We start from the raw sequence: 57671 nt of genomic DNA, 5'->3' as shown, positions 1-57671 counted from the left end.
TCGTGTCAATGGCGAAAGCCGTCGGTTGAGATGCCTCAAGAGCTTCAGCCAAGGTGACTGGCCTGGCAAACGATTTGATGAAGGGCGACACAGCGGCGGTATCGTCGCGAAGCGCATCTATTACTGCTTTGGCGAAGTCAACGATGCCAGCAAGGTCCACCCTCGCGGAGCGGTAGCTAATACGCCCTGTGCTGGGGGTTGCACTGCGTAGACTTCCTCCCGAGACCACGCTGTAATTTCGCGGTGCGTATCGCCGACTGCCGCCAGGGCCAACGACATTTGCCAGATTGGCAGCTTCAAGAGTTTTGTTCTGCATGGCGTAAGGGGACACGGACATATTGCGCATTCGCATCTTCTGGAAGACCGCATCTGCCGTTGCGATGGCTCCCTCAACCTGAGCTGTTGAGACCGCCGCCAAGTGTTTAGTCTTGAACGCTGGCAAGAGGCTCAAGCGCGAATGCAGGACTGCCGCGTATTTTTGATACTCTACTATCATTAGAAACCCGCAGAGCGTCTCGCGGATGTCGGTCGCTTCGTCTAGGAATGCCGGTGTGCCTTCGTACCTAAAACAGATGGCCGACCATCGAGCGCCTGCTAGGCTCTCTCGCGTATGCTTGAACTCGTTATGGCCGGTAACGCCGTAAGTAGCGCGCAATGCCACAAACAGGTCTTCAACTCCCTTGTCCGACAACTTCTTTTTGATAGTGAAAAAGTTGGCGGCCGTCGAAATAGACAGATCGTTTATCATCTATGCCCCTCACTCGTTCTGCGAACACTGAGGTTAAGATGAAAAAATGTCGATTAAATATTTTGGCTCCACTTCAAAGGCAATATCCGTAACGCGCCCCATTCTCGCTGTTCGATCGATAAAGTTGTAGTCCCAAAAGCTGCCGTAGCTCGACGCTGCATCTCAGCGTCGCGAAGAATCGCAATATTGGATCGACGGAGCGAATCGCGATTCTTCATGAGGCAGTGGGGCGTCATCACTTGACGGCGCGGCCAACGTCGAGCGCCTGGCACAACGTCTCGACATGGCTCCCCGGCCGGTCGATCGCCTCAAAGGTCCAGTACTCGGTGTGCAGCAGAAGGCCGCCCCGAAGTTCGGTTCGTACCGGGACATCGTGAACGCCACGGCCGAATAGAGGCCAGAGTTCGCCGCCAATCGAGTCTCCTTGAACCAACCAGCGGGATGGGAAGTAGAGATTGGTCCAGACCACGGGAGCGAAGACGGCCGCGTGATGGGGAATGCTGGCTCGGGCGGTTCCTCCGTCTACTGATTGAAAGGAGCGCGAATAGCGGAACGTAGTTTTTGCTCCCCTGCGTTCTAACGCCGGCGGCGAGGTTGGGAGCTCTCGCTCTTGGCATCGCTTTGCAAAGTCCTCGTCGTCCAGGGCCAAGAGCACATCGGCATGTGCCATCGGATTGCCGAGGGTGACGAAGTCGGTGATACGCCAATTCAATCCTGCTTCTACCAGGGCGTCGCTGTACGAACGCTGGGCGGCGCGATAGGCGTTTGTGTCGAAAGGCTCAGTCGCAATAATCTCCTCAAGAACCTGGGCGGCCTGTTCCTGAGCCTTCGCGTCGCCGGCAAAAGACTTGTGACGACGTGCCCAAGCATGCGTGAGAATGTCATAGCCCACGACGCACCCAAGACTATGTCCAACGATGGTGATGCGATGGTAACCACGCTCGTGCAGGGCATCGATCAACTTCACGCCAGCCTCGCGTATGTCATGCCTCACCTTGATGTTCTCAGGTGAGGGCTGAAGGTATCTTGCTACATCGCCGACGAACAACCGGAGCAATCCTTCGGCCGTCGGCCAGACCAGAATGGTGAGAACCAGGGTGATCCAGACGGGCAGCGGTGATCTGCCCACCGCGGCCATGCCGGCCAAGGTGCCGAGACCGACGAAGGCTACACCGGAAATCGCGATCACAAACCAGGCCAGTCGAAACGTTTCCGACAACGAGAATGGGTTGCGACGCAAAAGTGCAAATATCCAACTCTGCACGTGGCTCAACTGATTGCCCTGCATCAAGTGAGCCCAATAGAATTCGTAGAAATCAGTAAGAACGCCAGCGGAGTTGCTGCTGGTCGATATACGACGCAGCTCAAAGCCTCCTTGAACATCGTCAGGATGGCTCCAGGCCCCTGCCGTGGCATGCGGGTGATGCGCCTTAGGATTTCTCTTCCAAACGGCGTCGACAAAGCTTCGAAGGTTCTGCATTGGCTTTTGTTCGCACATGCCGTGAACCAACACGAATGCTTGTCGCATGGTCATTTCCACGCCCCATACTAGACCGAATATACTTTGTATGCGGATGAGAACACGATCTCACGTCTGAGCCAAGACGGAGGGGCGCTCAAGCACTGCAGTTTTCGGCGAAACGACCTTGGTTTCGCCGAACTAACAAGGTTCGCAATCACCCCATGATTTCAACTCGGAAGCATCTTGTGCTAGTTTCTAATCGGCTTCGCTGTCTTAGACTGCTTCCAGGTCTCTCAACGTCTTTTCGACTGTAATCCATGGCACGTTGCCAAGGCTGCTAAGTCTGTTTGCAACTGCACAGTCCAAGCATGGACCAGCGGTCATCATACTTTCCGTTAACAGCTGATGCATGTCGTGATAGATGCCACAAATGACCGGGACCGGGCCACCCGCTTCTGGCTTAGCTCTCCGCTGCAGTTTACCGGCGATTTCGGGGATGAACTTGGCACCCGTGTAATTGCGTATCGCTAAGTGCAGGCAACATCATGCGCCCGGCCATGCTGATCGAGCTCGGCTACGCACCTCCTCAAAGGTTCGGGACGCTACTCTAATTACTTCTGAGTTGGATAAAACCCCATGTCCTTGCTGACCAATACCATCGATGTTGGTTAGTAGCCTAATGGCACGATGCGCACTGAAGCATCTAAATAGCCCAAAAAATGGCCTTCCATCATTTCTGCTTCGACTGACTCTTTGCGGAGGATCACCTCACTCTTGAGCGTTGCGAATAGTTCTTGCAGCGCCAGGATTGTGCAACTTCCCGGAGGACGATACCTATTGCGGACGGGCACGGCGGAGTAGATTTCGCAACATGGAGGTTGGTTTGACGCAAGATATCCTGCAGCGTTTCCTTTCGGCCCGGCACTTCGACGTTGGCGGAGACGATGACCGCCTTGCCAGGTTGCGCGAGGCCGCCGGCGACCTGGCCCTCGAGATCAAGTCGTCCCCGCAGCGCGTCGCCTCTCTCACCATGGTAGCCATAGACGCCAAGACACCCGCCGGCGACCCGGTGCTGGTCGAAGTCGGTAAGATCCTTGAAAAGCGTTGGCACAGCTATGCCGGCGCCTTCTCCGACGCCACACTCCCGGTCGTCATGCGCGCTATCGCCCTGGACGCCCTCGACAGGTCATCGGGTTCCGACGCCGTGGCCATGGCGATCTCCGCGACGGCCCGCAACATGCTGCCCTACCTCGGCTCCTTGGCCGACCGTGAACTCTGGAACGAGCTGGTCGAGAATGCCGACCGGCGCCTGGAGGGCCGGGCCCGACGGGAATGGGCGCAACCGTCGGCGGCATCCGCAGGCGACACGGCCTTCGTGCTACCCAAGCCTCCCGAGATAGCCAAAGCCGGTATCAAGCCGGAATGGGCCGTGGAGCGGATGGCCGCGGCGGCCGGGCCCATGGACGCCAAGAACGCCACCCTCACGGACGCCAATCCACATTGGCCCAACCAGGGACAACCCTGGTCGCTGGAGTTCGCGCCCAAGGCCGGTAAGGCGCTAGCGATGGCCGGCGACAGCATCGGCAAGCAGATCGCGGATAGCGTCAATTCCGCGCTGGCCGACCAGAGCGTAGCGTCCGCGCTGGTGGAGCACGTGACCGCTGTCGTCGGGTCGCTGGCACAGACGGCCGGCGGTCTCGAGCGCCGAACGTCCATGCTGTGGTGGAAAGAGGCACTGTACTCGCCCGCGGCGGACATCGGCTACCGCGATATGGAGGTAGGCGAGGCCGCCTGTTGGGCGGCGGTTGATGCCGTCGACATCACGGGCCCCTACGCCCCGAGGATGGCGGAGGCCTTCGTGATGGAAACCGTGAGATCGTTCGCGTCCGACGCTGCATCGCGGCCCCTTCCGCTTCTGGCGCTCGCGGGCGCCTTGTGCGAGGACCAGTCCCCTCGCGCGCAAGCGCTCAGGAGCCGCCTCTCGGAAGTGCAGGGAAGCGGCGGAAGGACCCCGCTGGCATCGCTGGTCGCCGCAGGCCAGACGCTCGACGACCAGACCATAGAGGTACGCCTGGGTCTGCCTCCGGACATGGAGATAGCACCGACGCGCTTCTCGCTATGGATCTTCCGCGATATGCAGGCAGCCCGCGCGACCGCGTCGCGCACCCGGAAGAAGGGCGGCAAATGACGGCCTGTTCCAACGTCCGGTGCGATGCGCCCGTCCTGGGGTGCTACCTCGGCGAGAGGACGCTGGGCGAATGCCCTTTCTGGAAGGAGAGGAAGGAAGCGCCCCCCGAAGCGAAGGGAACGACCGACGGCAAGCAGTCGCTTCTGCCTTGGACGGGCAGCGCGCTCGGCAGCCGTGACCTTACCTTCCTCACGGGGCGCGGCGAGGCCAAGTTGGTCGCGCTGATGGGAGCGCACAATGCCGGCAAGACCACCCTGCTGGCCTCATGGTACCAGCACGTGGGACGCACCGGCCACGTCGACGGACGCGGTTTCTCCGGCAGCTTCACGCTGGAAGGTTGGGAGGCAGTGGCGCATGCATTGCGCTGGGACGGAAGCGTCCCCCGGTTTCCTCCGCATACGCCTGCGGGAGGGGGTCGGGCGCCAGGGATGCTGCATCTCGCCCTGCGGGACGCCAAAGGCGCGTTGGCCGACTACCTCTTCGCCGATTCGCCGGGTGAATGGTTCCAACGCTGGGCAACCGAAAGCGCCGCCACCGATGCCGAGGGCGCGCGATGGCTCGTCGAACGTGCGTCGGTGCTGATCGTCGTTGCCGACTGCGAGGCGCTCTCCGGCCCGGACAGGGGAACCGCGCGGTCGGACCTGAAGTCTCTCCTGCAGCGCACTGCCGACCACCACCGCGGTCGGCCCGTCGCCCTGGTTTGGGCGAAGGCCGACATTCCGGTAACGGCCGCCATAAGGTCCGCTGTCACCGAAACGGCACTGCAGGCCATACCCGACATCGTCCAGTTCCACGCGAGCATAACCGACTTCCAGACGGAAAGCCAACATGTCCATGGGGCGGCCTCAGTCAGGGAGGTTCTCGAATGGGCGCTGCAGCCGATGCAGCGCGGTTTCGAGGTGACCGACGCCAGGATCGAAACGCGCGATCCGTTCTTTAGGTACGGGAGTCTTTCTTGAGGAAGCCAATCCTTCTACTCGGCGAATACGACGTGGGGAAAAGCCACTTCGGAGGTCAGCTGCTAGGCCGCCTCAGGGAAGCCAAGGGCGCTCTGCGGATGACTTCGGCTCCCGCTACCCTGGCGCCTTTTGATGGGGTACTCGTGCGTCTGAACCAAGGAAAGGCGGCAGGACATACAGGCGCGGCCAACTACCGGGAAAGCTTCTGGCAGGTCGCGGATGCAGAAGGGCGCACTATGGACCTCGTGTGGCCGGACTACGGAGGCGAACAAGTCACCTCCTTGCGCAACGACAGGCGCATGTCCCCAGATTGGCGCAAGAGAGTGGAGACGAGTACGGGTTGGGTTGTCATGATCCGGATCCACAACTCGCATGTACCGGACGACATCTTCTCGCGCCCTCTGCACTCCATCGGGGAAAGACCCGCCGCTCCGAAGGGATTTGTCATGTCTGACCAGGCGAAGCTGGTCGACTTCCTCCAATGGCTGGCATTTGTGCGCGGCACCGGGACGTTGGAACGGATCACCGAACCCAGGCTGATCCTACTGCTGTCATGTTGGGACGAACTACCGCAAGACGAGATCGGCAACCGTCCATGGGACGTGCTGCGATTGCGCATGCCCATGGTGGCCGCCTATCTCGAGGCGAATTGGGAACCCGGCGCATTGCACGTGCTGGGACTGTCCGCCCTCGAGCGGGCGTTGTCCGAGGACACGGTGGACGAGGAATACGTGGACCGCGGGCCGGAGTCATTCGGATACATGGTGCAACCGGACGGAACCCGCGACAAGGATCTTACCCTTGCCATCACCCCGCTGCTCAGGGCATGAGGCACGTCTCCGCCGGCCAGGCCGCTTATGGCGAGAAGGGACGCGGTCATGCCCTGCTGGGCTCGAGCCCCGGCGCGGCCATCGCTTCCGAGGTCGTCAACCAGATGGATATCCAGGCCTCGCCCCCCCCCGGGGTGAATTGGCCGGCCTATTGGAGCGGGCTGCCGCTGGAGGACACCTATATCCTGGCCAGGACGGCGCTTGATCCCGATGCGGTACGATCCGGGATGGTCAGGACACGTGCCCTCTTCTTTGCCTTGTCCGATGTCGGGCAAATGGGTAGCCTCGGCGCCGCGATGCGCTTCCTGGTCAACAGCTTCGCGGAGCAAGGGCCTTACGAGGACGTGGCACTCGCGGTCGAGGACCGGGGCGGCAAGCCGCACCGCGGCCTGGCGGAGGCGCTGCTCGCGGCCGGAGACGGGGTCACAGTGTGGGCGTTCCCGCAAGGGTTCGAGGATGCTCTCGACGGGTTGTGGTCCAACCTGTGGCCGGAGGCCCGCCGGGCGCTGTCCTTTCGCTTGGCCTTCTCTCCCCAGGACGTGACGGACCGGACACCGACCATCGTGACGACGCTGCCCTCTCTCGTTCCCCGTTGGGCAGGTTCCAACGTCGTAAGGGAAGCATCCGACGGACCGATCGACGCAGCCACGGCCCTGCTCCTGGGAGAGCCGAGCAGCGTGCCGCTGCGCGAGACGATGTCGGGGTTCGATGCAGGGCTCCCGGACGTCGCGGGACTTTCTAAGATAGTCGCGTTGCATGACGCCATAGCCGGATCGGCCGGACCGGGCGAACTGGTCGGCGCCCTCAGGTTGGTGTGCCATCTTTCCCCGGACCCGGGCGCGGGTGCCGAACAGAAGGAAACGCTGGTGGCGCGTTGCGCGGCTGCCATTCCGGGGGCCGGCGAGACCGACGTGCGCATGGCAAGGAACCTCGACCTCTCGGCGATCGCGGACCCGGCTCCTTTCTGGAGCGCGATACGCCAGTGGGCAGGCAAGGGTCTCTGGAAGTCGAGCGCCAAATCCGTGGAACGCGTGATCGCGGACGCGCTGGATGCGGAGGGACCGGTACGGGAGTGGCGCGAGGCGGTCCTGGCAGGCACAGCCGACTTCCTGAGCTCGTCGGACGGGAACGGCGGTGTGATCTGGGATCTCCTGACCCATGCGCCCGAATTAACGGAGCCGATACTCGCCCGTGCTCCCAACCGGGGCGGCCTGGAGAAGCGCCTGCTCGAGGCGCTCCCCCGCAAGATCACGTCCACAGCCGCCGGGCCGTTGCTGGATGCGGTCGCCGCCGTCGGGTCCATGAGGCTGCACGCGGCGGTCTGCTCGGCCGCCTTCAAGCCGGTCCGGGCGGCATCCGAGCACCTCCTCCGGGCGCCGGACGACGCGGAGGTCGGTACAGCGATGGCCCGCGGCAACGACGAGGACATCGTCGCGGCAGCCCTGGCAAACGCTTCCGACCGGCTGTTCTCAATGGCTGCCGAAGCTTCGGCGACCTCCCCGGGTCTACTCGGTCCATTGGAAATAACGCATCCGGGTTGGCGAAGGATCTGGAGGGAGGCATTGGCCATAAATCCGGCTTGCTGGCAGGGGCCGCGCGACCCCCGATCCGCGATGGACGCGTTGCTGACCGCCTTGGTGGAGAAGGCCTTCGTCGACGAGCCGCTGCTCCTGCTTCTCTCTACCTCGCCGCTCGCCGACGTCCTGGCCCATCCGCGTCGGCCCGAGCTATGGATCGTATTACCCGCGCAGGCATCGCCCAGGATCCTGGCCCGGGCGGCCGACACCTGGGTGACGAATTTTAAGGCCGGATTGGAGCAGGCCCGTCCGGAACCCGAACTAGCCGCCGCGGTGCTGGAACCAGCCCGGGTGGAAACCCTGTTGCGGGAGCTCGAACTCGATCCCGCGCTGGGATGCCAGGCGTTTCATATCTTCGCCGAGCTGACCGAACCGCGCTTCCTGCGCTGGCTCGATCGGGTACTGAACTCGAGCCAGTCTCCTTCGGCCGCCGCCGCGATCGGCCGCCTGGCTGCGGTCCGTTCCTGGAAGGATACCGCCAAGACCCTGGGGGACAGGGTACTGGACGGACGGCGGGACCTGGAGCCGGCGATGGATTTCTGCGTCGACCTGGTGCCCTGGCTGATGCGGTACCGTCTCGGGGGACCGGTAGCGCCGGCAGCCAAGTGGCAGATCTTCGAGGAACTCGGCCTTGACCTATATCCCTACGGACCCGGACAGGACTACCTGTGGGAGCGCGCCGGCGGCAAGGAGGCGGACATTCCCAAGACCTCTACCGGCAGGGAGGCTTGGCACAAGGTGGTGATCGACCTGGCGAACGGGCGCGGCGGGGTTTCCCTCCAGGCACTGGTGCGTGAAATGGCCGAGGACCATCGTTTGAACCCTGCCCTAGCCAAGATGCGCGACGATCGGTTTTTCCGATGAGTAGCACGGTAAGGGGCCGGGCCCTGATTATCGGCATTTCATCCTACGCTTACGTGCGCCCTCTGCCCGCCGCCGTTCGACACGACGCCCTCGACGTCGCCGCCACCCTGCTCGACCCGGACGGGTGCGCCTACCGGAGCGGGAGCGTTACGCTCCTGTTGGACGAGGACGCAACCTTGACCCGCCTGCGCGCCGTCTTCACGGAGCTCCGCGACACCATGGAGCCCGACGAGTCCTTCATATTGTACTTCTCGGGGCATGGACATCGCGCGCCTGCGGAGGGCGACGCCGAGAAAGGTTTCTTGGTGCTGCAGGACTCGCGCACGGAGCACCCGGAGACCACCGCGATGGAGGACGGGGAACTGGTCTCGCACCTCCAGAGCCTGCCTTCGCTCCGTAAGGTGGTCTTCCTCGACGCCTGCCACGCCGGCGCAGTCGGCACGTTCAAGTCGGGCAGTTCGTCGGAGCCGCTTGGCATCAGCGACTCCACCATCGGCAGACTCGGCTCAGGTCGGGGAACGGTATTGCTCACGTCATCGCGGGCGAACGAGCTTTCCATCATACCGCAAGGCTGGCGGAACTCGCTCTTCACCGATAGCCTGCTCAGGGCACTTAGAGGCGAAGCCAAGGATCGCGGGGACGGCACGATGGGCGTATTCGAGGTATTCCAGTTTGTCGCCGAAGACGTGCCCCGACACTGTGCCGAGCAGCATCCCGTGCTCAAGACCGACGGCTTGGAAGGCAACTTCCCCATCGCCATGCGCCGAAGCCGGGAGACGCAAGCCGCACCTGCACCGAAGGCAGGCAGAGCGCAGCACGCCGTCGTATTGGCGGGACTGTACCCGCAAGGGCCCCTGCACTCGCATGTGTGGTCACGGGCCGGAGGCGACGTCTCCAGACTGGACCTGAGCGGGCATGGCGCCGCGCAGTGGTATGCCGCCGTCTCGCTGCTGGAACGGGGAGGAGGCAACATCACCTTGCGACAGCTCTTCGACGAGGTCTCGCGAGAATTCCCGCTGAACCCGGACGTGGCGGCGATACTGGTGGCGTTGGGGCGTAATCAGGGACGATGATGCCGGGATTCGGAAACAACGAGGGACTCGTCTTCCTCGACCCCGTACTCGCCTGTGCCCCCGCTACGCACGTCATGATCGTAGGTGTCGGTTCCTACCTGAGCGAAGTCGTCGCAGACGTCACGTCCCCACCGGTCTCTGCCCGGGCGTTCGCCGACTGGTTTCTTCAAGACGAGAACGGCTTCTGCAATCCGGCGAAACCCTTGGGCAGCGTGGCCATGGCGCTCTCCGAAGCGGGCAACGGACCGTCGACTTTCGCCGGAACGACGGTACCAAGGGCCACTTTCGAGAACGTGAAATCCGCCCTGCAAGCCTGGGTCCGCCGGTGCAACTCCAACAAGGACAACATGATGGTGTTGTTCGTCGCGGCACACGGCGAGAGCCACGGCCGGCGAACCGCGATCCTCCTGGAGGACTTCGGCTTGAACGACATGGATGCAACTGCAGGCATGACCGAGATAGAACAGCTCATCGGTGCTCTCGAGAACGCGATTCCGACGTCCCAGTTGCTACTGTTCGACTGCTGCCGGGGCCCCACGCAGGTGAACCTCCCGTGGGACGGGCCGTTCGGTACGCAGCTGCTGTCGCTTGCACGCAAGGGGGACGACCATGGAGAGGTCAGGCTGCAGTGGGCATTGTGTTCCACCGCCCTCGGCGAGGAAGCCGTCGGGCGCAAAGGCAAGACAACCCTCTTCACGGAATGCCTCCTCGCGGCCATGAAGGGCGTTGCCGGCGATCCGGCCAGCAGCGATTGGCCGGTGAAGCCCGGGGCGCTGCTCGACAGGGTGGCCCAATTGTTGCGCCTGCATGCCCGTCCCGAAGAGACCTTCCAGTCACCCGCGGGCCGCGCGGCCGGGACCTTCGACATCACCTATCCCGGCGACCAGCCGGCCAAGGCGTACATCTCTCTGTATGACAGGGAAACGTGGCCGGAGACGGTGATTTCCGTACGCGACGGGAACGCCACCATAGCGAGTTGGCGAGGCGCACAGGGCGAGCCGGCTTTCACGGTGGTCGACCTCGAGGAAATGCACCCCGTCACGGTATCCGCCGAAAGGTTCGGCAGGCCGTTGGGAAGCAAGGCACTGATGCCCCGTGCTCCCGTAGCCTTCGTGATACTGGGTGCACCCGCTCCTCCGCTGACGGTGCAACAGCTTCCCCCCGAAACTATCTCCGCGGGAGTGACCGCCACCCACGGTGCCGCGGAGATCGAGGTCGCTGTCCGGGGCGGCTCACCCCAGGACGACAGCATAGTACTCTCGATCACCAAGCTCAGCGCACAAGGTGCCGACAGCCTGAGGAAGATTGTGCTGGGTACCGACCGGCCGGAGTCCGTCAGTGTGGAGCCCGGCGCATATGCGGTAGAGTTCGCCTTCCCCGACGGATCCGTCGTGTCCGGCGACGTCATGGCATCCACCCGGAACGTGACTACGTTAACCGCATCCCCTCTCACCAATTTGTCCATCGGCTCGACTTCTCAGGGAGCGTACCTCACGCGCGGGCGCGCAGAACAGTACTATGCTGAAACCAAGAGCATGGCGCCGGAGACGGATGTCGAAGGCCCGGCAGAGGTACGGGTGCGGTACGGAACCCTCTCGTTCGCCGAGGCGATGGATCCTGATGGCAGCTTCGGCGACCAAAACTTGAGTCCTGCACCGGGCGGTTTCGGGTGGCCGGGAGCCTCGCGCTACTTCCACCTAAACCCTCCTCCGGCGTTACAGCCCACATCGGGCCACGGCTCGCGCCCTACTTGGGCGCTCGTGGGACTTGCAGACCATACCGAGATCGCCGCGTTCCCAATGCTCGGCTTCGAGAGTCCGGGCGAACTGTCGGATTGGTCTACCGAGCTTGTCGTCGCGCCTTCGGCAGCGCCCGGACAGTTCTCGTCGCGGCCCGTTGTGTCCTCCAGGCAATGGGCGGGTCTCCTAGGTTTCCTCGCCTCCAGGGACTTCGAACGGGCGGACGAGGTTCTGAACGCGATGATGCGGCACGGGAACGTCATCGAAGCCATACAAGGCAAGCGCAGCAACCCGCTGGCGGCGATCGCCGGCGCACTCGTCGCGGTGGGGGTGGGGCGTGCCGACGAATTCCCCACGCTTTGGTTGGAAAACCTGACGAACTGGTTTCCGGAGCTGCCGGACGGTCCCGTCATACTGGCGCGCCGCCTGCTCATGCAAAAGTCTCCCGACCTCGGAAGGGTGCGCGAGCTGCTGGAGGAAGGGTACCAGAGGGGTGTACCGATGTTCTCCCTATCCTGCGATTGGCTGGCCAGGGGGCTACAAGCGGTCGGAGCAGCCGATGAGACCGAGATTTCGACAGCGGCACGCCTGCTGGTCGGAAGCATCGATGCTCGGCAGGTTTTCACCGTCGTGCGCCCTAGGCGCCCCAGGCGTGACAGGTGACGCATGTTCAAGCTGAGGATGAATGCTGCCTCGGAGGGTGATGCGCTGGTGCTGACCTGGGGCACGGGCGCAGACCTGCACAACGCAGTCGTCGACCTCGGTCGCAAGAAGGACTACCAGGGCGGCAGAGCGAAATACGAGGCATTGGGGAACGTGGAACTCCTAGTGGTGAGCCATGTCGATGCCGATCACATAGAAGGCGCGATCCCCCTATGCAAACAGCCCGCGCCGCCTTTCGAACCTGGTGATGTTTGGTACAACGGCCATCACCATCTCGTCGGGGCCAGCGAGCGGATGGTCGACCGGACCGGGCGTGAAACGCTCGGCGCCCTCCAGGGCGAGAAGTTGTCGTTCGCGATCGGGCGCTTCGGATGGCCATGGAACACGGCATTCCGCAGCCGGATAGCTTCTACCGGAAGCAAGGAGGCTTCCGGGGTAGGGCTTGCCGGAGGCCTCGTCATCAAGCTTCTTTCGCCCGACGACTCTGCGTTGGCCGCATTGATCCCGCGCTGGGAAGCGGAACTGGCAAGGGCGGGCTTGCGCCCCTTGGATCCTGACGAGGGCGCCGCAGAGCCGGGAAGCGACCGGGAGATCCTCTCCACGCTGAACGTCGAGGCACTGGCGGCACGTCCATACAGGGAAGACAAGGCCACCCCGAACGGCAGCAGCATAGCGTTTCTCGCCGAGTACGACGGGAAGCGCGTGCTGCTCGCGGCCGACGCCCACCCCAGGATCGTGTGCGCGTCGCTCCGCGCCATGGGGTACAACGAGGGAAACCGGTGCAAGCTCGACTGCTACAAGGTATCGCACCATGGCAGTAGGGCCAACACCTCGCCGGAAATGCTGCGTCTCCTCGACTGCACAACATTCGCTATCTCGACGGACGGCACCCGACACGGGCACCCCGACCCGGAACTCGTCGCCCGTATACTGGTGGCCGATCCGAAGCGGCACAAGAAAATATTCTTCAATTTCAGGCAGCCGAACACCGAGGTCTGGGACCGACGGGACCTCATGGACCGTTACAACTATTCCTGCGTCTTCCCGGATGGAGACTCCGGTGGAATAAATATCCCGCTCGATTGAGGACCTTCTCTTGGCCATAGCCATACAACCCCGCAACGTAGAGCTAGTGCCGGCAGCCGCGCGAGTGCATCGCTCGGGCGGAAGGGTTGGAACACACATGAGACTTCCGCACTGTCCGGACCGACGGATGTGGACCCGGGTTCTCGACTCTTTATCCTGGAAGCGGCCTAGCCACCAACGACCCTAAAGGAGCCAATCGTCGGCGCGCACGCCAAATGGCTGCTTCGAAAATCACCGTCACCGATAGCCGCCGGTCCGCTACCGGCCCCAGAAGCGTCGTCGCCACCATCATGCCCTTGATAGCTGCTTTCCTGCGTGCGGCGGCGAAAGCCGACTGTCCGCTACCTGACCCAATTGTTCACATGCAGGGTGGTGGGTGCGGATCTAGAGCATCGCAAGCACTCGAGATCTTGGATCAGTCCTTCAAGTTCGGCACCTCACCCAAGTGGAAATTGATCAACCGCGCCCCGCAGGAGATGAAACAAACTCCGATGGTCGAGATCGCATATCCCGTTTTCTGTCCGGCCGCAGCTCTCCGCACCATTGCGCTAGGTGCGTGCAGTTAGGCATCAATCCATTTCAAGGAATTCGATGTTTCAGGATCAATAGACAACTCTGATCTAACGATTGGCTGCCGACCCCATTCGACCTCATAGATCTGTTTTGTCAGTGCAAGCGTTGCCAGACGACTTGCATTCATCAGTTCGCGACCGTCAAACCCGAAAGGAGGGATCAGGGATACGGCAGCCAAGCTCACATCCGGCCAGACTCTTCCATACTCACGACCTTCGGCTGCCTGGGCGTGACCATCAATCCCATCCAAGACTTCTGCCTGCACTTTCATTTTCAATTCACTGCGGAAACGGTGCCGCCACGCGTGGTTTGGTGAAATCCTCGGATCGGTAATCTTCAGATCGCGGCGGATCCAAGCGGCGAGGCGTTCACCCACCTTGGCGCTCTGTGGGTTAGCGCTTGATCCATTTCTTGCATTCTTGGGATCGAAGAAGAGCGTTTGGGTTGGCGAGGCCTCTACGAAGTCAAGAAAGCCTTGCTCGATCAGATGAGGGTGAATGGCGACTTCGCGCTCCTCATGATCTTTGACGCGGCCAGCTTCAGGCGTGATGAGGATTACCCAAATTTTGCGAGTTTGGTCTCTGGAGGAGCTCTCATAGATGTCTGCTTGCCGAAGTTGGGTGATCTCGCCCACACGGGCACCGGTGTAGGCACATAGCCATGGGACCCAACGTTTCGCTGCCGCGAACTGAGCGCTGGTCCGATCGCTTACGGGCTCTAGGGTGGCTGCCAGGATTTGCCGAGCTTCGTGAAGATGGTATTCTCGCATCTTCTGCTTGGCTATCGGTCGACCATCTTCACCACGCAGCTTGCGGACCTTCGGTACATGCAGCCCAACAAAAGGATTTTCTTTCAGTCGTTTCGTGGCCACTGCCCAAGCAAAGAAACTTTTTGGGTGGGCGAGGTCTGCCTTTCGAACGGTCGCGTGCGAGACTTCGGTCAGACGGTGCTCCATCCAGCCAATGGCATCCATTTCTGTTACACGACCCGGTATGTCATGACCTAAGAATTTGAAGAATGCAGATAGCACTCCCTGCTGCCGCTTTTGAGAAGACGGTTCTGGAAGCTTGTTGTCACAGTAGTCTGGGTACCAGCTTTTCCAGCCGACAAACGCTACGGGGCGTGGGAACCGATCAGCCATGGGATCTGGCGACCAGTCGCCGGACGCCCGCCTAGCAAGTACCTTATAGGCCTGTGCCATCGCTTTCGCCGCTTCGCAACAAATCCGCCGACGGTCATCGAGAGAAACGCTGATCTGCTTTGTCACCAGTAGTGCCTCTACCATCGAGCCGAATTGGATGATTGCCATTTGGGGCCAGCCGAATACGCTACCGAAGGGTATATGTTTGTTGGGATCGAGGCGGTCCTGCCGTGGCAAGGCGGATTGAATACCAACGAGTTTTCTCTCCCAATCCGAAGCCTTGCCAGGGTCGTGTTCGTGCAATGCCAGGATGGCGCGGTAAAGCTCGCCACTCAATGATACGGCATCGCTGAGACTGATAGAGAAGACCGGCCGATTTGCATTCGGAGACGAAACCTTTGCGATGGATTCGAAGTCTCGCCATTGCTTGTCGACTTCGTCGGCAACTTTCTTGTGTCGCTTGGCCGCTAGGGCCTCATCATTGGTCCTAAGGGATATTTGTATCATCGACTTGCCGAACAAATTGCGAAGTCGATCTGGGACTGCCTTGCGGTAATAGAACACGCCGTTCTCGGGTCGGCGCCAGAGCCTGGTTTGCGGCTTCATCGATGTCTCTCAACTAAATCACGCAGCAAAACGCGCGTTTATTTCAGTCTGGACTAAATTCTCTGACAATCTTCAATACTGAGTTAAGTCCCCGCGTGGCCAATCAAAAACTGATGCCTGCTCAATCCTCTACTTAGCATTCAGTTAAAGCCGTTACGCAAAAGCCTGCTGGCTAAGCGCTCCGGGCGCGCAAGACCGTGTCTTGCTATCAGCTCTTCCGAATAGATTGCGCGTTGCTTCCACCAAGCCTTTTGGATGAGTAAGCGGCGATATCGGTTTCTGTCAGCAGCTCGTCTAAATCGGTCTGTGGTGCTTTGCTCGAAGCAGAACCGACGGTGAGTCCCACCGTCCATCGCGACCCAGGCAATTCGATCTCCTTGCGGACCGCTAGGATCAGCTTTCCCACGAATGCTGGCTGTCCACTGCAGTTGGACGGACTGGATGATCGCGAATTCATCGCCGCCGAGCCTGCCACCTTCTGGCTTCAATCATGTCGCTGCAATACGACAGGGCCTGATATCGTACCGTTTCAGGCTCTCCAAGCGGCCAGAACAGCCATGATAACTCTTACCCCCACCGCACCGAAACCGATCGCGTAGGCTATCAACGAGAAGATCATCATAAGTCGCCGCATAGTCGCAAGTGCATTGTAAATCACAGATGGCCGTCGAAGATGGCGAGACCAATACGCCCGTGAGAACTCAATGACTTCCTCGGGGCAGGACAGGCTTTGGAGCAACGCGCCTATGAAGATCGCCGAGAAGGATAAAATCAGGTTCTTCAGCTCCAAGACCGCGGCATTCATGACGCTGGTATCGAGAAGAGCGCAGACGTCCAGAGAACGGCCGGTGACATCCATCCTCGCCAGGCTGTTCAGGCACTGCCGGACCACTTGGTCGACGCGACCATTCATGTCACCGGCAACGATAATCAGCGCGGACATCACTGCAATGAGAGCGAGCGACACCTGGAGGAAAGGCAACCGCGCGAGCACTCTTACGGTAGCCCAAGTTACTGTCGGCAGGGCAACCCCTTGCCGCGATGATGACGAGGCCGTCAAAGTGATTTCCGCATCTGGCTCGGTGTTTGAGCGGAGCAGATTAGTTAGATCGCGTGAGGGGAAGCGGAAGCCGACGGCTTTTCGTGCAAGCCCGAACGCGCCGACCGGAGTTAAATGGGGTGACTTCTTCAACACCTGAATGGCTTGATTTCTGCGCAACATTGCCCGCACCGGATCGTGGTCGGGTCTGGGAACTCGATGAGGTCCGGACCATCATGCACGTGCCAGAGGCTCAAAGGGCGATCGAAGACGGAATGATATCGTCGCGATTAGTCTATGATGAGAGCAAGCTGAATACCCATAGATTGCCGGTGGTTTGGACGTCGGCTAACACCTGGTCCGAAGGGTCGTTCTACGGCACCGTCGAATTCGTTTTCCCGTGGAAAGACCTAGTGGCTGGCAAGGTCTTTTACTGGGTCGAAGTCATTCATAAGTACAGCCCCCCAGCGTACAGAATACTTGTGGTTCCGCCCGGAAGCCCCGTGCCCGGAAAGGTTGTTCAGCATTACGATCCGCGGACCGACCATGGGCCTATTCGGCTTGATGGGGCGACATGGTATTGGAATGCCGCCGCCACCTCGGAAGTAATGTTCGCCGAAGACCTTTCGCTCGATCGCTTGAGCAAGATTGGCTTCATCAACCACCACCACACGATATGCCGTTACGGCTCTTCTTCGTGCACGGAACGAAAGCTTGGATCTTTCAAGGCTGGAGGGCGGGTGCTGGCCCACATCCTCGCCAAGGGCCTCCACAGTGTGGACGAGTATCTGAGCCCCGAGCGCAACCACGGGCTAGGGATGAACTTTGATCTAAATCACGGTGTTAGCGGCTTCTGGTTCGCGCTTACAAAGGAAGCTGACAGGATCGGAACAATGACCGACCCTGCGGCAGCCGTAATAGTGATGCGCGGCGCGCTCGCCCTGTTTGCGATGGGCCGAACGGATGATGCCATCGCCATCTCGGGCTCGATCGCAAAAAAACGCGACCGGGAAGCTGCATTGAAGCGCATCGTATCAAACCACTTCGGTGTCAAGGACTTGGTTCCTGCGTGATCACGCGTCGTCGACTAAATATTTCAAATGCATGACTACAACGCATTTTAGTTAATTAACGCATTTTACGTGGAAACTGTTTAGTAGGTAATTCACGTTAGGTTTGCGGGCATGAAGGAATTCTCGTTGTCTGACCTCAATCGCCGTTCGGGAGAAATCGCTGATGCGGCGCTCGCAGGACCAGTGGTTTTGACCAAGCATGGTCGTCGGCACTTGGTTCTTCTCTCAGCGGACCAATTCGACGCCTTGCGTGGCGCCGAGACCGAGGTAAGGGAAGAAGACACACAGGAGCCCCGGCCATCGGCATCGCCGAGGCCTTCAAAGTCGAAGTTCAGTTATCTACGCTCGGTCGAGACCGAGGAATATTGAATACTTCCCAGGTGTACGTGCCTGTGGTACATCGAGAACAACATCGCGGCCAAAAAGCCCTTTGTTTTCAAGCGCTCTAGCGCTTTCGGGGAGAGTCCCTCTCTCTCCGCCAGTTTCCTTCCCACACTTTTGCAATTGCGACCCTGAAGTCGGCTCTACGCTTATGATGTGCCGACCTCGGCTAGCTGTGCGTTCGTCAGGACGTTGCCATCGCGGCAGGCGAAGGGCAGGTGGCGTGTCGTGGCGATGATCGTATCGAGAAAGCCCGGGAAACGCGCGTCGAGATCCACGCGGCGCAGGGTCACGAAGCGTTTGGTGCCTTCGGGGCGCACATGGACCACGCCGGCCTCGCGCAATTTGGCGAGGTGGTAGCTCAGCGAAGTCTTCGAGCCGAGATCGAGAAACTGCCCGCAGGTCATGGCATTTTCTTCGTTGCGCGCGAGATGGCCAATGATAGCGAGCCGTGTTTCGTCACCCAGGGCGGTCAGCACATTGGCCAAGGTGATATGTTCGGTGTCGGGGTGCGGAAGGAAGGTCATGCCAGACACGTAGCCCATCCTCGAACCGTTTTCAATGTTCAAGAACTTTTGAACTATTGCTTGACAGGTCTGGTAACAGAGGTCCAAAGGTTCAATGAATTTTGAACTATGGGTTTCATCATGGATATCCGTTTGATCTGGCTTGCCGTCGGCACCTTTGCCATCGGAGCAGAAAGTTTTGGCATTGCCAGCCTCTTGCCGCAGATCGCCGAGTCAACGGGCGTGTCGCTGACGCAGGCAGGCTATCTCGTGCTGGTCTTTGCCCTCGCCAATGCGTTTGGTGCGCCGGTGCTCGCAGCGCTGACGGGGACGGTCGATCGGCGCCGTACGCTGACGGCGGCCGCGCTGGTCTTTTCTGCGTCCGCCTTGGGTGCCGCGCTCTCGCACGGATACTTTGACCTGATGGCGGCGCGGGTCCTCATGGCCTTCTCGGCCGGGCTTTACAGCGCCACAGCGCAAGCGACCGGGGTCGCCATCGTATCGCCCGATCATCGCGCGCGTGCCATTTCAGTCATCGTGGGGGGTACGACCATGGCCGTGGCTTTCGGCGCGCCGCTCGGCGCTTTTGTTGGCGGCGCGCTCGGGTGGCGCGGTGCGTATTTCATGGTGGCGGGCTTTGGGATCGTGGCGGCCCTCGCCCTATGGGTTATGCTGCCCGCGGGCCTTCGTGGTGCGCCGCTGTCGCTGCGGCAGCGGGTCGGCGCTATTGCCTTGCCCGGGGTTCCCCCGGCTCTTCTGACCACCTGGCTGACCATGACCGGGGCCTTCGTTATCATCATCTACCTCGCCTCGATCACGACCCAGAGCGTGGGACTGCCGAAGAGTCTGGTGCCTGCAGTCTTGCTGACATTCGGCATCGGCGCGGCGATCGGCAATTTTATCGGCGGGCAGTTGGCAGATCGCCTTGGGCCAAACCGGACCATCTTGGGCACCGTCATCCTGATGGTGGTGCTGCAACTCGCCATTTCCGAGGTGCCCTTACTCCCAACCACGGTTGCGGGACCGGTGTTCTTTGGCGTCGTGTTCCTGTGGGGCGTTGCAGGCTGGGGGTTTTTCCCGCCGCAGTCGAGCCATTTGCTCAGCCTGTCGCCAGCCAGTGCGCCACTCGTGCTCTCGCTCAATGCGTCGGCGCTTTATCTGGGCATTGCCGGAGGGTCGTTGATTGGTGGATTGGTGCTGCAGTTCGGTACGGTCAATGATCTGGGTTGGGTTGGCGCCCTATTTCCCGCTGTGGCGCTGGCACTGTTCGCTTTGCGGGCGCAGATGCGCCCTCGCCCGGCATTCAGCCGATTTGGCTAGTCTCACGATAGACGGACGGCTTGGATGATCGAGGCGAAAGCCTCGGTCATCATCGCTCGTGAACACGTATGACTTACTGACGATCGGCCGCGTTGTCCAAACGCCTGACTCCAGCCGCCGTCAGAGGGGGGCTGTTCGCCGCAAACTCCCAATTCAACGCATGCGCGCCAAGGTCGAGATCTCTTGCGCCAAGACGAAATATAGCATACCCCCCTATGCTATGTCGCACACTATTGAAAACAAGACCAAGCTTCTTGCTCGGGTTCGGCGTCTTAAGGGGCAGATGGAAGCGATCGAGCGGGCGCTCGAGGCGGAGCTGGGTTGCGCTGATGTGCTGCAACTCGTCGCCTCGGTGCGGGGGGCGATGAACGGCCTGACGGCGGAGCTGATGGAAGATCATATCCGCCATCACGTGCTCGAGCCTGCCTCCGAGGCGGAACGCCAGCAGGGTGGCGACGAACTGATCCAGATTCTCGGGACTTATCTGAAATGAGCGAAGCCGCTACGCGCCTCGATAGCCCGCACGAGCACTTTTTCCTTGGCGACAACCATGAGCGCAATGAGCGCCGGACGTGGCTGGTGATTGCTATCACAGCCACCATGATGGTGGTCGAAATCACGGCTGGGTCGATCTATGGCTCGATGGCCTTGGTGGCGGATGGCTGGCACATGTCCACCCATGCCGCCGCGATGCTGATCGCAGCGCTCGCTTATCTCTTTGCCCGGAAGAACGCGCGCAATCCGCGGTTCACGTTTGGCACGGGCAAGCTCGGCGACCTTGCCGGCTTTGCCAGCGCTGTGGTGTTGGCGCTTGTCGCCCTCTTGATCGGCTGGGAAAGCGTGCTGCGGTTTTATAACCCGGTGGCGATCAATTTCCCGCAGGCCATCTCGGTCGCCGTTATTGGTCTCGGCGTGAACCTCGTCTGCGCCTGGTTGCTTCGCGATGACCATTCGCACCATCATCATGGGCACGGGCATCACCACGATCACCATCATGATCACGGGCATACCCATGACCATCACGCGCCCGCCGCAGACAACAACCTGCGTGCGGCGTATCTGCATGTCTTGGCCGATGCGCTGACATCGGTTCTCGCCATTGCGGCGCTGGTGCTCGGCAGTCTCTACGGCTGGAACTGGATGGACCCTGCAATGGGTGTGGTCGGCGGCCTGGTCATTGCCCGCTGGTCATGGGGCTTGATGCGCGACGCCGGCGGGGTGCTGCTCGACTATATCCCGAGCGGCGAAGACCTGCCTGACGAAATCCGCGCGATCCTCGCAGTGGATGGAGACACGATCACGGACCTCCATATCTGGCAGCTTGGGCCGGGCCATCATGGTGCCATCGTCTCGCTCGTTTCGACGAACCCACAGCCGATCAGTGTCTACAAGGCACGGCTGGCCGGTATTCACGACCTGTCGCATGTGACGATCGAGGTCGCGGCGGTCTGAACGAGCAGCGCCGTAAAATGCAAAAACCCCGCCCTTGGAGAGGACGGGGGTGCATGGGATCGGACTTTGAACCTGCTGGTCAGTGGTAGCTTTCCATTTCGGCGGGAAAGAGCGCCGGCAGGTTGAGGATGCTGATCAGGCGATCCTGGATCTTGACCATGAAGGAGACGAAGCCGTCTTCGGTGCTCCGATCCTTGCCGGGGAGGGGGCGGATGTCGTCGGGCTGGGCGAAGACGATGTCGGAGACAGCATCGACGAGCAGGCCCACATCCTGATTGGCGAGCGAAACGACGAGCACCACGCGATTGGTCGCTTCATTGCCGCCGCTATGGCCGCCAAGGATGCGCTGGAGATCGTAGACCTGCACGATCTTGCCACGAATATCGAGAACGCCGATGGCCGAAAAGGGCTGGGAGGGCAATTCGGTGACCGGAGACCAGCCGCGAATTTCGCGCACGCTCATGATGTCGATGCCGAAGCTGCGCTCGCCCGAGGTGAAGGTCACGAACTGGTTCGCAAGGCTTTTGACAGGTTGGAGTTCAGCGCCGGTTGGTTCGCCGACTTCGGTAAAGCTCGACATCAGAATTCACTCCAATCTTGCGAGACGGCTGCATTGCCTTGGCTCAGGAAAGTTTTGGCCGCGCGGCGCGCCGAGGGTTGTTGACGCGGTTCGGCCGAACGCGACGTCGTGGATTTCGGATCGCCGAGTTCGAAGACATCGACGATCATGTCGAGTTCGCCGGCCTGGCGCTCGGTCTGTTCGATCGCGGCATTGGTTTCTTCGACGAGAGCCGCATTGTGCTGGGTCATCTCGTCCATCTGGCGGATTGCGGTGCTGACTTCCGAAATGGAAGAGGACTGCTCGCGGCTGGCGTGGGAAATGTCCGAGATCAGCGTGGCGCTTTCCTTGACGCCGATCAGCATCTGGCTGAGCTTTTCCGTCGCTTCGGCAACGAGGCGCTCGCCGCCCGAGACTTCGCCGGCGGATTGTTCGATCAGCGTTTTGACCTCGGACGAGGCATTGGCAGCCGATTGGGCGAGGCGGCGCACTTCGACGGCGACCACCGCAAAGCCCTTGCCGGCATCGCCCGCGCGCGCGGCTTCGACCGAAGCGTTGAGCGCAAGCAGATTGGTCTGGAAGGCGATGTCGTCGATGAGACCAATGATGTTGGAAATGCGCGACGACGAGGAGCTGATGCGCTGCATGGCGTCGTTGGAGGCGCGCATGACGGTGCCGGCTTCCTCGGCCATGGTCGAGACGCTGCCGGCGCGATGGCTGGCAGCTTCGGCGCGCTTGGCGTTTTCGACGACGGTCGAGGCGAGCTGTTCCATGGCGGCGCTGGTTTCCTCGACGGCAGCGGCCTGCTTGCTGGTGCGTTCGGCAAGATCATTGGCGCCCGAGAGGATTTCGCCGGTTGCCTGGCGCAGGGCGCCGGAGGTGTTGCGGAGCTGGCCGACGATGTCGGTCAGTTTATCGGCGACGGCATTGGTGTCGTCCTTGAGGCGGCCGAATGCGCCCTGATAATTGCCGCGGACGCGGCTCGTCAGTTGGGCTTCGGCGATCTTGCCGAGAACGGAGCTGGTCTCAGCAAGGCCGCTATCGACGGTCTGGACGAGCTGGTTGACGCTGGCTGCGAGAGTGTTGAGTTCCTTGTCGGGGAATTCGGCCGTGACGCGATTGGAAAAATCGCCGGCAACGGCGGCATCGACCACGGTGCCGAAGGCATTTTGAAGCTCGGCCATCATCTTGGCGCGGTCTTGCTTGTCGGTCACGAGGCGACGGGCTTCTTCCTTGGTCATCTCGGCGATCTTGAGACCATTGTCGCGGAAGACCAGCGTTGCCTCGGCCATGGCGCCGATTTCGTCGCGACGCTTGGCGCCTTCGACTTCGGTTGCGAAATTGCCGCCGGCAATCTCGCGCATGGCTTTGGTCAGGCGCGAGACCGGGCTCGAAATATTGCTCCCGATGCCGATTGCGCCGGCGATGCCGAGGACGACGGCCGCGATCATGCCGGCGAGGACCGACCAGAATGTGGCGTCGACGGTGGCGTCATTATCGGCCTGACGCGTGTCCATCAGGCTCGATTCAGCGTCGATAAAGGTCTGCATGATGCCGCGGAACTTGTCGAAAAAGGCCTTGCCGCCGGCATTGGCGTCGAAGGTCACGACATCGTCCATGGTTGCGGTGGTGCCGACCGTGCGGCGCATGGCGATCTGGGTTTCCGCGACCTTGGTCTGCCAGTCGGTCATCACGGCTTCCGCTTCGGTCAGACGCTGAACCTGGGCGGGGTTGTCGGCGACCGTCTGCTGCAGTTTGTCGACGAGGTCGGCGAACTTGGCCTTGCCGGCGGTGTAGGGTTCGAGGAAAGCGTCTTCGCCTGAAATGGCAAAGCCGCGCATGCCGGTTTCCATGTCGACGGCGGAGGATACGATGGCATCGGCGTCGTGGATGACGTGCGTCGTGTGATCGACCCACCAGGCGGCCTGCTCCATGCGCGACAGGCCCCAAAGCGAGATGCCGCCAAGGGCCACACCGAGTAGAACGGGAACGCCTGCGACCATGAAGACTTTATTGCGGATTTTTATATCGGACAGACGCACGTCGCAGTTCCAAGGGGAAGGTAGAGTACTTCCTTTTACTGCGGCCCCATTAATTTAGGCTAAATGCGTTAACCATGCTGTAGCGGGGGCAAGGGCGGGTTATTGCGTCAGTTTTGACCTCTGTAACCTGGGCTAATGGGGGATAGTTAATCGCGCTTGCGCAAAAATTCCAAGCATGGCGGAACTGTGGCGGCATTGAGACGTTCGGCCCTCGTTAAGTATGGAGACCGAATGATGGGAACGCATCAACGCGTGGACGCGTCGAGAAAAAAGCGCGGCGGCTGGTGGCCGATGGCGCTGGGCGTCGTTCTCGTTCTCATCGGCCTGCCGGTTGCGGCAAGTGGCGCCTGGCTCTTCGTTTCGGGGCTCTCGTGGTATTATCTGCCTGCGGGCGTCGGGCTGATCATCACGGGCTCTCTGCTCTTCAAGCGCGATAGCCTTGCCTTCTGGTCTTATCTCGTCACTTATCTGATGACACTTGCATGGGCACTCTGGGATCTGGGTCTGAGCGGGTGGGCCGAGGCAGAGCAATTGATCGCGCCGACGGTCATCCTCGTTCTCGTCCTCTCGACGCTGCCCTTGCTGCATGGCCAGATCATGCGCGTGCGCACCGGTGTCGTTGCTGCCGTCGTCACCTTGTTTGGTCTCGTTGGGGTGATGACGGTTGGCGCGCAAAGCGTCACGAGCCTTGCCGCTCAGGATTTGGTCTTGATCGAGAACCGCTAAGGGTTATCCCCGAGGGTTTTTGGGATGGCGACAAATCGTCGTCCCCCCGAGCATCGGTTTCCGGGTGGAATCGAGCGCGTAAGCCCTGAATTCCATGGCTTATATTGGGATAGTATAGTCCTGGCCGTGGCAGTTCTGAGCCGTGAAACGACTGCGTCAGACAATGGCGCGCAAGTTCACCCCAATTTAAGCTTCTCACGCCGGATATGCATCCCTATACCTTGAGTAGAGATTCGAAGCCAAAGGACTGACACCCCTGCCTGCCATCCCCACTGACTTCGCCCTTCCCTTGCTTTGCATTCTGCCATTTCTGGCAAGTGTGCTCGTTCTTGCCCTTCCGGGCAGACGAAACAGGGGCGCCGTCTGGATCACCGCAGCGGTTGCCGCCATTCTCACGATCCTTACTCTTCTGCTCTTTCCGCAAGTGGCGGATGGGCAGGCGCTGGTCACGCGCACCGAGTGGATTCCACAGTTCGGGCTCGACATCACCCTGCGCATGGATGGCCTCGCCTGGCTCTTTACGGTGCTGATCACCGGCATCGGGCTGATGGTCGTGCTTTATGCGCGCTATTATATGTCGCCCAAGGATCCGATCGCGCGGTTTTACTCGCTGCTGCTGGCCTTTATGGGGGCGATGTTGGGGCTGGTTCTCTCCGGCAACATCATCCAGCTCGCGATCTTCTGGGAGCTGACGAGCCTCGTCTCGTTCCTCCTTATCGGCTACTGGTATCACCGCGGCGAAGCGCGTGATGGCGCGCGCATGGCCCTGATCATCACCGGCACGGGCGGGCTCGCGCTTTTCGTCGCCATGATGCTGATCGGGCATATCGTCGGCAGCTACGATCTCGACGATGTGCTGGCCTCGGGCTCGATGATCGTCGAGAGCCCGCTTTATCCGGTGCTGCTGGTGCTGTTCCTCCTTGGAGCCTTCACCAAGAGCGCGCAGTTTCCGTTCCAGTTCTGGCTGCCAAACGCCATGACGGCGCCGACGCCGGTTTCGGCCTATCTCCATTCGGCCACGATGGTGAAGGCGGGCGTCTTTATCCTCACGCGCTTCTGGCCAGTGATGCATGATCACCAGCTCTGGTTCTGGATCGTCACCTATACGGGGCTCGCGACGCTGCTCTTCGGGGCCTATACCGCGCTGTTCCAGCGCGACCTCAAGGGGCTCCTCGCCTATTCGACCATTTCCCATCTGGGGCTGATCACGACGCTCCTCGGCATGGGTACGCCGCTCGCGGCCGTCGCTGCCATCTTCCACATTGCCAATCACGCGACTTTCAAGGCTTCGCTGTTCATGGCCGTGGGCATTATCGACCACGAGACCGGCACGCGCGATGTGACCAAGCTCAGTGGCCTTCGAAAATATATGCCGTTCACTGCGACGCTGGCGATCATCGCAAGTGGCGCTATGGCCGGTGTGCCGCTGCTGAACGGTTTCCTCTCAAAGGAAATGTTCTTCACCGAGACGGCCGAGTTCGACCCCAATATCTTCGTCAATCTCTCGCTGCCGATCGGCGCCACGCTTGCCGGCATGCTCAGCGTCGCCTATTCGATCAAGTTCGTGCATGGCGTGTTCTTCGGACCGCCGCCGACAGAGCTCGACGTCGTGCCGCATGAACCTCCGGCACTAATGCGCCGTCCGATCGAAATTCTGGTCCTTCTCTGCCTTGCCGTCGGGATTATTCCTGGCATCACCATCGGACCGTTTCTGGCTGCGGCGGTGCATTCCGTTCTGGGCGGGGAAACGCCCTATTACAGCCTGTCGGTCTGGCACGGGTTCAACCTGCCGCTGATCATGAGCATCATTGCGCTTGTCGGTGGGGTCGTCATCTATGTGCCCTATTACCGGCGCCTCCGGAACATCGATGGCGTGCCGCTGACCCGTGGCCTGCGCGGACAGCGCGTGTTCGAGCGGTTGCTGGTGACGGCCACCAATCGCTGGGCGCGCCATGTGGTCGGCGCTTTTGGCACGCAGCGTTTGAAGCCGCAGATTTTCACCGTGGTCTTTCTGGCGCTCGCGGCAGGTGTCGGCGCAGGCTGGACCCGCCTTGGCAATCTGCCGCTGCCGAGCAATTTCGATCCGGTGCTCGGTCTCGTCTGGCTGGTCGGTGGCATCAGTGCGCTCGCTGCCGCGCAGCAGGCGAAATTCCACCGGCTGGCGTCCATGATCCTGATGGGTGGGGCGGGGCTCGCGACCTGTTTGACCTTTGCCTGGTTCTCGGCGCCGGACCTGGCGCTGACACAGCTTCTCGCTGAAATCGCAACGACTGTCCTGATCCTTCTCGGCCTTCGTTGGCTCCCCAAGCGCAGTCCCTTTGCCGAGGCGACGCCGATCGCCGCGCGATTCCGCCGCTATCGCGACGTTGGCCTTGCCGCCCTTGTCGGGCTTGGCACGGCGGTAGCGAGTTACGCCATCATGACCCGCGCTGCGCCCGAGGGCATTTCGGACTTCTTCCTCGCCAATGCCTATAAGGAAGGCGGCGGCACTAATGTCGTCAATGTCATGCTGGTCGATTTCCGCGGCTTTGACACCATGGGAGAAATCACCGTGCTGGGCGTCGTAGCGTTGACCGTCTTTGGTCTCCTCCGTCGTTTCCGCCCGGCCTCGGACAGTGCCGAGCGGCCAGAACAGCAGCGCATGCTCGATGATTATGCGCCTGGGGCAAGCCAGCACGTGGCCGACGATTTCCTGCGCATCCCCTCGCTGATCATGAACTGGATGTTCCCCGTCGTGATCGTCATCGCGCTTTTCATGTTCCTTCGCGGCCATGATCTGCCCGGTGGTGGCTTCATTGCCGGCATCATCATGTCGCTGGCCTTCATCCTCCAATATATGGCGGGGGGTACGCGGTGGGTCGAAGAACGGCTGCGCATCCTGCCGGTGCTCTGGATCGGCTGGGGCCTGTTGCTTGCGCTCCTGACCGGGCTTGGAGCCATGGTGCTCGGGCATCCGTTCCTCACCTCGGCCTTTGCCTATGCCGATCTGCCACTGATCGGGAAAGTGCCGATGGCGACGGCGCTGCTGTTTGATCTCGGCGTCTTTGCGCTCGTGGTCGGCGCGGCTGTGCTCATGCTCATCGCCCTTGCGCACCAGTCCATCCGCCGGCCGAAGGCCGCAGGCTCAAGCAAGCCCAAGCAGCGTGTGGGGCTCGACAAATGGAACTGACCCTCGCCATCGCCATCGGCGTTCTCTCGGCTTCCGGCGTCTACCTGATCCTGCGCCCGCGCACGTTCCAGGTGATCATCGGGCTCTCGCTCGTCTCCTATGCCGTCAATCTCTTCATCCTCGCCATGGGCCGGTTGCGGACGGATGCTGCGCCCATTCTGTCCGGAGCTGACGCCAATATTGCCGACTATACCGACCCGGTGCCGCAGGCGCTGGTGCTGACCGCCATCGTCATCGGCTTTGCCATGACGGCTTTGTTCCTCGTCGTGCTTCTCGCCTCGCGCGGGCTTTCCGGGTCCGACCATGTCGATGGACGGGGGGACTGAGCATGACCGGCATGAACCATATCGCCATCCTGCCCATCCTCATTCCCATGGCGGCGGCTATCGCCAATCTCTTCATGGGCGATCATCGCAGCAACAGGCGGATGATCGGGCTCAATCTTGGTTTCGGCTTCTTGCTGGTGATCGTGTCGGCGCTGCTGCTGGTGGTGCTGACGCAATCGGGGACGTCGGCGGCCGCGGTCTATCCGCTTGGCAATTGGCCTGTTCCTTTCGGCATCGTGCTCGTTGCCGATCGCCTCGCTGCCATGATGGTGCTGACGACATCCATCCTCTCGCTTGCCGCGCTCGCCTATGCATCGGCACGCTGGCATAGCCGCGGGCCCAATTTCTTCCCGCTCTTTCATGCGCTGGTGATGGGGCTTAACGGCGCATTCCTGACCGGCGACCTCTTTAATCTTTTCGTCTTTTTCGAGCTGCTGCTCGCCGCTTCCTATGGGCTTGCGCTCCATGGGGGCGGCCGCAATCGCGTGCGCGCGGCGATGCACTATATCGTCATCAATCTCGTCGCCTCGTTCCTTTTCCTCATCGGCGTGGCGCTGATCTATGGCACGACCGGCACGCTCAACATGGCCGATATTGCGCGCGCCGTACCGCTAATCCGTCCCGAGGATCGGGGCCTGTTCGAGGCGGGCGCGGGCGTTCTGGGCGTTGCGTTTCTCATCAAGGCCGGCGCCTGGCCGCTGCACTTTTGGCTGCCGAACACCTATTCGGCCGCCGCACCGCCGGTTGCCGCGCTCTTTGCGGTGATGACCAAGGTGGGCTTTTACGCCATCCTCAGGCTCTGGACGCTGGTCTTTGCCAATGGCTCGGGCGCCGAAGTCGCTTTTGGGCAGAACGTGCTCTTCGTCATCGGCATCGCGACCGTTGCCTATGGCAGTATCGGGGCGCTGTCGTGCAAGGCACTCGACCGGCTCGCGAGCTATCTGATCCTCGTTTCGGCGGGCACACTGCTGCTGGCAGTGGCCTATAATTCGCCGGGGGTGACGACCGGCGCGCTCTACTATCTCGTCGTTGCGACCTTTGCCGCGGGGGCGCTGTTTCTGCTCAAGGATGTCATCGACCAGGTCTTGCCGGCCGAAGCGCAGGTTTTGGCCGTGTCGCTCGAACTCTATGGTGATGAGGAAGAAGCGATCGACGAAGACCAGGAGGTCAGCCGCACCATTCCGGCGGCGGCAACCATTCTGTCCTGGTGCTTTGCGGTTGCGGCTCTGGTCATGGCGGGGCTGCCGCCGCTTTCGGGCTTTATCGCTAAATTCGCGATGATCTCGGCAGCGCTCAACGCGGAAAACGGACCGACGGCGGCGACCTGGTGGCTCACTGGCGCCTTCATCGTTTCCGGGCTTTTCGTGCTGATCTCGATGGTTCGAAACGGCATCAACATCTTCTGGACCTCCTTGCCCGAAGACAACACGATGCGCCTGGGAATACTCGAGATCGGGCCGATCGTGGCGCTTCTCGCGCTCTGCGTCCTGATGGCGGTGGCGGCCGGTCCCGCCATGGCCTATTTTGCCGATACGGCCGCCTTCATCCATGCCCCGCTCGGCTATATCGAGACTGTCTTGCCTGCGGAGGCTGCATCATGAAGCGCCTCCTGCCGCACCCCTTGCTGGCCGCGATCATCCTCGCGCTCTGGTTGATCCTGCAGCAATCGGCGGGCCTCGGGCATTTGCTCCTCGGTAGCGCCATTGCCATCGGCGTGTCGCTTGCCGCCAGCGCCGTGCTGCCCGAACGCGTTGAGATCGGCAAGGCGCACAAATTCATTCAGCTTCTCGCCGTCGCTGGGCTCGACATCATCCGCTCCAACCTTGCCGTCATGATGGTGCTGTTCCATCTGCGGCCTGCGCCCAAGGCGGGTTTCATCGAGATGCAGCTCGAACTCAAGAACGAGACGGGGCTCGCCATTCTCGCCGTATTGCTGACCGCGACGCCGGGCAGCGCCTGGCTCGAATATGACCGCGCGCGCAGCACGGTTCTGATCCATGTCTTCGATCTCGTCGATGCCGACGAATGGGTGAAGATGGTGAAGCAACGCTACGAGGTTCTACTCCTGGAGATTTTCCCATGAGCGTCACCATTTTAGGCTGGAGCCTTTTCGTTGCGCAGGTGCTGCTCGGCATCGGCATGTTGGCCACGGTTTATCGCATGGTCATCGGGCCGCGCGCGCAGGACCGGATCCTGGCGCTCGATGCGCTTTATGTCGTAGCGCTCTTGCTGCTCATCACCCTTGGGATCCGCAACAATTCGCAGATCTATTTCGAACTCGCCATGCTGATCGGCCTTTTGGGCTTTGTCGGCACGGTGGCGCTGGCCAAATTCCTGATGCGCGGCGAGGTGATCGAATGATCGACGATCTGCCGCTCTGGCTCTCGATCTTGGTGTCCACCATGGTGGTGCTTGGCGCGCTTCTGACCATGGCCGGTTGCTTTGGGTTGGTGCGGCTCAAGAGCTTTTACCTCCGCATCCATAGCCCGACCATGGGGACGAGCATGGGCGGCGGGCTGATCCTTTTGGCCTCGGCGATCTATTTCACCATCACGCGCGAGCGGCTGGTGCTGCACGAGCTGGTGATTTTTTTCTTCGTGACGCTGACGACGCCGGTCACACTGATGCTTCTTGCCCGCGCGACTTTGTTCCGCGATCGCGTCGAGGGCAATGATGGCGTGCCGCGCCGGCCGGCAAAGCAAGAGCCGGACAATCCTGGCCCCGTAGTCTGATTTTTATGCGGCCCGGCGGCGCTTAGGCATAACGGCCTCTGCATCAAGGCTCGTATCGGCCATTGCGGCCAATGCGCTGGCGACCTTGGTGTCGTCGGCGTCGAGGGTGATGATCACCACATCGTAGAGCTCGGCCAAGGCCTGGATCAGGATGCGGACCGGGCGGGCACGGGCGTCGAGGTCGTGCTGACGGCCCCAGGGCACGAGCGCGGCTTCATCGGCCCCGCTGCCATGGACGATATCGGCAAACGAGGCGAGACCGAACGAGAGATCGGAAATGCCGGGGACGCGACCGCGGCGGCGGCTCGAGGCGTCGACGACGCAGACGCGTTTGCCTTCCTCGTCAAGCTTGGCCAGCAACCGGCGAGCGGCAATGCTTGCCTCGCCAGCGCGACCGGTGAGCGCGATGACCTCGGCGCCATCGATGGGCTGCTCCTGGCGCTGCGGGGCAGGTTTGGCGGCGGTGCGGATGGGTTCGGGCTGGGATGGTTTTTCGGCTTCCGCCTCGCCGAGCCAATTGGCGGAGACGGGGATTGCTGCGACCGGAGCGGCAGTCAGCCAATTGTGCAGAGGGGCCGCGGGTGGGGTTTCTTCAACCGGTTCAGCTTCTTCGGCTTCCTCGACGAAATCCTCGGTTGGGGCGTCTTCAGCGAGAGGCTCAATGAATTCAAGGTCTTCGAACTGCTCTTCGACCAGCGGACGTGGGCGGAAGAGGGCGAAAAGACCGATCTGGCCAAAGAAGGCGAGGCCGCCGGCGAGACCGAGAGCAAGATCGGTGCGGACCGGGCGCGGCAGGGCGGTGACCTGCGGTTCGGTTGGGCCGGTGATGGAGCCGGTTGTGACGCTGGTATCGATCGCCGGGACATTGGCGGCGGCGGCGAGTTGATCGCGGAGGCCGTCCTCGAGGCGCCGGGCGGCGTCGCGATCGGCGGTGACGAGGGCGGCAAGCTGTTGGACGCCCTTGGAAATCTCGGAATTGAGGCTATCGATTTCCTCGGCCAAGGTCCGCATGGTCGGATGATTGGGGAGGTAGGTGATTGCGAGCTTGTCGCGCTCGGTTTCGAGCTGCGCGAGATCGTCGAGCTGGCGGCCGAGACCGGGGAGATTTTCTGCGTCCATGGCGAGCATGGTGTAATTGCCTTCGGCAATCAGGCCCTCGATGCGGCGGGCGCGGCTTTCAAGTTTGACCCGGTCTTCCCAGGCTAGGCTGAGGCGCTGCTGCAGGGTTTCGACGGTGTTTTCCGCGCCGGGAGCGGGCTTAACTGCCTCTGCAGCCTCGGCAATTTTGGGCTCGGGCGCAAGGGCCGGCGGCAGTTCGGCTTTGGCCATATAGCTGGCCGCCGTCGCTTCGACGATAGCGCGGGCGCGGGCCGGGGTGCCGGCGAGGGCGGCGAGTTTGAGGGCAGCGGTCTTGGCGTCGGGGGTGAGGATAAGTCGCTGGCGAAGGAGGGCGGTCGTATCGGTGATGCCGCCGCCATTGCGGCGCATTTCGGCGATGATATCCGGGGATAGACGCGAGACGACTTCGGCAAGGTGCTGCTGGTCGAGCAATTGGCTCGCGGCCTCGTCCATGCTCGATCCGGCAGGCAGGCCGACGGCGAGCCGGGCCTCAAAGGTCTGCGGAATGAACTGGATAGCGGCAAAAGTGCCGAAGACGACGACTGCCGTGACCGCCGCCATGCGCGGGAGGCGCGGGGCGAGGCTGGCGATGAACCGCCGGTCGTCAGCATGCTCGGGCAGGGGGGATAGATCTGTGTGGGTCATCGCGGATTCCATTCGATCCGAGCATGACCCAACGTGGTTAATATTCCCCAAACCGGGATTGCAGAATGGGATTGAAAAAAGCGCTTATCAATCGGGCGTTAAGCAGTGGTTTTGTTAGCATTCTGTTAACGGCGAGCGCTGCTTAAGCCCAATTGGGTATTAGTGCGCGTTCTGGCGGGTGCGCGATGAGAAAACGGTCAAGAACACGATCCAGATATCGAGGAGCAGCGACCAGTTTTCGGCGTAGTAGAGATCGTGAAGGGTGCGGGCTTCGATCTTGTCTTGGGTGGAAGTATCGCCGCGGAAACCGTTGACCTGGGCCCAGCCGGTGATGCCGGGCTTGATGCGCTGTCGCTGGGCATAGAGTTCGAATTTGCCCGAGAGTTCGTCGTCATGGGAGATGGCGTGGGGGCGGGGACCGACAAGGCTCATATTGCCTTTGAGAACATTGATGAGCTGTGGGAGTTCATCGATGCTGGTGCGGCGGATGAAGGCGCCAACTTTGGTGACGCGGGGATCGTCCTTTTGGGCCTGCCGCATGGCGTGGCCGCTTTCCATGACGCGCATGGAGCGGAATTTATAGATGCGGAAATTGCGGCCGTTGAAGCCACGACGTTCCTGCAGGAACAGCGCGGGGCCGGGGCTGGTAAGGCGCACGGCGGCGGCGACCACGAGAAGGATCGGCGAGAGCAGGATGAGGCCGGCGCCGGAGGCGACGATATCGAAAGCGCGCTTGAGGAAGCGGCCGGTCTCGTTCATTGGCGCGCTGAGGAGACGGAGCGAATTGCCTGAGCCCAATGGCACGATGTCGATGAGGCTGATCTTGTGGCTCGCAAGACTTGCCTTGGGGTAGAGCAAAAAGTTGAGCGCGAAGGGGCGGCAGGGGGCGAGGAGATTGCCGATGCCATCGAGATCGTCGAGATCCCCGATGAGGAGGACGTGCTGGCAATTCTTGTCGACGCAGTCGCGGGCAAAGTCGGCAATGGTTTTGGCCGGTGGCAAAGCGCCGCCAAGACCTTCGGGAAGCACGAAGCTCGTGACGACCTGACCACCCTGCTGCCAGACGCGGGGATCGGCGCGAAGATGCTCGACCGAAGGTGCATCGCCTATGATGCCGAAGCGTTCGACCTGCAATTGGCCCAGCGACATCATATGGGCAAGGCGGCGATAGAGCACGATACGCAGGGTAAGGATCAGCGCAGCAGCGAGGGCGAACCAGGCCCAGAACAGGAGGCCGGGGCTGAAAGCCCAATCGGCCAAGGCGCCGCCGACGAGACCCGCAATGGCTGATGCTGCGATCCAGCTAAAAAGCGCGTGGAAGGCATAGGGTTGGCGCAGATCGGCGTAGGCGAGGAATTTGCGCGCGGCCCGGACGGCAAGGAGGCCATAGACGAGGGCGGCGGCCGCAGCCATGCCGAGCGCGACGGGCAGGGCATGATCGAAAATCAGAACGAGACTGAGGAGGAAGACGACGAAGCCCTCGCCAAGGCCGAGGCCGGCAGCCATGACGTCGCGGCTCGGCATGCGAAAACGCCGGCGGCGGCGTGCCTCCCGGCCTTCCAAAAGGATGCTCATCTCGTTCTCACTCGCGGCGCGATAGTATGACCCAGCTCTGGCAGGCAACATTGCGCTTTGGGTGCGTACTTGAATCTTCGCACACCCAACGCGCAATAGTTTGGGTTTGAGTTAGCCGAGACACTATTACTGAAACTGTAACTTCTTGGGGCAAATTAAGCTTTGATAAGGCGGCTGCCGGTAATTTCCCGGTGGCAAGTCGGCGAAGCTGAAACTTGCAGGGCCAAAGGGGGACGGCGATGGCATCTGAGACTTGGGGCACGGAGGTGCGCCAACCAAGGCTGCATGGCATCTTGAGCCAGCCCCTCCTCTGGCTCGGCCTTGTGCTCCTGGTGCTGGCCGGATTGCTGGTCGTGCCGCTCGTGATCCCGATCGGGCCGATGTATTGGGACACTTTTCTCTATCTAGACGCTGCACATCGCATCGCCAGCGGCCAAGTGCCGAGCGTCGACTTTTCGATGCCGGTCGGGCCGCTTGGATACTATCTCTTTGCCTGGGGGCTTGATCTCTTTCCCTATGCGCAGCCGCTGTTGTTGGCCCAATGGGCCTTGCTGGCCGTGACCGCACCCCTGATGGGATTCGTGCTTTGGGATGTTTCGCGCCGAGACCGGACGCTCTCGACCCTGCTGCTTGTGCCCTTCCTCGTCTTAGCCATCGCGCCGAGCAATGCGCAGGTCTATCACCTCCTGCCGAGCTTTGACGGTTTTGGGATTTATAACCGTCACATCGTCGTGCTGCTCTATGTGCTTTTAAGTGGGCTTCTGTTCTTGCGCGGGGGGCGCAAGCTCGCCTGGTTCTGCGCCGCGACCATGCTGGCGCTGTTTCTGACCAAGATCACCGGCTTTCTCGTCGGCGGGCTGTTTGGCGTCCTCGCCATTTTGGCCGGGCGCCTCAAATGGACCGACGTCATGATCGCCGCCGTGGTCTTTGCCGTGCCGCTCGTCGTGCTCGAAGTCATGACCGGGATGATCTCGGGCTATCTCCATACGATTTCCGAGCTGGCGGGCAATAATTCCGAAACGCTGTTGCCGCGGTTCCGAACTGTCGTGACCAATAAGGTCGACGTGCTGCTGCCGGCTGCACTCCTCGGCGCCGTGCTGTTGATGCTCGATCTTCGCAATGGTTGGGGCCGGCTGCTCGACAGCAATTTTGCCTGGTTCGCCGTTGCCATGGTCGGCGGGATCATTTTCGAGACGCAGAATTCGGGCAGCCAGGAATTCGTCTTCATCTGGCCGGTGCTGGCGCTGATCCTCGTTCGCACGAGAAATTTGAAGGGATCGGCCAAGGCCGCCGTGCTGGTTCTCGGCGCTTTCACCATCGTGCCGACCATGGCGGTGATCGTGTCAAAGAGCGTCCGGGCCGCCGCGGCCGGCCCCACCTATGCCAAGGCCGATGCGCCGCTCCTCCGCAATGTTGGGCAGGTTTCGGCGCGCTGGGACGTGATGGAGCGGGCCGCGATGATCGACGCGCATTTTTCGAGCTTCCGTCCCGCCTATGAGGATCTCGCCGCGCAGAACCAATTGCCGAGCTACCAATATTTCACCGATATCGACAACCAGATGCAGTGGGTGCTTTCGGCCGAGAGCGTGGTGGAATCGCTGATCGCGTTCGAAGCGAAGAACAATGTCCGGCTCGACAGCCTGATAACGATGGATTTTACCGATCCGTTCCCCTGGCTCCTTGATCGCAAGCCCACGCCGCACCTGCAGATCGGGGCGGATCCGACGCGCACGCTTGGCGGGCTGTCGCCGGAGACCAAGGCGGCAATCGAAGCGACGGATGGGGTGTTGCGCGCGAAATGTCCGGTGACCTGGGCGCGAGACGATATCGAGGCCGCTTATGCTGATGCGCTGACCGGGCGGACCGTGGTGGCGCTCAATCCGTGTTGGGATGTTTTGGTGCGGGCTGGGATTTTGGGGTAGAGGCCCAAACGCGCGATGCGACACCCTCCCCTTTACGGGGAGGGCTGGGGATGGTGCTTAAGAGCGCGGAAATTCGGGTTCACGCACCCCCTCCCAACCTCCCCCGTCGAGGGGGAGGTGCAGGTCTGAGTTTGAGGCTTGAGCGGGGATTGATCTTGAGATCTCAGGAGAGGCCCCGGCTTTCGCCGGGGTGACATTCGGTGCTGGTGCGGCCGCTGGATCAGCCGACCTGGGCTCTGACGAAATCGGTGACGATTTTGACGACGCCGCGGGAGAGGACTTCTTCGAGGGCGGTGATGAACTCGTCGACGTTTTCGCGGGTGCAGATCAGCGGGGGTTCGAGGCGGATGACGTTGCGGTTGTATTCGGTGAAGGCCACCAAGACGCCGTGATCGCGGAGGAGGTGGCTGCCGATGAAGCCGGGGAGCGAGCCCTTAAGCTTATCATCCAGCGCGGCGACGACCGGGCGGAGGACGAGGGGCAGGGTCTGCGAAAAATCGTGGAATTCGAGGCCCACCATGAGTCCGCGACCGCGGACATCCTTGAGGAGGGTCGGGTACTTGGCCTGGAGGCCACGCAGCTTTTCGAGGAGGTAATCGCCGACCTCGGCTGAATTGTCGATCAGGCCTTCATCGTAGAGCAGGTTGATGGCTTCGATGGACGTGATCGAGGCTTCGCCGATACCGCCAAAGGTCGCCATGGCGTGGATCATGGCAGTTTTATTGGTGCCATAAGCCTTCATATAGACGTCGCGCTTGGCGATCATGGCGCCGACGGCCGCCTTGCCGCCACCAAGGGATTTGGCGAGGGCAGTGACGTCGGGGACGACGCCATAATGCTCGAAGGCGTAGAATTTGCCGGTACGGCCGAAACCGCACTGGACTTCGTCGGCGACCCAGAGGACGCCATATTTGTCGCAAAGGGCGCGGAGCTTGGTCCAGAATTCCTGTTGGGCCGTGATGATGCCGCCGCCGCCCTGAACGGTTTCGAGGACGATTGTGCCGATGGCGGGATCGGATTTGAAGGCGGCTTCGATGGCGTCGATATCGCCGAAGGGAACGCGGACGGTGTTGTCTGTCAGCTTGAACTGGCCGCGATAAAGGGCGCCATCGGTGATCGAGAGCACGCCCTTGGTTTTGCCGTGGAAGGAATTTTCCGCGTAGACGATTTTCGGACGCGACGGGCCAGCGGCGCGTTCGGCGACCTTGATGGCCGCTTCCATGGCTTCGGAGCCTGAGGAGCAAAGGAAGACCATGTCGAGATCGCCGGGGGAGCAGGCCGCGATATTGCTCGCGAGCGCGGTGGCATATTGCGAGAGGAAAGCGATGGCGATTTCCTGGCGCTTTTCTTCGGCAAATTTTTTGCGCGCTTGAAGAATGCGCGGGTGGTTATGGCCGAAGGCGAGGGAGCCGAAGCCGCCGAAGAAATCGAGAATCTTACGGCCGGTCTGGTCGTAATAATACATGCCCTCGGCACGCTCGATCTTGATCTTGTGAAAGCCCAGCAGCTTCATGAAATGAAGCTGGCCGGGGTTCATGTGCTGGCTGAAAAGATCGTTGATGGTCTTGATGTCGAGCGCCTTGGCGTCTTCGACGCTGAGGAGCTTGGGCTTGACCGTCTTGGTTTCGGGGAGGGGCAGGTTCATGACACTGGACACCGGGGTTTTCCTCACGCGGCCTTGGATTGGGTGACGGCGGCGGGCTCATTGCCGGCCAGTTTCTTGCGGTATTCGGTATAGGCGGCGATGAGCATGTCTTCGTCGCGGTATTGCGGGACCCAGTTGAGCTCGCGCTCGCCCTTCGAGACATCGAGAATGCACATCTCGTCGGCGATCAGATATTGCTCGGGGTCCATGATCGGCATGTTCAAGAGATCGAGGAAATCGAGGGTGCGTTTGACGGCCCAGCCGGGGGTGGGGACCAGCAGCGAGCGCGAGCCGGCATGCTTGATCAGTTTGGTGAGCAGTTGGCGCGTGGTCGGCGGGTTGAGCGAGCCGAGATTATAGACTTCGTTCGGAACGCCGGCCGTATAGGCGGCGTGGGCGGCTGAGGCGCAATCGAAGACCGAAATGAACTGGTAGGGGTTTTTGCCCGAGCCGATCATCGGGACCGGCAGGTTCATGTCGATCAGCTTGAAAAGCTTGGCGAGAATGCCGAGGCGGCCGGGGCCGATGATGAGGCGGGGGCGGAACATCGTGATGTTCATGCCCTTTTCGCGCCAATCGGCGGCGAGAAGCTCGGTCTTGTATTTCGAGAGGCCATATTCGCCCAAGGGGGCGCAGGGATGGTCCTCTTTTTGCGGCCAGGTATAGGTGTGGCCATAGACCATGTCCGTCGTGAAATGGACGAGGCGATTGGCGCCGGCCTTGTCCATGGCGCGGATGATGTTCTCGGTGCCGTAGTAATTCACCGGGAAGAAGAAATCGTGGCGCTTGGCGCGGACCTGGATCGGCGAGAGCATTTTTGCCGAGAGATTGTAGACCATGTCATCGGGCTTGATGCCGAGCGCGCGAATGGACACTTCGCTCGTGACATCGGTCTCGACGAAGGCCACATCGCGATAATGCGGCAGATCGGATTTGACGATGTCGGCCACGATAACCTCGTGTCCGTCATTGAGAAGTCTTGGGGCCAGGTGCCGGCCGACAAAGCCATCGCCGCCGAAAATGATGTGTCGCATTCTTTGTCCCGCTCTGAATGTCTGAATGAGGTTTTGTCGATGGATCAGGTGCTGGCCCGATTGAGGCTTGCGACCGTTTCCGTTGGTTCGGTGTGCTTGGTGCCGCCTTGGGCGATCAGCACCGTGCCGACGCAGATGAGCGCGATGCCGGCAATTTTGAGGGCGCCGAGATCTTCCTTGAAGACGAGCCAGGCGAATATGGCGACGGCCACATAGGCAAGGCTGAGGAAGGGATAGGCGAAGGAAATATCGACCTTGGAGAGCACATAAAGGTGCGAGGCCATGGAGATGACGAAGGTCGTGAGCCCCGCAAAAACCCAGGGATTGAAGACGATCTGGAAGATGCGGAGGATTGCGGTATCGGCGGTGAAGCTGATCGAGCCCATGGAGGTCATGCCCGCTTTCAGCATGAGCTGGGCGGCCGCATTGGTGAAGACGGTGAAGAGGATGAAGGGGAGGTAAGCCATTATTGTCCTCTATTCGGCAGCCAGCGCCGGCATGGGATGGGAAAGGGCGAGCGCGGTGCGCCGCCAGAAATTGGAATTGAATTTGGGATCGCGCAGGCGCTCGAGCTTTTCCCACTCGGGGAAGCCGGCAGCGAAGGTTTCGGCGTCCATGTGCTGGTCCTTGTAGGGGTTCACACGGCCACCGACGGCGATGGTCATGGCGTCGAGGCGATCGAGCAGGGCTCGCGTCGAGGCGCCGCGGTTGGAAAAATCCATGGTCAGCGTGTAGCCGGGCCGGGGGAAGGAGAAAAGGCCAGGGGAGGGCACTGCGCCGAAGCGTTTGAGAACCGTGAGGAACGAGGCCTCGCCGGCGTCGCGGCTGGCGGCAAGGAGGGCCGGAATGGTTTTGCGCGCGGCGGCGAAGGGGATGATGCTCTGGTGCTGGTAAAGGCCTTTGCGGCCATAGAGGCGGTTCCAGTTTCCGACGGCGTCGAGCGGATAAAAGAAGCTGCCATAGGGGCTGAGATGGGTGCCCGACTTGCGCGCCTTGGCGTGGAAATAGGCGGTATTAAAACCGCGGAGGCTAAGGCCGTTGAGCATGGAGAACGGCATTTCGAGCGGAACGGTGAGTTTTGTCGCGCGGGGGGAGACGGCGAAATTGCCGTTGTCGGCATGGTTGCCGGTCAAGAGGACGCCGCGGCCGGTGTTCTTGCCGGTCGCGAGTTGATCGACCCAGGCGACGGCATATTCGTTTTCGGCGTCGGCGGCTTCGGCCATGTCAAAATAGGCGTCGAGCGAAGAAAACGGCGTGATGGTTTCGGCGATATCGAGCGAGCCGACGCGCATCAGGCGGATCGCGGCGGTGAGGATAATGCCGGTGAGGCCCATGCCGCCGATCGTGGCGGCGAAGAGCTCGGGATTTTGGTCCTTTGAGCAGGCGTGGACCGTGCCGTCGGAGCGGAGGAGTTCGAAACTGGTGACGTGGCAGCCGAAGCTGCCGCGGCGATGGTGGTTCTTGCCGTGGACATCGTTGGCGATAGCGCCGCCGAGGGTGACGAAGCGGGTGCCGGGGGTGACGGGCAGGAAATAGCCGTGCGGCGCGATATGGGCGATCAGCTCTTCGAGCGTCGCGCCGGCTTCGGCGGTGAGAAGGCCGGTTTCGGGGTCGAAGCCGACAATGGCGTGGCGGCCGCGCATGGGGACAAGCGCGCCGCGGTCATTGTGGCAGGTGTCGCCATAGGATTTGCCGTTGCCGAAGGCGAGAAAACTCGTCGTCGTGGTCCCGGCGCGCATGGCAAGGATCGCGGTTTCGGGCGGAATGGCGGTGCGGGTTCGGCGGTCGAGCCGGCCAAAGCTGTCAAAGCTCATCAAAAGACGCTCCCGATCAGCATAAAGCCGACGCCGATGGCGACGAAAAGCTGGCTGCGCCAATCGGTGGCGATGAAGACGACGGGGTCGTCATGCATCTCGCGGCGATAGGCGAGGATCCAGATGCGGATGGTGATGTAGAGGACGATCGGCACGAGCGGCCAGATCAGCCAGGGGGAGGTGTAGTAGCCGATGACTTCCTGGCTCTGGATATAGAGCGAAAGGACGAGCGCGGCGGTGAAGGCCGAAGCGATACCGGCCTGCCCGATGATGGAAATATCCTCCGGCCGATAGCCGCGCCCGGCGATCCGGTCGCGCTCGGACACTTTCGACGTCTGCAATTCCACATAGCGCTTCACGAGCGCCAGGGAGAGGAAGAAGAACATCGAAAAGGCGATGAGCCAGAAGGACAAGGGCATGGTCGCGGCAACCTTGCCGCCGATAATCCTGAGCGTATAGAGGCCGGCAAGGCAGATCACGTCGACCAGCAGCATGCGCTTTATGGCAAAGGAATAGGCCGTGGTCGTGACCGCATAAAGCGCGATTACGGCGGCAAAGAGCGGCGGCAAAGCAAAGCAGATCAGGCCTGCAATCACCATCAATCCGCCCGAGACCTTGAGGCCGAAGGGAATGGAGAAAGTACCATTGGCAAAGGGCCGATTTCGCTTGGTGGCATGCTGGCGATCGAGCGGCAGGTCGATGATGTCATTGATGATGTAGATCGCCGAGGCTGCCGCGCAGAAGGCGAAGAAGCCAAGCAGTGATTCAAACATCACCGTTGCCGAAGTCACTTGATGGGCAAGGACCGCGGGCGCGAAGACCAGGGCGTTCTTGAGCCACTGATGGCAGCGCAGCATTTTGGCGTAAGTCTTGAGGCTTGGTTTCGGCGCATCGAAGCGCTGGGCGCCCGTGCGCTTCTGGTAGCGGCTGGCGGTGGCGTCGGGCGCGACGACGATGGCGTGACGCGCGGCCTCGAAGACTTCGATATCGGCGCGGTCATTGCCGGCGTAGTCAAAACCCTTGGCGCCGAAGGTGTCGGTTAGGAGCTTTGCCTTGTTGTGCGCGGCGAGGTTGACGGTTTCATCGGAACTGTAAACCGCTGAAAAGATGCCGAGATGATCGGCGACGGCACGTGCAAAGGAAGACGCCGCAGCAGTGACGAGAATGAGATCGCGGCCCAGTGCCTTCTGGGTCATCAGATAGGCCACGAAATCCTGGCGATAGGGGAGAAGGCTGGCATCAAAGTCGATGCGGCGCGCAATTTCGGCCTTGAGCCGGGCCTTGCCGCTCAGCGCCCAGATCGGCACGAGAAAGATCAGGAGCGGATTTTTCTTGAGGAGCTGAAACAGGCCTTCCCACAGCAAATCCGCCGAAATCAGCGTGCCGTCGAGATCGACTGCCAAGGGCAGGTCCATAGCGTTTTGTACCCGTACATTCATTGTCGCGCACCCCGTTTCGACGAGCGGCGCAGTGATGTCCTGGCGTCAAAAACGCCTCCAACCCACTCCGCTACTCCGCCGGTTGCTCCTGCTTCCGGCTTTTGCCCATTCGGACTTTTCTTGGCGCCCTTTCCTTTTTCACAAGTCGAGGAACGCCGTGTTTGGAGTAAATCTAGCGGCTCAACCTGTTAATTTGGCCTAATGCGTGGCGTTTAACTGGGCCTGATCCAGGCTTGGCGCGATCATATCTTGGCGGAGGGTTTAAAGAGCTTTTGCGCGAAAGGTAAAATTTTAGGGAATGATCGGGGCGGTTGCTCGCCGCTGGCGCAGGGCCACGAAGCGGGTGCGGACCCCAGCGATATCGAGGCCATAAGCTGCAATGCCGTAAGCGAGTACGCCAGCGATGACGGGCAGGGCGATGTCGATGATCCCAAACCCGCCCAAGCTCTGATCGAGGAGAAAAGCTGGGACAGCCATGCAAAGGGTTGCAAGCCCAACCTTGCCGATGGAGCGAATGTCGATCGGCAAAGGGTGGGCCCAGCGGGTCAGCCAATACCCCATAGCCATGCCCATGGCTTCTGACAGAACGAGCGACCATGCCGCGCCCAAAAGACCGAAGCGCGGCACGAGGATGAAGAGGGCCGCAGCGTTGAGCGCCAAGGTGATAATGCCCTGGGCCAACATGAGGCCAGGCTTGCGACGCACCTGAAAACTGGCGTGAAGCAATTGGTAGGTGATCGAGCGGAAGAGCCAGGCCAGCGCCACAACCGGTATTAGACTGGTGGCCTCGGCGCGGAACTCGTCGCCCAGGACGACGAAAGCCAATTTGCCGGCGATGATGGCGAGGCCGGCGGCGGCGGGTGCCATGATGGCGAGCAGCATTTCCGTGCTGTCGACGAGATGCCGGTCAAGACCTGGCCGATCGTCCTGCGCGAGGAGGTGAATGGCGATGGGGACGACAGCGGTGCCGATAGCGACGCCGGGAAAAAGCATGATCTGGCGGACGAGATCGGCGGAGGCGCCATAAAGCCCGGCGGCATGTTCGCCCATGCTGCCGGCAAGCACAAAGCGATCGAGCATGGTCTGGAGGACGAAGACTGTTCCCGACACCGTCATCGGAATGCCGAAAGCGAGCATGGAACGGAGGAGCGCGGGATCGAGAGGCTTGCGCGGACCGCGCCAAACCAGCACCGAATAGAGCAAGGCGGTGACGAAGTAAGAAAGGGCGATGCTGGTCAAAAGACCAAGGCCGCGCAGATCAAAAACCATGACCAGGATGAGTGAGAGACCAAGAGCGCTCGCGGCGCGGATAATAGTGGCCCACATATAGGGGCCGGTGGCCTGCCGGGCGCGGAACGTTTCGAGGTAGAATTCGAAAAAACCGATACCGAAGGCGAGCATGATGGCGGGGAGCAGGTAGCCGATCGAGTCCGGCGCGAAAGCGCCGATGCCGAAATAAAGAACCGGAATAAGCAAGAGGAGGGCGAGGAAGGCGAGGCCGGCCGTGACCCTGATATCGGTGCCGCTGCCATCGGCAGTAAAGGGAACCACGGAAGCCTTGATCCAGCCAAAGACCAAAGCCGATATCATCGCGGCAATGCTGAAGCCGACAATGTAGATGCCATATTGCTCGGGCGCGAGCACACGCGTGAAAATGACGACCGAGGCAAAGCCGAACATTGCCGAGACAATGTTGGCGATCATGTATGAGGAAACCTGACGGAACATAGGAGCCTATTGTTCCGCGCAGAAATCTTCGATGACCTGCATCATCGGTTTGGGCTTGTAATCGGCATCGAGCGGCAGGGGGCGGTTGGGCAGCCCGTCGTCGCGGCTGAACCAGACCGGAACCCAGGTGTGTTTATCGGTGATGCCCCAGGTCAGCACGGCGTCGGGACGCTTGGCGGCGCCAATGGCGTCGAGATAATCCTTGGCGCGCTGGGCGATGATGCCGTCGCGTTCGATTTCGGGGCCGGGGAGCATTTTGTCGATGACATCAAGCTCGGTCACGAGAACCGAGAGACCCATGGCCGCAAGCTCGGCGACAAAGGCGGTAAGGCCGGGCTTGTCGATGCCCAATTCCCCTTGGATGTGACCCTGTAGGCCAATGGCGTGAAGCGGGACATCGCGCGACTGGAGGCCCCGCACCATATCGAGGAATGCCTTGCGGCGAGCGCGGGTCTTATCGTTGGGTTGCTCGAAATCGAAATCGTTGATGACGAGCTGTACTTCCGGATCGACTGCTGCGGTGGTGCGCAGCGCGAGATCGAGATAATCTGGACCAAGATGTTTCAGCCAGATCGAGTCGCGATAGGGCGCTTCGGCCCTTGGCTGGTCGGCTATCGGCTCGTTGATGACATCCCAACTGCGGATCTTGCCTTTATAGCGGCCGACGACCGTTTCGATGTGATGCACGAGTTCGGTCTTGGCTTCTTCCGCAGAACCGATGGCTTCGACCCAATCGGGATTGCCGGCATACCAGACGAGATTATGGCCCCGCATCTCCATGCCATTGGCATCGGCAAACGCCATCAGCGCATCGGCTTCTGCGAACGCGAAGGTTTCCCGGTCGGGCCGCAGCGTAATCCATTTGAGATTGCCTTCGCCGACGACCTGCTGACAATACTTAATGATGGCCTGAGGATAGAAGGGATCATCAACCATGGCGCCATCGCGGATGGCGGCGCCATAGGGAATGGCGGGGCGCTTTGATTGCGCCAAAGCCAAACCCGGCTTGATATAGGAGAGGGCACTCGTGCCTAACGCACCGAGGACGAAATCGCGCCTGCGCATGAAGAGAGCCCTTTTCAACGTGGCGGCATCGCGCCAGTCTTCAGCCAATCGCAGCATAATAGCGGCAATGGAAGGAATTCTCATGCCCGCATGGTCCGCACCGTTAATGCTGGGCTAATTGGCCTTGAGCATGAAGGAATTATCCAGACTTTGCTGGCAGATTGGCGGCAATGGAGGCGCCAGTGTCTGACCTCAGTGCGGAGCCCTATAATCCCCAAGGCGGATGGTTCGCGTCCATATTGTTCGTCGTGGTCTTTTGCTATTTCTGGATTGGGCTCAATCCCTTGCCGCCACCGAGCACGGCGGCCCAGCTCGCCGCCTATGGCGAGAGCTCCAATGTGTTCACCCAGATCATCGTCTTCGGCATGTCTCTCCTCGTCATGACCATGCTGTTTTTCCATCCGGGGCGCGAACTGGCCTTTCGTGCCTTCGGGCCGGTGGCGCTGGTGTTTGTCTGGATCTCACTGACGATCTTTTTCTCCGACACGCCGGACGCGGCGCTGCGCCGCACGGTCTATTCGGCGCTGGTCGTGCTTTCGGCAAGCGCCATGCTGCTCCTGCCGCGGGACACTGCGCATTTCGCCCGGCTGGCGGGGATTTGCATCTGCTTTGCCGTGGCGCTCTCCTATTTCGGGGTGTTCGTGCTGCCGGCGCGTGGCATTCACCAGGCGAGCGATATCGCCGAAGCTGCACTGGCGGGCGATTGGCGCGGCCATTTCGGGCATAAGAACGTGGCTTCGGCCGCGATGGGTTTTGCCTTGTTTTTCGGCCTTTATCTGATGAAGACGCGGTCCTATTGGGGCGGTTTTTTTCTGACAGTCTTGGCTGGGATTTTCCTCCTCAATTCGGGGGGCAAGACTTCGGCCGCGATGTTGCCGGCCATTCTCGTGCTCGTCTGGATGTTCGAGCGCGCGGGAACCATGCGTTATGTGCTGGTGGCGGGGAGCCTGCTGGTCCTCAATGTCGTCATTCTCTCAGTCGTCGCCGTGCCGGCGATCAAGGATTTCGTCAGTGGGCTCGGGATCGACGCGAGCTTTACCGATCGCGCCTCGATCTGGAAGTTGGCCCTCGATGCAGTGGGCAGCCGGCTCTTTACTGGATACGGCTTCCAATCATTCTGGCAGACGGATGCGCTGTTTTACGGCAATCAATCGGCGGCCACTTGGGCGGTGACGGCGGCAAATGCGCATAACGCCTATCTCGACCAGCTCATCAATGGCGGCATCCCCTTGCTGGTGCTGGTCGTCGTATGGCTCGTGATATTGCCGGCCCATCATGCTTCGGTGGCGCTGGCGCGGGGCGCGGAGCCCGACCTGACGCGGCTTTATACGCGGATCTGGATGTTCGCGCTGTTTTCAAGTTCGTTCGAAAGTCCATTCTTCGAAAACAATGGTCCGATCTGGTTTACCATGCTGATTGCCGTCTTCGGTCTGCGCTTGCAGGCCTATGCCCATCTGGTGGAAAAGCCGGTGACCGGGCCATCCGCATTGCAACCGGCATCCGTGTGAGTGGCGGCAGGTGAGGCGCGAAGAACAAATGGCAGGTCCGATCCGCGCGGTGGTCTGCATCCCGACATTTCGTCGGCCCGACTGGCTGGAGCGGACCCTCAGATCCGTTTTGGCGCAGGAGACGACGTTCGGCTTTGCGGTCGTTATCGTCGACAATGATGCGGGCACGGCCGAAGGCGCGGCGCGGGCGCGATCGATCATGGCCGAGAGTGCGCTTGACCATCTGGTGCTGGTCGAGCCCAACCAAGGCAATTGCCACGCGATCAACCGGGCTTTTGGGGAGGCACAGGCGGCCTTTGCCGGGGCGGAATACTTCCTGATGATCGACGATGACGAGGAAGCGATGCCCGGCTGGCTCGCTAGCATCGTTGCTCTCGCTAATCGGGAGACCGCTGATATCGTCGGGGGGCCGGTGGTGCGGCGCTTCGATGTGCCGGTTTCCCCAGCCGTCGCGCAGCATCCGCTGTTCTTTTCGATCGATGGGACGACAAGGCAGGTCGATCAGATCCACGGGTCGGGCAATTGCCTCATTCGCCGCGGGGTGTTCGAGGCGATGGACAAGCCGCCATTCGATGTGCGCTTCAATTTCCTTGGTGGCGGCGACATGGAATTTTTTACCCGCTGCAAATTGCGCGGGTTCAAGACCTGGTGGTGCGAAGAGGCGGTGATCGTTGAATATGTGCCGGCTGATCGCGTCACGGCGAAATTCCTGACACGGCGCTCTATACGGACCGGCAGCATCAATTATGTGGTCGATCGCACGCATATGCCAGCGGGCAAAGCCTGGGCGAAGAATATCGGCAGTCTGGGCCTTGGGGTTTTGCGGGGCGTAAAGGCTCTCGCTGGGACCCGGTCCTTGCTTGGTGCCAGCCATCCGCTGCTCTTACCTATCGGTCGGATCATGGCCGGGCTTGGTATTCTGCCGGCGCCTTATAAGGCCAAGCGCTAGGCGAGTACGACTTTCCGAATGACCGCAGCGGGCGTCTGGGTGTGGGACTGGATGGTGATCGAGTTCTGATGCGGGGCGAGCTGACGGATGAAGTCGGCGAGGGATTGCTCGTTGAGGGCCGGACCTTCCCAATAGGTCAGGCACCAGGTGTCGGTTGTGCGCTCGTGGCGATCGGCAATGGCGGGATCGCTGGCAACGGCTGCGCCATAAATCAGATATTCCGAGAACTGGCGCTGGCGGGCGATGGCCGACCACCACGGCTTTTTCGATAGGGTCTCGATCTTTTCGACCATGACGCGGACGGTTTCGCGCTCCCAGACGATCATGGGTCCGATGAAATCATCATGCGGCAGCGTCGGGGCCGGAAGGCCGAGAAGGGCATGAGCGTTGTTGAGCCATTTGATGTGGTTCGGACGGTCAGCCTTGATGCCGGCAGGCGTGACGAAATGCGGGATCTTATTGCTGCGGGTGATTTCGCCGAGGTCGAAAGGCCGGCAGAAGCAATTGTCGGAATCGACGCACATGACCCAATCGCTGTCCTGTTGCAGCGTCATCGCGATCTTGCGCAATTGCTGGAGATGCCAGCCATAGACGGGGAGACCGAGACCCGGCGCCCACCAATAGCGGCGGCCACGCCAGCGGCCGATCGACCAGAATTTTGGGAGGAGCGCGGAATTGGAGACAATTCGCCGCTTAGGTCCGGCAAGGGGCGCGAACAAGCTCACATCTTCGTCGCCAACCACGATATAGTGCATGTCATAGCCCGAGACGAACTTGTCCATGCTCTCGCAGAGCAGCTGACAGCTCGCAAAATCCCCGGAATAGCTGGGTGTGATCAGCGAGATCGAGGCGGTCATGGTTTCTCCTGCCGGATGGGGCAAGCCGACGTTAACGGGGCGAGGCTAAGGTAGCGTTACCCGGCCAGAGCTCGGAATCGAGATAGACGTGCGCCCAAAATACCTCGTTCTGATTTCAGCGGCGGCGGAGACGTGTGGGGTCGAGGCGTTTTCGCGGCTTTTGGCTGAGGCGCTGGGGGGGCGGGCACGTACTGCAGTGCTTGGGTCGGGATTTGGGGCGGTGCGGCGGGCCATTGCCGCGAGCGATGCCGTGGTTTTCAATTTTCCGATCGTTGCCTGGAAGAAGAAGCTTCTGGCGTCGGGGCTGACGGCACTTTTGGCGCGGGTGATGGGCCGGGATGTGGTGAGCGTGCTGCATGAATGGCTGGCGCTCGACTGGAAGCGGCGGATCGTCTTGATGCCGGTGGTGCTGCTCTCGAACCGGCTGGTGTTTTCGGCGCCCGAGATTGCGGCGGAGTTTTCGGGAACGCGGCTTTCGGGGCTATTGACGCGGGACCGGGTGGTCATTCCCATTCCGCCCAATATCGCGCCCGAAGTGGTGCCGCGGCCGACGGTCCATAGCGCGCGCCTGCAAGAGATGCGGGCGGCGGGGCGGATGATCCTTGGGCAGTTCGGCTCGATCTATCCCAAGAAGCAGTCTGGGCTCGTGCTCGATGTCGCGGCGCGCCTCTTGGGCGATGGCCACGATGTGGGCGTCGTCTTTGCCGGATCGTTCATCAAGGGAATGGACGATGTCGAGGCGCAGTTTTTTGCGCGGGTCGAGGCGCTGGGATTGCGCGATCGGGTCATTGTCACAGGGTTCGTGGCGGGGGACGATGAACTGGCCGGTATATTCGAAGCGGTCGACGTGTTCTGCTATATTTTTGCCGAGGGGCTGACGGCGCGGCGCGGTAGCGTGCTGGCCGCGGCGCTTTCGGGCAAGCCCGTCGTCGTCAATGCGCCCGAGCATGATGATGCGCTGGCCCATCATCGTCTGTTCCTTAGGTTAATTGCCGAAGGACAGATCCATCTCGTGCCGTTCGCGGCCGACATTCCCGCCATTGCCGAGGCTGTAATCGCTGCAAAATCGAGTGCTCACAGCATCTTGTCTGCGGAGGCGGAAATCGCTACGCTTTGGCAGGACATTACTCATCGTCTTGACGGGCCGGCAGCTCGTTAAAATGCGGTCTATCGTTCCAAACGGCCATTAATGCTTCGCCTAGTCTGCGTTTTACACCTCCTGCCCCCCATGGCACTGCTGATGTGACGTAGTTTGAAGGTAAGCCCATGAAGCCTTTCGAGCCCACGAAAGACGGCTTGGTCATCGAAGAACCGACCACCGTCATCGGCGGACTTCCCGTGTCGGTTCTCGGCATGGAAGAGTCTGCGCGCATGCTCGTGCGCACGGCGCTCTGGGCGCGTGGCCAGGACGTGCGTCCCTTCTATTCGACGTCCGCCAATGGGCAGGTGATCGCGCTGGCTTCCGAAGACGAGGCGTTTCGCAACCTCGTGACCGAGGCAGACCAGGTGCATGCCGACGGCATGCCGATGGTCAAGCTCTCGGGCTATGTAGCGAGCGACGAAATCACCGAGCGCGTCGCCACCACCGATCTTATCCATGCCGTGGCGCGTCTCGCGCAGAAGGCGGGCGTCAGCTTTTATTTTCTGGGCGCGACGCCGGAGGTCAATCGGCGGTCGGTCTCGAATATGCGCTGGCGCTATCCCAACCTGATCTTTGCCGGGGCTCGCGACGGCTATTTCAGCCGGGATCAGGAAGCGGCGGTGATCGCCGAGATCGTGGCCACCAAGCCGGACATTCTCTGGATCGGCCTTGGTGTGCCCAAGGAGCAGGAATTCGTTGCGCGCAATATCGAGGCGCTACGCGGGGTCGGGGTGATCAAGACCTCGGGCGGGCTGTTCGATTTTCTTTCGGGCAAGAATAGCCGGGCACCGAAGTGGATGCAGGATATCGGCATGGAATGGGCCTATCGCGCCATTCTCGAGCCAAGGCGGCTTTTGGGGCGCTATATCAAGACCAATCCCGCCGCGCTCTGGCAGATTATTTTTCATTCGAAGTAGTGGCGGTCTCGCAAGCCGGGATTCCCGCTTGCGCGGGAATGACGCTGTGCTCTTGGTGCTATCGCCTCCGTCTTTCCCCTGGGCTTGAGTTACTTTCTTGTGCGGAAATGCTTGTGGCTCCCGCGTGGGCCCTCGGGTCGAGCCCGAGGGAAGAGGGGGGCGGGGTAAGCTTGGTTGATCCAAATGAGTTCGGATTGGATTGTCGCCGGCTATGGCGGGGATCGAGCTTGAGACCTGGGGATGGGCCCCGGCTTTCGTCGGGGTGACAGCCGGTAGGGTGGGAGCTGCGACGCTTTAGGCGGTTTTGACCCTGGTCTTTTGCGCGCGGCGCGGGCGTTGGGGCATGAGGGTGGTGAGGAGGCCGAGAGCGGCGGCGAGGGCTAGGCCAAGCATGAGGCCGCCGAAGAAGCCGCCGGCGGCGAGGACCATGCTGCGGGGCGGATAGCTGCGGGCGATGGGTTCGACAGCGGGAGAAATGACGCGCACTTTTGAGGTGTTGAGCTGGCTGCGTTCGGCAACCTGCTGGGCGCGGGTGAGATAGGCTTCATAAATGGCGACGCTCGAGGCGGCGGTGCGCTCGAGCTGCCGCAGTTCGAGTTGGGCCTGCTCGTCGGTAAAGACATTGCCCATCTGCGTGCCTGCAGCATTGCTGAGCTGGTCGAAGACATCGCGAGCGCGCTGGAGATCGGTGCGGGCGGTTTCAACGGTGCGAGCCACTTCGGCATCGATCTCGCCCTGGAGCGCCGTCTGTTCGGCGCGGGCGGTTGCAAGATTGGGATGACGCGGGCCCATGGTGGCGGCGAGCGCATCGGCCTTTTGCTTGGCGATGGCATATTCGCGGCGGAGTTGGGCGAGTGTCTCGGTTTCCTGCGCATCGGCGCTGGCCGTGCCGGAATTGAGGGCGGCATAGCGCGCCTCGGCGGCGATCAGCGTTTCGCGCGCGGTATCGACCTGGGTGTTGATCTGCACGGCGCTCTGCGTGCTGAGCTGGCCATCGCTCGACATGGGGAGGTTATTAGCCCGCCGATAATCGACGACGGCGGATTCAGCGGCGGCGGCATCGTTGCGCAATTCGGTCAGGCGCAGGTTGAGGGCATCGGAGGCGTTGCGCGCGCCCTCGGAATCGGCATCGGCCAATTCGACGAGGAAGGCGTTGACGAGAGAATTGGTGATGGCTGCCGAAAGGGCCGGGGTGCGGGCCCAGACAGATGCCGTCACCACATAAGAGCGTTCTTCGCGGCTGACGCGGACGCGATCGGAGAGAGAGCGAATGGCGGCGAGGCGATTATCGGAGCCGGCCTGGTTCGCATCGGCGGGATCGGCGAAATCGAGATTTTCGGCGAGGTTGAGTTCGTCGACGACGCGGCCGAGAACGCTGATCGAAGAGAGAATGCGCATCTTGCTTTCGACGTCGATCAATTGCGCATCGCCCTGGGCCGCGCGGGAATAGAGATCGTCGGCAACGAGCTGGAGATCGTTGGGATCAAGCAGGATATCGGAATAGCTGGTGTAGCGCGGCGGAATGATCGTGCCCCCGGCATAGCCCGCTATGGCGCCGAGAACGGCGAGCACCAGCGCGATGAGCCAGAAGCGACGAACCCAGCCGAGAATGACGATCGGGGTGATGGTCGCGAGGACCGCCTGAGGCGGCTTTGGCTGCACAAGCGGCTCGATACGCAGCGGGCGCTGCCCAATCGGACGGCGCGGAAGCCCGGCGGGGGCAGGCGCAACAGCATCGGATTTGAGTGGCTGATACATGCGGCTCGGCTGTCTGACAGTTTTCCGAGCAGCACTATAGGCGAGAAGCGTAAAATCCGCGTTGCCAAAAGCCCAACGCGGTTAAGCAGATACTGCCTCAGGGCTTGGTCAAACTGCTACGGCTTCCGGCAGGGCACTTGGCAGATAAACGCGGAGCGGGCGGATTTCATAGGCGCCGAGGCCGGGATTGGCGACCGAAAGTTTCTTCGCAAAATCGACAGCTTCATCGATGGTGTCGACGTCGGCGACGTAAAAGCCGAGGAACTGCTCCTTGGTTTCGGCGAAGGGGCCGTCAAAAACCACGTGCTCGCCATTGGCCTTGCGCAGGGTCTTGGCTTCGGTGGTGTTTTGGAGGCGCACGACGGGGCCGAGCTTGCCGACGGAGCGCAGCCCATCCTGGACTTCGCCGAGGCGGGCCATGCAGGCATCGTCTTCTTCCTTGGTCCAGGTCGAGACGGCGTTTTCGTCGTTATAGCAGAGAATTGCGTATAGCATGGTGGACCTCGCTCCCGACACACTCATGGGCAGGCACTATGCTGATGGAACAGGAAAAATCCAGCCTTAGTGTGCGATCGGTGCCGGTTTCGCGATGGTGGCGGTGGCGCCGATCGAGGCGAGGATGATGGCGGCCATGCCAAGGATCTGCAGGAGCGTCAGGGTTTCGCCCAGAATGACGAGGCCGGAGAGGGCCGCCATGGCCGGTTGGCCGCTCATCAGAATGCCGAAGAGACGGGCGGGGATCAGCGGCAGGGCGACCATGTCGAGGGCATAGGGGATGGCGCTCGAGAGCAGAGCAACGGCGATGCCGAGGGGGAGAATGGCGGGATCGATCAGTGCGGTTCCTGCCGTCGCGATGCCGAAGGGAAGGGCGATGAGCGCAGCCGTCGCGACGCCGAGCGCGGCGATATGGGGGCCGCCACCGGTGCCGGCGCGCTGGCCGAAAATGATATATCCGGCCCAGCAGGTCCCAGCGCAAAGGGCGAGGGCGACGCCGACGGGCGAGATATCGCCGGCAAAGCCAGTCCAGGGCAGAAGAAGCGCGAAGCCAGACAAAGCGAGGACGATCCAGAGGAAATCGAGCGGGCGGCGGGCGCCGAAGAGGGCGACGGCGAGGGGACCGGTGAATTCAAGCGCGACGGCAATGCCGAGGGGAATGTGTTCGAGCGCGGCATAGAAGGTGAGATTCATGGTGCCCATGACGGCGCCATAGAGCAGCACGGCGCGCCACTGCGCTCGCGTGAGGCGATAACGCCAGGGGCGGAAGACGGCGATGAGCACGACGGCGCCGATGGTGAGGCGGAGCGTGGTGGCCCCGGCCGCGCCGACGAGCGGGAACAGCATTTTGGCAAAGCTGGCGCCGGTCTGGGTGACGATCATGCCGAGAGCGATCAGCAGCACGGGGAAGAGAACGGAATTGGGCCGCACGATCGGGCTTTCGGAGGAAAATCGTTAGATGAAGAGGCCGGTGCCCGCATCGTCCTTATAGCGGATCTGGGCGGCGGCGAGGATTTCTGGATCGAGCAGGCGCCCGTTGACGCCGAGGCTCTCGCGGCTCGCTTTGCGCGGATACCAGTGGGTCACGCAGCCGCAGCCGGAGCAGCGGTGGAAATCGACATTCTTGCCATTCCAGGCATAGGTGTCGGTGGGCTTTTCTGACGTGATGGTGACATCGGCGATGGCGTAATAGGTCCAGAGGACGCCATAGCGGCGGCAGAGGCTGCAATTGCAATGGGTAATTTCGGCTGGCGCCTTGGGGAGGCGGATCGAGACCGATCCGCAATGGCAGGTGGCAAGGACGTGTTCTGCGTGAGCCATGGTGATCCCCGATTGCTGGGGCTGCTTAGCGGGTTGCGGGCACGGGCGCCATGGGAATTTCCAAGAGCAAGATTGACCCGACTCCCGCAAGTCTTTAGCCCTTGGGGAGAAGAACAAAGGAGGAATGGCCGATGGAGTATCGCTATCTCGGACGATCGGGGCTGAAGGTCTCGACCCTGACCATGGGCACCATGACCTTTGGCGGCAGCGAGAAGATCGGCAACACCGACAAGGCTGCGGCGGCGCGGCAGGTCGATCTCTGCCTCGATGCCGGGATCAATCTCTATGACACGGCCAATGTGTATAATGCCGGGGTGTCCGAGGAGATTCTCGGCGACGTGCTGAGCGAGAATGGGCGCCGGCAAAAAGCGCTGATCGCGACCAAGGTGCGGTTCAAGATGGGCGATGGGCCCAATGATATCGGGCTGTCGCGGCACCATATCATTGCCGAGTGCAAGGCCAGTTTGAAGCGTCTCAAGACCGATGTGATCGATCTCTATCAGGTGCACGAATGGGACGGACGGACGCCGATCGAGGAGACGATGGAAGCGCTCGATACCCTCGTGCGCCATGGCCATGTCCGCTATATCGGCTGCTCGAATTATTCGGGCTGGCATATCATGAAGGCGCTGATGGCGGCGGGCGTTCGGCACGGCGAGCGCTTCGTCTCCCAGCAGATCCACTATTCGCTCCATTCGCGCGATGCCGAATATGAACTGGTGCCGATTTCGCAGGATCAGGGGCTGGGGATTCTGGTCTGGTCGCCGCTGGCCGGTGGGCTGCTTTCGGGAAAATATCGTCGCAATGGTGGGCCGGAAAGCGGGCGGCATGTCGGCGGGTTTCGCGAGCCACCGGTTTATGACTGGGACAAGCTCTATGACGTCATCGACGTCGTCGTTGCCATTGCCGAAGAGCGCGGCGTATCGGGCGCGCAGGTGGCGCTGGCCTGGCTGATCGGGCGGCCGGGCGTCACATCGGTGGTGATCGGCGGGCGCAACGAAGAGCAGTTCCGCGATAATCTTTTGGCGGCCGATTTCAAACTCAGCGAAGTGGACCGCAAGCGGCTGGACGATGTCAGCCGGCCCAATTTGCTTTATCCCTATTGGCACCAGTCGTTTACGGCGCAGGATCGCCTGAGCCCGGTCGATCTCGACCTCATCGGACCCTATGCAGAGGATTTCAAGCGTGGCTGATTTTCTATTCGAGCCGCATGCCCCGGTTTCCATCCCCATCGCGCGCGGCGGGCTCTTTGCTGTCCGGCGCGTCTATTGCGTGGGGCGCAATTATGCCGAGCACATCAAGGAAATGGGAAATGACGTAAAAGACCCACCATTCTTCTTTGCAAAGCCCGCCGATGCCGTCGTCGTTGGTGGCGCTGGCATCGACTATCCGCCGCAGACTTCGGATTTTCACCATGAGGTGGAGCTGGTCGTCGCCATCGGCAAGGATGGGGCGGATATCGCGGCGGAGGACGCGCTGACCCATGTTTATGGCTATGCCTGTGGGCTCGACATGACGCGGCGCGATCTGCAAGCGGTGGCAAAAAAGGCCGGGCGGCCTTGGGAAATGGCCAAGGGGTTCGATCAATCGGCGCCGATCGGAACGATTGAACCGGCCGAGGCCATCGGACATCCGACGAGCGGGGCGATTACGCTTTCGGTCAATGGCGAAGAACGCCAGCGCGGCGATCTCGGCGACCAGATCTGGAGCGTGCCCGAGACTATCGCTTATCTCAGCCAATTCGTGACGCTGCGGGCGGGCGACCTGATCATGACCGGGACGCCGGCCGGGGTCGGCCCGGTGGTGCGGGGCGACAGGATCGAAGGCGCGATTGCGGGCGTGGGCACGGTGCGGACGGTGATCGGCTGATGGCGCATATCTGGTCCGGACAGCAGGATGCCGCACTCGTTGCAGTATCCAAATGGCTCAAGGACAAAAACGGTCCGCAGGTGTTCCGGCTCTTCGGCTGGGCCGGGACCGGCAAGTCGACGCTGGCCGTGCATCTGGCGCAGGATATCCGCTCGGTCAAATATGCGGCCTTCACCGGCAAGGCGGCGCTCGTCATGCGCAAGCGCGGCTGCAAGGGCGCACAGACCATCCACTCGCTGATCTATACGCTCGTCAGCGAAAAAGAGGGCGAGCCGCGCTTCGTGCTCGACCCCGAAAGCCCGGCGGCGGATGCGGACCTGATCGTCATCGACGAAGTCTCGATGGTCGACGAGCAGCTCGGCGCTGATCTCCTCAGCTTTGGCACGAAGATCCTGGTTCTCGGCGATCCGTTCCAGTTGCCGCCGGTGCAGGGGGCGGGCTTTTTTACGGCCGAAGAGCCCGATGTCATGCTGACCGAAATTCACCGTCAGGCGGCCGACAATCCGATCATCCAGCTGTCGATGGCGGTGCGCGAAGGCGGGTTTTTGGAGCATGGCCGCTATGGCGAGAGCATTGTCGTCGGGCGCGATAAGGTCGATCGCGATGCGGTGCTTGAGGCGGACCAGGTGCTGGTGGGGCGCAACAAGACGCGCCTGACCTATAATGATCGGCTGCGCGAATTGAAGGGACTGCCCTTTCATGAGCCGGTGGTGGGCGACCGCATGGTGTGCCTCAGGAACAATCCGCGCAAGAAACTGCTCAATGGGCAGATCTGGATTGCGACCGATGTGACCCGGCGCTCGAACGGCAAATGGAGCCTGATGCTGGCCGATGACGAGGGCAAGGGCGAAGCGAAGGTGCTGACCCACAAGGCCTTCTTCTCAGGCGAAGAAGAAAGCATGGCCTGGACCGAAAGACGGCAATTCGACGAATTCACCTTTGGCTATTGCCTGACCGTCCACAAGGCGCAGGGCAGCCAATGGGACAATGTGTATCTGTTCGACGAGAGTTTTGTATTCCGCGAGGAGCGGGCGCGGTGGCTGTATACCGGGATCACGCGGGCGGCGGAGAAGATTACGATTGTGAGTTGAGGGGGGATTTTTGCCCTCACCGTGCTTCATCTCAGTCATCGATCTTCCCTCGGGCTTGACCCGAGGGTCACTTGGCCGATCCCGGATGTGGTGGCTCCCGCATAGGCCCTCGGGTCGAGCCCGAGGGAAGGGCGGAGTTTTAGGAAACGGATTGGTAGCCCCGAAATGGCGAGACTGCTTCTGGTTGCTTGGGCGCTCCACCTTGATAACTGAGGATGGGCCGCGGCTTTCGCCGGGGTGACATCTGGTGGTTGGTGGAGGGGTGTGGGGGAGCCCAAGAGGCCAACCATTCCTGGCTGAACGGGGGATGAATGGGGGCGACATCATTCAGCCAAGTTTGGACCGTTTCTGACTTGCATTGCCGTGTTCCGCCAAGGGATTGACCCCAGGAGGACGATCCGCGCTTGCGTGGGAAACGGCGATACACCACTATCGCCATAGAGATTTCCCCTAGAGCGCCGGAGCCCTGTCCATGCACCATGGTACCCCCCTGATCTCGACGATCGTCGCGGGTCTGGTGCTAGCCTATATTTTCGGGATGATCGCCAACCGGCTGCGGCTGCCGCCGCTCGTCGGCTATCTCTTTGCCGGTGTGTTAGTCGGGCCGCATACGCCGGGTTTTGTCGCCGATCAGGCGCTGGGTGCGGAGCTCGCCGAACTTGGCGTCATCCTTCTCATGTTCGGCGTGGGTCTCCATTTTTCGCTCAAGGATCTCATGAGCGTGCGAGCGCTTGCCATTCCGGGGGCCATTGCGCAGATTGCCGTCGCGACCGCGCTGGGCGCGGGGCTGGGCACGCTGCTCGGCTGGCCGATCGGCGGGTCGCTGCTGTTTGGTTTGGCGCTGTCGGTGGCGTCGACTGTGGTGCTGCTCAAGGCGTTGCAGGATCGTCGCTTGATCGAGAGTGAGCGGGGGCGGATCGCGGTCGGCTGGCTGATCGTCGAGGAC

General features: G+C 61.3%; 48 protein-coding genes and 1 pseudogene (2 of these 49 running past the window's edge). 28 read left to right on the top strand and 21 right to left on the bottom strand.

Annotated features, from left to right (window positions below; translation table 11 throughout):
• Together ASG47_RS20240 and ASG47_RS08460 are read right to left on the bottom strand one after the other, a co-directional pair.
• Positions 1 to 748, bottom strand: the beginning of a protein-coding gene (locus ASG47_RS20240) for a hypothetical protein (protein WP_082511643.1). The gene continues 1067 nt to the left of window position 1, outside the view; the window shows 748 of its 1815 coding nt (coding positions 1-748); the start codon lies at positions 746 to 748; its stop codon lies beyond the left edge, outside the window.
• 235 nt (positions 749 to 983) lie between these two features.
• Complete coding sequence (locus ASG47_RS08460; RefSeq protein WP_156464031.1) at positions 984 to 2276, bottom strand: hypothetical protein; 1293 nt, start codon at positions 2274 to 2276, stop codon at positions 984 to 986.
• Positions 2277 to 3093: 817 nt separating this feature from the next.
• Between ASG47_RS08460 and ASG47_RS08455 the strand changes: the two genes are divergently transcribed.
• The 7 genes from ASG47_RS08455 to ASG47_RS08425 are packed head-to-tail and all read left to right on the top strand — an operon-like array spanning position 3094 to position 13189.
• On the top strand, positions 3094 to 4398 hold the full coding sequence (locus tag ASG47_RS08455) for a GTPase-associated system all-helical protein GASH (RefSeq protein ID WP_156464030.1): 1305 nt from the start codon (positions 3094 to 3096) through the stop codon (positions 4396 to 4398).
• The gene (locus tag ASG47_RS08450; protein WP_061908299.1) at positions 4395 to 5357 is read left to right on the top strand and encodes a TRAFAC clade GTPase domain-containing protein; all 963 of its coding nucleotides are present in this window, start codon (positions 4395 to 4397) and stop codon (positions 5355 to 5357) included. The genes ASG47_RS08455 and ASG47_RS08450 overlap by 4 nt, the downstream gene beginning before the upstream one ends.
• The gene (locus ASG47_RS08445) at positions 5354 to 6187 is read left to right on the top strand and encodes a hypothetical protein (RefSeq protein WP_061908298.1); all 834 of its coding nucleotides are present in this window, start codon (positions 5354 to 5356) and stop codon (positions 6185 to 6187) included. The genes ASG47_RS08450 and ASG47_RS08445 overlap by 4 nt, the downstream gene beginning before the upstream one ends.
• Positions 6184 to 8628, top strand: a complete 2445-nt coding sequence (locus tag ASG47_RS08440; protein ID WP_061908297.1) for an effector-associated domain EAD1-containing protein — start codon at positions 6184 to 6186, stop codon at positions 8626 to 8628. The genes ASG47_RS08445 and ASG47_RS08440 overlap by 4 nt, the downstream gene beginning before the upstream one ends.
• A complete protein-coding gene (locus tag ASG47_RS08435) occupies positions 8625 to 9701 on the top strand; it encodes a caspase family protein (RefSeq protein WP_061908296.1) in 1077 nt (358 codons plus the stop codon). Before ASG47_RS08440 ends, ASG47_RS08435 begins: the two co-directional genes overlap by 4 nt.
• A complete protein-coding gene (locus ASG47_RS08430; protein WP_061908295.1) occupies positions 9698 to 12103 on the top strand; it encodes a caspase family protein in 2406 nt (801 codons plus the stop codon). Before ASG47_RS08435 ends, ASG47_RS08430 begins: the two co-directional genes overlap by 4 nt.
• Positions 12104 to 12106: 3 nt before the next feature.
• A complete protein-coding gene (locus tag ASG47_RS08425) occupies positions 12107 to 13189 on the top strand; it encodes a ComEC/Rec2 family competence protein (protein ID WP_061908294.1) in 1083 nt (360 codons plus the stop codon).
• 562 nt (positions 13190 to 13751) lie between these two features.
• Here ASG47_RS08425 and ASG47_RS08415 read toward each other — a convergent pair.
• Both ASG47_RS08415 and ASG47_RS08410 read right to left on the bottom strand, forming a co-directional pair.
• Positions 13752 to 15509, bottom strand: a complete 1758-nt coding sequence (locus ASG47_RS08415) for a DUF6538 domain-containing protein (protein WP_061908292.1) — start codon at positions 15507 to 15509, stop codon at positions 13752 to 13754.
• A gap of 529 nt (positions 15510 to 16038) precedes the next feature.
• Positions 16039 to 16731, bottom strand: coding sequence for a hypothetical protein (locus ASG47_RS08410; RefSeq protein WP_061908291.1), 693 nt, complete (start codon positions 16729 to 16731; stop codon positions 16039 to 16041).
• Here ASG47_RS08410 and ASG47_RS08405 point away from each other — a divergent pair.
• The gene (locus ASG47_RS08405; protein WP_156464029.1) at positions 16689 to 17621 is read left to right on the top strand and encodes a hypothetical protein; all 933 of its coding nucleotides are present in this window, start codon (positions 16689 to 16691) and stop codon (positions 17619 to 17621) included. The two genes, ASG47_RS08410 and ASG47_RS08405, sit on opposite strands and share 43 nt — an antisense overlap.
• 111 nt (positions 17622 to 17732) lie before the next feature.
• Entirely contained in the window at positions 17733 to 17990 is a 258-nt protein-coding gene (locus ASG47_RS20235; RefSeq protein WP_082511642.1) for a type II toxin-antitoxin system prevent-host-death family antitoxin, read from the top strand.
• Between the two features lie 161 nt (positions 17991 to 18151).
• On the opposite strand, the gene ASG47_RS08400 is transcribed toward ASG47_RS20235, so the two are convergent.
• Positions 18152 to 18529 (bottom strand): ArsR/SmtB family transcription factor, encoded by a 378-nt coding sequence (locus tag ASG47_RS08400; RefSeq protein WP_082511679.1) that lies wholly within the window; start codon positions 18527 to 18529, stop codon positions 18152 to 18154.
• A gap of 120 nt (positions 18530 to 18649) precedes the next feature.
• On the opposite strand from ASG47_RS08400, the gene ASG47_RS08395 reads away from it, so the two are divergent.
• From ASG47_RS08395 to dmeF, 3 genes are all read left to right on the top strand, one after another.
• Positions 18650 to 19828 carry an MFS transporter gene (locus ASG47_RS08395; RefSeq protein ID WP_061908847.1) on the top strand — a complete coding sequence of 393 codons (1179 nt, stop codon included), beginning with the start codon at positions 18650 to 18652 and terminating at the stop codon, positions 19826 to 19828.
• Between the two features lie 220 nt (positions 19829 to 20048).
• Positions 20049 to 20321 carry a metal/formaldehyde-sensitive transcriptional repressor gene (locus ASG47_RS08390; RefSeq protein WP_061908845.1) on the top strand — a complete coding sequence of 91 codons (273 nt, stop codon included), beginning with the start codon at positions 20049 to 20051 and terminating at the stop codon, positions 20319 to 20321.
• Positions 20318 to 21280, top strand: coding sequence for a CDF family Co(II)/Ni(II) efflux transporter DmeF (gene dmeF / locus ASG47_RS08385; RefSeq protein WP_061908289.1), 963 nt, complete (start codon positions 20318 to 20320; stop codon positions 21278 to 21280). The genes ASG47_RS08390 and dmeF overlap by 4 nt, the downstream gene beginning before the upstream one ends.
• Before the next feature lie 79 nt (positions 21281 to 21359).
• Here the strand turns inward: dmeF and ASG47_RS08380 are convergent, their stop codons facing one another.
• The gene (locus tag ASG47_RS08380) at positions 21360 to 21860 is read right to left on the bottom strand and encodes a chemotaxis protein CheW (protein ID WP_061908288.1); all 501 of its coding nucleotides are present in this window, start codon (positions 21858 to 21860) and stop codon (positions 21360 to 21362) included.
• Complete coding sequence (locus ASG47_RS08375) at positions 21860 to 23881, bottom strand: methyl-accepting chemotaxis protein (protein ID WP_062630660.1); 2022 nt, start codon at positions 23879 to 23881, stop codon at positions 21860 to 21862. Before ASG47_RS08375 ends, ASG47_RS08380 begins: the two co-directional genes overlap by 1 nt.
• Positions 23882 to 24115: 234 nt before the next feature.
• Here ASG47_RS08375 and ASG47_RS20935 point away from each other — a divergent pair, with 234 nt between their 5' ends.
• From ASG47_RS20935 to mnhG, 7 genes are all read left to right on the top strand, one after another.
• Positions 24116 to 24607, top strand: a complete 492-nt coding sequence (locus ASG47_RS20935) for a hypothetical protein (RefSeq protein WP_200940883.1) — start codon at positions 24116 to 24118, stop codon at positions 24605 to 24607.
• Between the two features lie 265 nt (positions 24608 to 24872).
• Positions 24873 to 27776: a monovalent cation/H+ antiporter subunit A gene (locus ASG47_RS08365; protein WP_061908286.1), complete on the top strand. Its 2904-nt coding sequence runs from the start codon at positions 24873 to 24875 to the stop codon at positions 27774 to 27776.
• Positions 27767 to 28102, top strand: a complete 336-nt coding sequence (locus ASG47_RS08360; protein ID WP_061908285.1) for a Na+/H+ antiporter subunit C — start codon at positions 27767 to 27769, stop codon at positions 28100 to 28102. The genes ASG47_RS08365 and ASG47_RS08360 overlap by 10 nt, the downstream gene beginning before the upstream one ends.
• A 2-nt stretch (positions 28103 to 28104) precedes the next feature.
• Entirely contained in the window at positions 28105 to 29703 is a 1599-nt protein-coding gene (locus ASG47_RS08355) for a monovalent cation/H+ antiporter subunit D (protein ID WP_244487066.1), read from the top strand.
• Entirely contained in the window at positions 29700 to 30185 is a 486-nt protein-coding gene (locus ASG47_RS08350) for a Na+/H+ antiporter subunit E (protein ID WP_061908284.1), read from the top strand. Before ASG47_RS08355 ends, ASG47_RS08350 begins: the two co-directional genes overlap by 4 nt.
• Entirely contained in the window at positions 30182 to 30463 is a 282-nt protein-coding gene (locus ASG47_RS08345; RefSeq protein ID WP_061908283.1) for a K+/H+ antiporter subunit F, read from the top strand. Before ASG47_RS08350 ends, ASG47_RS08345 begins: the two co-directional genes overlap by 4 nt.
• The gene (gene mnhG, locus ASG47_RS08340) at positions 30460 to 30834 is read left to right on the top strand and encodes a monovalent cation/H(+) antiporter subunit G (protein WP_061908282.1); all 375 of its coding nucleotides are present in this window, start codon (positions 30460 to 30462) and stop codon (positions 30832 to 30834) included. Before ASG47_RS08345 ends, mnhG begins: the two co-directional genes overlap by 4 nt.
• Before the next feature lie 3 nt (positions 30835 to 30837).
• Here the strand turns inward: mnhG and ASG47_RS20930 are convergent, their stop codons facing one another.
• A complete protein-coding gene (locus ASG47_RS20930; protein ID WP_200940881.1) occupies positions 30838 to 32598 on the bottom strand; it encodes a hypothetical protein in 1761 nt (586 codons plus the stop codon).
• Positions 32599 to 32757: 159 nt separating this feature from the next.
• A complete protein-coding gene (locus tag ASG47_RS08330; RefSeq protein ID WP_061908280.1) occupies positions 32758 to 34173 on the bottom strand; it encodes an exopolysaccharide biosynthesis polyprenyl glycosylphosphotransferase in 1416 nt (471 codons plus the stop codon).
• Positions 34174 to 34412: 239 nt separating this feature from the next.
• On the opposite strand from ASG47_RS08330, the gene ASG47_RS08325 reads away from it, so the two are divergent.
• A complete protein-coding gene (locus ASG47_RS08325; protein ID WP_413813455.1) occupies positions 34413 to 36095 on the top strand; it encodes a hypothetical protein in 1683 nt (560 codons plus the stop codon).
• Between the two features lie 220 nt (positions 36096 to 36315).
• Here ASG47_RS08325 and ASG47_RS08320 read toward each other — a convergent pair whose 3' ends face one another.
• The 7 genes from ASG47_RS08320 to ASG47_RS08290 form a co-directional block, all read right to left on the bottom strand.
• Positions 36316 to 37740 (bottom strand): aspartate aminotransferase family protein, encoded by a 1425-nt coding sequence (locus tag ASG47_RS08320; RefSeq protein WP_061908279.1) that lies wholly within the window; start codon positions 37738 to 37740, stop codon positions 36316 to 36318.
• Between the two features lie 23 nt (positions 37741 to 37763).
• A complete protein-coding gene (locus ASG47_RS08315; protein ID WP_061908278.1) occupies positions 37764 to 38774 on the bottom strand; it encodes an NAD-dependent epimerase/dehydratase family protein in 1011 nt (336 codons plus the stop codon).
• 44 nt (positions 38775 to 38818) lie between these two features.
• Positions 38819 to 39241 (bottom strand): transporter, encoded by a 423-nt coding sequence (locus ASG47_RS08310; protein ID WP_061908277.1) that lies wholly within the window; start codon positions 39239 to 39241, stop codon positions 38819 to 38821.
• 9 nt (positions 39242 to 39250) lie between these two features.
• On the bottom strand, positions 39251 to 40588 hold the full coding sequence (locus ASG47_RS08305; protein ID WP_061908276.1) for an FAD-binding oxidoreductase: 1338 nt from the start codon (positions 40586 to 40588) through the stop codon (positions 39251 to 39253).
• Positions 40588 to 42027 (bottom strand): UbiA family prenyltransferase, encoded by a 1440-nt coding sequence (locus ASG47_RS08300; RefSeq protein ID WP_061908275.1) that lies wholly within the window; start codon positions 42025 to 42027, stop codon positions 40588 to 40590. The genes ASG47_RS08305 and ASG47_RS08300 overlap by 1 nt, the downstream gene beginning before the upstream one ends.
• A gap of 291 nt (positions 42028 to 42318) precedes the next feature.
• Positions 42319 to 43755, bottom strand: a complete 1437-nt coding sequence (locus ASG47_RS08295) for a lipopolysaccharide biosynthesis protein (protein ID WP_061908274.1) — start codon at positions 43753 to 43755, stop codon at positions 42319 to 42321.
• Between the two features lie 6 nt (positions 43756 to 43761).
• Positions 43762 to 44904: an endo-1,4-beta-xylanase gene (locus ASG47_RS08290; RefSeq protein WP_244487064.1), complete on the bottom strand. Its 1143-nt coding sequence runs from the start codon at positions 44902 to 44904 to the stop codon at positions 43762 to 43764.
• A 98-nt stretch (positions 44905 to 45002) separates the two neighbouring features.
• Here ASG47_RS08290 and ASG47_RS08285 point away from each other — a divergent pair, with 98 nt between their 5' ends.
• On the top strand, positions 45003 to 46328 hold the full coding sequence (locus tag ASG47_RS08285; RefSeq protein ID WP_244487063.1) for an O-antigen ligase family protein: 1326 nt from the start codon (positions 45003 to 45005) through the stop codon (positions 46326 to 46328).
• A gap of 28 nt (positions 46329 to 46356) precedes the next feature.
• Positions 46357 to 47277, top strand: a complete 921-nt coding sequence (locus tag ASG47_RS08280) for a glycosyltransferase family 2 protein (RefSeq protein ID WP_061908272.1) — start codon at positions 46357 to 46359, stop codon at positions 47275 to 47277.
• On the opposite strand, the gene ASG47_RS08275 is transcribed toward ASG47_RS08280, so the two are convergent.
• Positions 47274 to 48134: a DUF6492 family protein gene (locus tag ASG47_RS08275; protein WP_061908271.1), complete on the bottom strand. Its 861-nt coding sequence runs from the start codon at positions 48132 to 48134 to the stop codon at positions 47274 to 47276. The genes ASG47_RS08280 and ASG47_RS08275 overlap by 4 nt on opposite strands.
• A gap of 88 nt (positions 48135 to 48222) precedes the next feature.
• Here ASG47_RS08275 and ASG47_RS08270 point away from each other — a divergent pair, with 88 nt between their 5' ends.
• Together ASG47_RS08270 and ASG47_RS08265 are read left to right on the top strand one after the other, a co-directional pair.
• Positions 48223 to 49293, top strand: a complete 1071-nt coding sequence (locus tag ASG47_RS08270; protein ID WP_156464028.1) for a glycosyltransferase — start codon at positions 48223 to 48225, stop codon at positions 49291 to 49293.
• Positions 49294 to 49400: 107 nt separating this feature from the next.
• On the top strand, positions 49401 to 50192 hold the full coding sequence (locus ASG47_RS08265) for a WecB/TagA/CpsF family glycosyltransferase (protein ID WP_061908269.1): 792 nt from the start codon (positions 49401 to 49403) through the stop codon (positions 50190 to 50192).
• Between the two features lie 294 nt (positions 50193 to 50486).
• Here the strand turns inward: ASG47_RS08265 and ASG47_RS08260 are convergent, their stop codons facing one another.
• The 4 genes from ASG47_RS08260 to ASG47_RS08245 form a co-directional block, all read right to left on the bottom strand.
• Positions 50487 to 51950, bottom strand: a complete 1464-nt coding sequence (locus tag ASG47_RS08260) for a GumC family protein (protein WP_061908268.1) — start codon at positions 51948 to 51950, stop codon at positions 50487 to 50489.
• Between the two features lie 108 nt (positions 51951 to 52058).
• Positions 52059 to 52445 carry a YciI family protein gene (locus ASG47_RS08255; RefSeq protein ID WP_061908267.1) on the bottom strand — a complete coding sequence of 129 codons (387 nt, stop codon included), beginning with the start codon at positions 52443 to 52445 and terminating at the stop codon, positions 52059 to 52061.
• Positions 52446 to 52511: 66 nt separating this feature from the next.
• On the bottom strand, positions 52512 to 53375 hold the full coding sequence (locus ASG47_RS08250; RefSeq protein ID WP_244487062.1) for an EamA family transporter: 864 nt from the start codon (positions 53373 to 53375) through the stop codon (positions 52512 to 52514).
• A gap of 24 nt (positions 53376 to 53399) precedes the next feature.
• Positions 53400 to 53765, bottom strand: a complete 366-nt coding sequence (locus ASG47_RS08245) for a GFA family protein (protein ID WP_061908265.1) — start codon at positions 53763 to 53765, stop codon at positions 53400 to 53402.
• Between the two features lie 131 nt (positions 53766 to 53896).
• On the opposite strand from ASG47_RS08245, the gene ASG47_RS08240 reads away from it, so the two are divergent.
• From ASG47_RS08240 to ASG47_RS08225, 4 genes and pseudogenes are all read left to right on the top strand, one after another.
• Complete coding sequence (locus ASG47_RS08240) at positions 53897 to 54958, top strand: aldo/keto reductase (protein WP_061908264.1); 1062 nt, start codon at positions 53897 to 53899, stop codon at positions 54956 to 54958.
• Entirely contained in the window at positions 54951 to 55634 is a 684-nt protein-coding gene (locus tag ASG47_RS08235; RefSeq protein ID WP_061908263.1) for a fumarylacetoacetate hydrolase family protein, read from the top strand. The genes ASG47_RS08240 and ASG47_RS08235 overlap by 8 nt, the downstream gene beginning before the upstream one ends.
• On the top strand, positions 55634 to 56725 hold the full coding sequence (locus ASG47_RS08230; protein WP_061908262.1) for an ATP-dependent DNA helicase: 1092 nt from the start codon (positions 55634 to 55636) through the stop codon (positions 56723 to 56725). Before ASG47_RS08235 ends, ASG47_RS08230 begins: the two co-directional genes overlap by 1 nt.
• A gap of 472 nt (positions 56726 to 57197) precedes the next feature.
• Positions 57198 to 57671, top strand: a pseudogene (locus ASG47_RS08225) (cation:proton antiporter) (its annotated part continues 1392 nt past the right edge of the window); the annotation flags it as partial.

Origin of the sequence: Devosia sp. Leaf420 (assembly GCF_001425445.1) — a bacterium.
GTDB lineage: Bacteria > Pseudomonadota > Alphaproteobacteria > Rhizobiales > Devosiaceae > Devosia.
Note: the sequence above shows the minus strand (reverse complement) of the source record. Positions and strands in the feature narration are given on the sequence as shown.

Bases quoted from the DNA above. Each gene is read 5' to 3' on its own strand.
- ASG47_RS08460 (WP_156464031.1), bottom strand. From the start codon at position 2,276: ATGCGACAAGCATTCGTGTTGGTTCACGGCATGTGCGAACAAAAGCCA.
- ASG47_RS08450 (WP_061908299.1), top strand. From the start codon at position 4,395: ATGACGGCCTGTTCCAACGTCCGGTGCGATGCGCCCGTCCTGGGGTGC.
- ASG47_RS08440 (WP_061908297.1), top strand. From the start codon at position 6,184: ATGAGGCACGTCTCCGCCGGCCAGGCCGCTTATGGCGAGAAGGGACGC.
- ASG47_RS08435 (WP_061908296.1), top strand. From the start codon at position 8,625: ATGAGTAGCACGGTAAGGGGCCGGGCCCTGATTATCGGCATTTCATCC.
- ASG47_RS08430 (WP_061908295.1), top strand. From the start codon at position 9,698: ATGATGCCGGGATTCGGAAACAACGAGGGACTCGTCTTCCTCGACCCC.
- ASG47_RS08425 (WP_061908294.1), top strand. From the start codon at position 12,107: ATGTTCAAGCTGAGGATGAATGCTGCCTCGGAGGGTGATGCGCTGGTG.
- ASG47_RS08415 (WP_061908292.1), bottom strand. From the start codon at position 15,509: ATGAAGCCGCAAACCAGGCTCTGGCGCCGACCCGAGAACGGCGTGTTC.
- ASG47_RS08410 (WP_061908291.1), bottom strand. From the start codon at position 16,731: ATGTTGCGCAGAAATCAAGCCATTCAGGTGTTGAAGAAGTCACCCCAT.
- ASG47_RS20235 (WP_082511642.1), top strand. From the start codon at position 17,733: ATGAAGGAATTCTCGTTGTCTGACCTCAATCGCCGTTCGGGAGAAATC.
- ASG47_RS08400 (WP_082511679.1), bottom strand. From the start codon at position 18,529: ATGACCTTCCTTCCGCACCCCGACACCGAACATATCACCTTGGCCAAT.
- ASG47_RS08395 (WP_061908847.1), top strand. From the start codon at position 18,650: ATGGATATCCGTTTGATCTGGCTTGCCGTCGGCACCTTTGCCATCGGA.
- ASG47_RS08390 (WP_061908845.1), top strand. From the start codon at position 20,049: ATGTCGCACACTATTGAAAACAAGACCAAGCTTCTTGCTCGGGTTCGG.
- dmeF (WP_061908289.1), top strand. From the start codon at position 20,318: ATGAGCGAAGCCGCTACGCGCCTCGATAGCCCGCACGAGCACTTTTTC.
- ASG47_RS08380 (WP_061908288.1), bottom strand. From the start codon at position 21,860: ATGTCGAGCTTTACCGAAGTCGGCGAACCAACCGGCGCTGAACTCCAA.
- ASG47_RS20935 (WP_200940883.1), top strand. From the start codon at position 24,116: ATGGGAACGCATCAACGCGTGGACGCGTCGAGAAAAAAGCGCGGCGGC.
- ASG47_RS08360 (WP_061908285.1), top strand. From the start codon at position 27,767: ATGGAACTGACCCTCGCCATCGCCATCGGCGTTCTCTCGGCTTCCGGC.
- ASG47_RS08355 (WP_244487066.1), top strand. From the start codon at position 28,105: ATGACCGGCATGAACCATATCGCCATCCTGCCCATCCTCATTCCCATG.
- ASG47_RS08350 (WP_061908284.1), top strand. From the start codon at position 29,700: ATGAAGCGCCTCCTGCCGCACCCCTTGCTGGCCGCGATCATCCTCGCG.
- ASG47_RS08345 (WP_061908283.1), top strand. From the start codon at position 30,182: ATGAGCGTCACCATTTTAGGCTGGAGCCTTTTCGTTGCGCAGGTGCTG.
- mnhG (WP_061908282.1), top strand. From the start codon at position 30,460: ATGATCGACGATCTGCCGCTCTGGCTCTCGATCTTGGTGTCCACCATG.
- ASG47_RS20930 (WP_200940881.1), bottom strand. From the start codon at position 32,598: ATGACCCACACAGATCTATCCCCCCTGCCCGAGCATGCTGACGACCGG.
- ASG47_RS08330 (WP_061908280.1), bottom strand. From the start codon at position 34,173: ATGAGCATCCTTTTGGAAGGCCGGGAGGCACGCCGCCGCCGGCGTTTT.
- ASG47_RS08325 (WP_413813455.1), top strand. From the start codon at position 34,413: ATGGCATCTGAGACTTGGGGCACGGAGGTGCGCCAACCAAGGCTGCAT.
- ASG47_RS08320 (WP_061908279.1), bottom strand. From the start codon at position 37,740: ATGAACCTGCCCCTCCCCGAAACCAAGACGGTCAAGCCCAAGCTCCTC.
- ASG47_RS08315 (WP_061908278.1), bottom strand. From the start codon at position 38,774: ATGCGACACATCATTTTCGGCGGCGATGGCTTTGTCGGCCGGCACCTG.
- ASG47_RS08310 (WP_061908277.1), bottom strand. From the start codon at position 39,241: ATGGCTTACCTCCCCTTCATCCTCTTCACCGTCTTCACCAATGCGGCC.
- ASG47_RS08305 (WP_061908276.1), bottom strand. From the start codon at position 40,588: ATGAGCTTTGACAGCTTTGGCCGGCTCGACCGCCGAACCCGCACCGCC.
- ASG47_RS08300 (WP_061908275.1), bottom strand. From the start codon at position 42,027: ATGAATGTACGGGTACAAAACGCTATGGACCTGCCCTTGGCAGTCGAT.
- ASG47_RS08295 (WP_061908274.1), bottom strand. From the start codon at position 43,755: ATGTTCCGTCAGGTTTCCTCATACATGATCGCCAACATTGTCTCGGCA.
- ASG47_RS08290 (WP_244487064.1), bottom strand. From the start codon at position 44,904: ATGAGAATTCCTTCCATTGCCGCTATTATGCTGCGATTGGCTGAAGAC.
- ASG47_RS08280 (WP_061908272.1), top strand. From the start codon at position 46,357: ATGGCAGGTCCGATCCGCGCGGTGGTCTGCATCCCGACATTTCGTCGG.
- ASG47_RS08275 (WP_061908271.1), bottom strand. From the start codon at position 48,134: ATGACCGCCTCGATCTCGCTGATCACACCCAGCTATTCCGGGGATTTT.
- ASG47_RS08265 (WP_061908269.1), top strand. From the start codon at position 49,401: ATGAAGCCTTTCGAGCCCACGAAAGACGGCTTGGTCATCGAAGAACCG.
- ASG47_RS08260 (WP_061908268.1), bottom strand. From the start codon at position 51,950: ATGTATCAGCCACTCAAATCCGATGCTGTTGCGCCTGCCCCCGCCGGG.
- ASG47_RS08255 (WP_061908267.1), bottom strand. From the start codon at position 52,445: ATGCTATACGCAATTCTCTGCTATAACGACGAAAACGCCGTCTCGACC.
- ASG47_RS08245 (WP_061908265.1), bottom strand. From the start codon at position 53,765: ATGGCTCACGCAGAACACGTCCTTGCCACCTGCCATTGCGGATCGGTC.
- ASG47_RS08240 (WP_061908264.1), top strand. From the start codon at position 53,897: ATGGAGTATCGCTATCTCGGACGATCGGGGCTGAAGGTCTCGACCCTG.
- ASG47_RS08230 (WP_061908262.1), top strand. From the start codon at position 55,634: ATGGCGCATATCTGGTCCGGACAGCAGGATGCCGCACTCGTTGCAGTA.